Source organism: Veronia pacifica (genome assembly GCF_001707825.1).
Classification (GTDB): domain Bacteria; phylum Pseudomonadota; class Gammaproteobacteria; order Enterobacterales; family Vibrionaceae; genus Veronia; species Veronia pacifica.
Genome location: NZ_LYBM01000034.1, coordinates 1 through 56,309, shown reverse-complemented (window position 1 = coordinate 56,309; position 56,309 = coordinate 1). Strand labels below are relative to the sequence as shown.

Below are 56,309 nucleotides of genomic sequence, written 5' to 3'. Positions count from 1 at the left end.
TTGGACTTTTATCGTAATGAAAATCATCGTTACTAGCCTTATTGGCTTATTTTTCTCTGTATTTTCTATAGCAGGCACGCTTGAGAGGGCGAGTGAGATTGAGGGCCAGACATTACAGTCGTCAGCACAGGTACAACAACGCATTGATCGACGCGCTGAAAACATTTTAAAAATGAAGTCAGAAATAGAACAGCTTGATCGCGAGACGGAAAACCTAACCATATATCAATCACATTTGGTCAAGCTGATTGAGAACCAGGAACATGAAAAAGCAGAACTCAGAAACAAAATATCTGAGCTTGCAGATACCCGGATGGGGATTGTTCCGCTGATGTATAGGATGATAGATAGCCTCGAACCTTGGGTGGCACAGGATATACCGATTAAAAAGCAACAAAGGCTGACTCGGGTCGCGCAACTGAGGTCATTGATGACTCGTGCCGATGTTTCCGTCAGTGAGAAATTTCGCCGGGTTTTGGAGGCGTATCGAATTGAGATGGAATATGGACAGAAGCTTGGAATATTCAAAGGACAGATTGCTCAGCAGGGGCTGGTCCGCGATGTTGATATGCTTCATTTTGGCCGTGTAAGTCTGGTTGCGAGAAGCCCGGATAAGAAAAGTTATTGGTTATACAGTCGTAAGCTTGGCGAATGGGAGCTCTCCTCAGGTAAGGTGAAGCCTGAGATTGACGATGCTTTTGCTCTTGCAGAGCAAAGCGGCGCCCCCCGTTTGATTAACCTACCTTTGTCAGTCGGTCGGTTACCAAAGGACGGGGGAGTTGAGTAATGTGGCGATATTTAACATCTGTCTCTTTTTTTCTAATAGTTATCGCGTTTCCAGCTCAGGCAAACCTGGTAGATAAATCACTTAACGCGCAGCAGAAAAGTGCTGAACACGATAAAGCCCGTGAACTGGCATTTATCAGTGAAGAACGTGAGTTGAGTGCGAAGCTTGATGCCATGAGAGCAAAGAAAGTAGCGTTAACTGGAGACGTTGACCAGTTGAATAGCAAGTTTAGCTCGAATGAGGCAGCCATTACTCGCCTTGAAGAACGTCTTCGTATCGAGTCCGGCAGTTTGGGCGAGATCAACGGCACTATTAGGGATGCAGCTACCTTTGTCTTGGGAAAAACAAATGACTCTCCGGCATCTATAGGCATCGGCAGCGCTGGCAAAAATCTCAACGATGTTGCCAAAAGCAGTGAGTTGCCAAACCTTCCTCAATTAGCCCAGCTGTGGCAGGGAATGATCAATCATCTACAGGCGAGTGCAGTCTCAGCATATTATCTTTGCCTTTGCTCAATGGTGATGGCGTTGTTCAACCCGCTAATGTTATTCGTATTGGCGATGTTGCTATTGCAGGAGAGTATGGATTTATTCACTGGGAACCGGAACGTGGCCTTGGCGAATATTATGCATTTCAGCCCGAAAATAGCGCCACTACGGAAAGCTTGAAAACTGCTCAGCCGGGTCAGCTTTTCAGCTTTGATCCAAGTGGAGGTGATGTACTTTCACTGCTTGGCTCTGCTCCGAGTATCGATGACCGTGTTCGGCAAGGCGGTGCCGTTGGCGCACTTATCCTCGTACTCCTCTGTGTTGGCCTTCTGATTGCGTTGGTACGCGGCGTATCCTTAACAAGAATGCGTATAGCAATATCACAGCAAATTAAAAACCCGACCATACCGGGAGATAATCCATTGGGGAGAGTGCTCAAGGTCTATCATGACGAACCTGACAGAAGGCTTGAATCACTTGAATTACGCTTGCTTGAAGTGATCGTCGATGAACAGCAGTTTTGCGAACGTGGTTTATCCATGCTGAAGTTATTGGCTGCTCTGGCACCTATGCTTGGGCTTCTCGGCACAGTGATCGGTATGATCGAAACGTTTCAAATCATCACTGAAGTGGGAAATGGTGATCCCAAGGTGATGGCGGGAGGGATTTCAGTTGCGCTTATCACGACGGTTCTGGGACTTGTCGCAGCGATGCCCCTGCTGCTTGCCCACAATGTGTTGAGCTCACAGGCGGATGCTATTCGTGGGACTTTGGAGAAAGTGGGTATCGGTCTGGTTGCAGAACAGTCTGAACTACAGAATGTCGCCGCTCCGGACATCAAACTGGCATGAAGATGGATGTCGCACAAATATTCAGTAACTTCATCGACCATTGGTTTCACACCACTGAGAGTTTTATGGATGCCGGAGGGCCTGTTCTGTGGTGGCTGGCATCCGTCGCGGCCATCATGTGGTGCTTGATGATTGAACGTTTTCTGTACGTGAATATTACTTTTCCAAAAGAACGCCAGCGTTGGGTAGCCGCATGGCGTCACCGCAGTCACTGCTGTTCATGGTCGTCTATCGCAATTCGTGACGGATGGCTTTTTCAGGCCCAACTGAAGCTAAATCAACGTTTAATGTTGATTAAAGGGCTAATAACAATTTGCCCTATGTTGGGTCTGCTTGGCACAGTGACAGGCATGATTGCAGTTTTTGACGTAATGGCGAACCAAGGAAACAGCGACGTTCGCTCTATGGCTGGAGGTATTGCAATGGCGACCTTTCCCACACTTGGTGGCATGGTCATTGCCCTTACAGGGCTATTTGCACATTCCCGGCTTGTTAAGGCATGTCTGCGTCGAGAGTTATCGTTGGAAAAAGAACTGAGGACAATGAGATGAGATTGACCCGGGTACGCAAAGCCAGAGAAGAGGCACAGATCGATCTTACCTCCATGATGGATATCGTTTTCATTATGTTGATTTTTTTCATTGTCTCGAGCTCATTTGTCTCTGAAACCGGTGTTGACATTAATCGCCCGACTGCCAGCCAGGCTACTGCGCAGCAGGCGAAAGGAATAGCGGTAGCCATCACGTCAGATAATGAAATTTATATCGATAACCAGTTCGTGGATGTGGAACGTCTGGAAGAGAAGCTCGCTTTTTTACTGATGGATAAACCTGAAGCGGGCCTACTGATTCAGGCGGATAAAAGGGCGTTTAACGGTACTGTTGTCAATGTCATGGATATTGCCAGGCGTGTTGGTATTCAGAAAATTGCTCTGTCTGCGGAGAAAAGATGATACTCCGTTGGTTACTTTCCATATCCGCCTCTTTTTTTATCGTATTAATATTATTAGTTATTATGGCGTCGCTGGTTCATCATAAAGACTATCTACCGCAGACCTCAAATACCAAACTGACACTGGACTTTTTTGTTACTGAGCCAGACTCTCAGACGATAAGAAAAGTTCGGCAGTCACTGTCTACAAAGCCTCCGATACCACCGGATCAACCTGCTGGTTTTGGTAAACCAGAGGCCATTGAGGCACCGATTTCCGCTAATTTACCCCTGCTTACACCGACTCTTTCAGACAGGGATGCTATTACCATCCCCGGAGTGAGTCAACAGGGTATGGAGCTTGGTGAAATCGATATCGATGACAACATGTTTCTACAGCATGCTGAAAGCCGCCCTGATTTTTCACCATCGCTCCGTATTGAGCCCTCATATCCTCTGCATGCCAGAATGCGGGGTATTGAGGGTTTCGTTGTGTTGGCGTTGAGTGTGGATGAGAATGGGAAGCCATATAATGTCGAGGTGAAAGAGGCTAATCCCAGACGAGTGTTCGAACGCGAAGCGATCAGAGCTGTCAGACAATGGAGATATCCCGCTACTGGTGCTCAAACTACTCTCACCGTCAGGCTTGAGTTTACATTGAGCCAACAAGAAGGGATGTAAAAACAATGAAGGCATTTCTGCTGGCTCTGTTACTGCTCATTGCTTTGCCTGTCTCAGCTAACCATCTTGCAACAAGGGTTGCGATTGATGTGAATCGGGCGATTGAAACGGGTGAAAATACTCCGCAGCAAGCTATTGAGATCCTAAAAAATACGCCCATTAAAACGCCCTATGAGAGGGCTATCGTTAACCGTGTAATGGGTGTTTTTTATTATCAGATAGGAGATATCAGACAGGCTATCTCAACGCTCTCAGATGCTGCTGACAGCGGTGAGCTGAAAAAAGAACAATGGAGAAAAGTCCAGCGGACTATTGCCGATCTATTGCTGTCGACAGGCCAATATGCCGAAGCTCTTCAGCGTTATTATCCATTGGTATCTGGCGATGTAAGCTCGATAGAGGTTGACGAGGTTTGGTATCGAATTGGTCAGAGTCATTATCAGCTCTCTGAATGGGACAAATCGCTTAATGCTCTGGCCCGTATTCAACAAGAAGATAAAAAGCAATCGAAGCCTGTGTTATCACTAAAGCTCGGCGCTCAGCTTGAACTTAAACACTGGCGTCAGACAATTCCCTTGCTTGATAAGCTTATTTCAGTTGAGCCCGATAACAGTGTGTGGTGGCGACATTTAACAAGTGTCTATCAACGGCTGGGTAAACGGAAAGACTTGCTGAAAACTCTGGTGTTGATGGAAAGGCAAGGTACTGTCTTGTCGGCTCAAGAATGGCGTGTGATGAGTCAGTTATATGCTGAAAATGGGTTGCCCGATAAAGCCGCGACAGCACTAAAAAAACTGACAAATAAACAGCTTATTATCAGGGATATCGCTGCCAGGGCGGTATTTCTACAAGAGGCGAAAGAGTGGAAAAAAGCCATTGCTCAGTGGAAACTGGCAGCAGAAAAAGATAGCCAATACTACTGGCCATTGGCTCAGTTGCAGATTCAGCAGACGGATTACCGAAGCGCTATCAATAGCCTGAAGAAAGTTGAAAAGCCCGTACGTCAGGGGGAAATTGAAATGGCGATGATGATGGCGTATGAACGACTCGGTGAGCTTGATGCCGCTTATCAACACGCCTCAATCGCTCATGACATCGCGCCCAGCGATCAGACGGCTAAATGGTTAACTTATTTGAATCGAAGACGTCAGACTATTCAGCCGTGAGATAGGCGAAAAAGATGGAGAGCCCGTTTAGATGTCTATTCTCTGATATTCGGAAAGCCATTCATAGGACTGGCCTTAACCAGGCTGGAAGTTGTTATGCGAGGCCCTGAAGTTTGACGAATTTCTCCAATAAGAGATCCTCTGACTCCACATTGTCTGGGTCGATAATAATGCAGTGAGTGATAGGACATACTGACTGGCAAGTTGGCTTGTCGTAGTGGCCAACACATTCCGTGCACTTATCCGGATCAATTTCGTATATTTCCTCGCCGAATGTAATGGCCTCATTCGGACACTCAGGATCACACATGTCGCAATTGATGCATTTTTCAGTGATTAATAACGCCATAATCAGTATTTACGCCTGTAATCTCAGTATATACAAGGCTTTAGGCGTCTTTTTACTTATTTGAATTAACGGAAATAAGATACGAAAAAACGGAAAAAAGCCTTTAAAAAAGTTTGAATCCCTTGGTTTAGTAACACAAAATAGTAACACATAGACAATTTTGACCCTCTAAAAACTCTCATGTGTGAGCTTTAGTTTTTAGAGCTTATGAGTCCTAGTAAAACCAAGGAATCGGTAATGCCACGCACTGTAACACAACAGGCAAAAAAGCCCAAAATCGAAGATTATGAGATCGCCGTCACTAAGTGGGAGGGGTGTAAACCTCCCTACACAAGCTCACACATACAATCTTGTGTTACTGCGGCAAAAACCATCCTTTCGTATACAGATAAACCCCGCCGATCCAAGTACGAAAAAGACAGCTACTTGAGGATAGATTTTAGTAAAGCTGGCAAGGTGACATTCTATGCCAAATTCCCCAACAAAATGGGACTGGCTGGCAAGCGCCTTGGTGAATGGCCTGAAATGCACATAGATATTGCGCGTGAGCGAGCTGCTCAAATGGCTGCGGGTAGTTTAAAAGGTGAGTCTGTGCATTACGCCCTTAAAGCATATGACGAAGATCTACAGGCTAAGGTACAGCGCCATAAACTGAGTGAGGCGAGCTATTACACGTATTCTTGCAGAATTAAACAGCTATACCTTGCCTTTGGTGAACGTGAAGTATTCTCAAACGTTACTTATGAAAGACTGATCAAAGCTATTGATGAGTGGATAGAGACCAAAACCAACAATCACGCTCTTGAGTTATTTGCTGAGCTGCGCAGGTTCTGGAAGTTCTCAGCGCCCACGTTATGCAATGGGCGAAACATTGCAGCAAGCATGCCTGATGATTACGTTTCATCCCGTGTACAGCGTCCCGCACCGACAAGGCTATATACAGACATAGATGCTATTGCTGAGCTTTGGCTGAATGTATCGGCCTGCACCTCAGTACATCAAAAGAATGCGATTCGATACATGATACTCACAGGCGTTAGGCCAATTAACGTGTGCAACCTGCAATGGAGCTGGGTAAAGGAAGACCTCAGCGAAATTATTTACCCGGCCACGGTGATCGGTATGCGCGGAGCTATGAAAACAGAAAAAGAGTTTCGCATACCAACAACCCCAGCTATGCAGCAATTGCTCAAAGAGCAAAAGGATTGGCGAGACGCGGCCTTGCCCAACTGCAATGCCGATTTCGTTTTTCTACAACCACGGAACCCAATGCAGGCATTTGCAAAACGCTCTCTTGATAAGTTGATCAAAACTCACAGCCCAGCAGATGCCGTTAAAGGCATAACGCATAAGGGAACAGTCAAAGGCTCAGCCGGGGCGTTTAACACCATGTGTAGAAAGTTTCTGAAGAGTAATATCATTGTTCAGATGAGACAAAAGGGATACTCACGCTCAGACACCCGAGAAATAAGCCAATTGTGCCTGCACCACAGCGATAAACACGCTGACCCAATGGCAGAGCACTATGACTTTAGTGATGAGATTACGCAAGAAGAATTAGCGCTGAAAAAAGTTGCATTTACAGCGCATGAAGAAAGTATTTTAAGTAAAGTTCATTTTAAAAGGTTAAATTTTAAAAATAATTAGTATGTTAATTTCTATGAGATCCTATTTTACAATGTGAATAATTATTTAATTTTCACTTTAAAATCTACATCTATAATATGTCAGAGTGGTTATTGATAAAAAATGAAACAGACAGAAGAAATTATTCAAATATTTAGTGATGAGTCTTTTCCACAAGTAGTTTTGCTAGACGGCTCTTGGGGTAGTGGCAAAACATATTTTATAAAAAATGAATTAATAGATAAGTTACATAATCATTTTAAGCAAAAAGTACACTTTTTTTCATTATATGGAGTGTCGAGTATTGATGACTTTAGAGATAAAATTATCTCATTATCAATTACGGACAGTGAAAAAACACCAACTCTGTTGACAAACGCAGCAAAGATTTTTGAAGGTATAACTACAAATGTGGGAGAGAAAGGCCTTGGAGCAGTTTTAGGTGGAGCTGCTGGTGCTCTTAAATATAAATTATATGAGAAACTAGATAATTGTATATTGATTCTTGACGACTTAGAAAGAGTTAATAACGATAAAGTAATTAAGAATATATTAGGCGAGTGTTTAAACTTAGCTGAGTCTAAAAATATTAAGCTATTATTGATAGCAAATGAAGAAAAGCTACATTGTAAAGATGACATAGAAAAAGTATTTGCAGATAAATACAATTTTAGTTTTAGTCATGAAGAAGTAGTTGATATCTTAAAGAGTGAGTACGAATTTCTTGATGATAGGTTATCTAGAGAACTTTTACTATGTATCACATCTGTTGACTCAAAAAATATAAGGGTATTAAAACGAGCTATAACAAAGTTTAATAGGTTAAAAAAAGAAATTGAAAAAATAGAAGGTGTAGATATTGATCAAGCTTTAACTTTACTTTTAAATAATATAATTCAACTTTGTTGTGCGAAGTATGAATTTGGGTTTTCGACAAAACAAATTTTTGAAGCGGGAGAAACTAGGCTTCTTCGTAAAATTACGAAAGATAAGGATGAATCATTTAAAGATGAGTTGCAGAAGTTAGATAAAATATTTGGTGATGGATTATATGTTAAGCCAAAAAAACTAGTAGATTTTTGCTGTGATGGAATTTATAGTTTTAAAAATATTGTAGAGGAGCTTGATTTACCTTTAAAGAAAGATTTGTTTGACCAAATGAAATCAATATGGGCTCAAAATAAATTAAGTGACGCTGATTTTGAAAAAGGAGTAAAGGAGTTAGAGGAGTATATATCTAAACATTGTGGAAAAGATATTAGCGAATGGTTTAATATTTGTGATGTTTATCTATATATGATAGATAAAAAAATAATAAATAGTATTGTTCATACTCCGGTCTCAATTTTAGAAGTTTGTAAAAATGTAGATTTTAATGTTTTTTCGATATCTGATGATAGGGATTATGATTACTCCAGTGGGAACATGTACGATCAAAAAATTATAGAAATTGCTAATAAAAAGAGACAGAAGCTCGTAGAGAATATAAAGGTGAATACAGATATTGAACTATCTGAAAGATTTAAAAATTCATGGTCTGAAGTTGCCCCATATATATATGATAAATATATGCACAAGCCAATGTATAATGAGTTTAATGTCGATACTTTAAGAGAGGCATTCATGAGTTGGTCTACCTTTGAAGTATTCGAATTTACTAGATTTAATAAGAAAAGATATAGTTTTGATAATATAGAAGATTTTTTCATACCTGAAATGGATAGCTTAAAAGGTATATCTGAAATGATAGAGAATTTATGTATTGATTTAGGATACGGGCGGAAAGTAGCTAGTTTAAATGCTCTTCGCGAAGAGTTATTAGCTGTTTACGAAAGACTAAAAAACTAGTTAGTGTTAATGGGCGTGATTAAACGCCCATCCCATTAATAACATTACAACGCCGCCTCACACTTTTCTAAAAATGCCAAAACATTTGATTTACGAAACCTGATCACTCTTGCTGATATTCTTATCGCACCAAGTACTTTACGATGTTTGTGGTGCACGGCCCAGTCATTAATAGTTTTTGACGACACCTTGGCAATTCTTGCCGCCTCTTTGGGGGTAAGAAGCACTTCATCATGGTCCTTATCGTTCATAACTATGTTTCCTTTGTAAACAACCAGCATTTCACTGTTTTGGGTTGGCTATAACTTTCGCCGCGTGTCTCTATGGCCGAGTTAACTGGCTTTATCGATTGAAACTTACGGCTCTTCGATGTCTTAAGGTATTTCTTTAGATCGGTAAGTAAGGGGATCTGTTGCTTGAATTCGTTGGCTACTCGCACAAAGTGATTCAGGTTAACGGCAATGAGTTCTCTGTTGCGAGAGTGGTTTAGAACAGGTTCGTCCTCATCGTTATTTATATATTCGTAGGTTTCCCAGAATTGTTGAACAACCGGGTGATCAGCGACAATGGCTCGTTGGCGGCTTATTGCTAAATCCTGTATGCAGTCGATGACTTCGTCGCGTTGGTTATCTGGCAAGCCCAACACCTCACTCATCGCATCGGTTAACGACATCAACTGGGCATGGTTTTTAGCTATTCGCACTGAGTGGATGTCTTTAAGTGAGAGAAGGTGGTCTTCATAGATAGGTGTATTGGTGGCAACAAAGTCCATCACTCTTGCCTCGGCCATGGTGACTTGTCTGAGAAAGTAACTGAGGTTTTTAACGGGTAAGACGTTCATTTCGTCTGTGGCGCTTTTACTTTCTCGACTGTGTCGCCCTTTATCGAAATAGAGTTGGGTAATGCGCTGTAATATTGCTTCGGAAGCACTCACTTCGGCGTTCTGGGTTATGACGATGGCGCCTCTGAAAGGTGGTTCGTAGGTTTCATTACCGCTGTTTTTCATACCTCGAGCCCGGCTTGCCCTCCCGTTGTAGGCAGTTTTGAGTTCATCCCAATCAAACTTCTTAGCCTTGGCGGTATCTTCTTCCCGATCAGCCTCTATTAAAACAACAGGCAAATTACTGACTTGAGAAAACTTGCGGGATACAGCCGCCGCAGTCGCTTTACTTGGGTCGAAGCCCTCCTCGTCGGCCTTACCAAGTAGCTTCCACATAAATTCGACTAGTGTTGTTTTCCCTGCACCGGGTTCGCCGACAATTTCCAAAAATGGGTAGCTTTTATGAATAGCTCGGATCTGCTCTGAAAATAGCGAGCCAAGCCAGAAGCTGATTGCGACCAGTCCCTTTGGGCCAAACGCTTGATAAACCAGTTGAGGCCAGTCTTTCTTGTATTCTGAATGATTGCCAATTTGCAGTTGGAAACCTTTGTTGAGGCTTTTTACTGCCAGTTTGCCGACTTCAAAAAAGTCTTCGTCGTTAATGGGGTAGGCTTTGCCCTGACTAATTGCCAAATCGTTAAACACATAGGCGTGGTGCTCTTTGCTATAACCGACAAAGTCGATGGTATCGACCACTTTAATATTGTGAATGTGGTGCTTTACCAGCCAGTCGAGTTGCTTAGAGGTACCTGTAAACAAACCGCCGGGTGCAATCGATAGAAGGCGCTTTTTAAACTCAGATGCTGCCGCTACCTGACCACCAGTAAACGTATTTTTGATTGTTCGGCCACCGTGGGGAAATTCGACCCGGCAGTAATACCAGCTTTCATCGGTAATGGTGTTTGATTGGTAATAGAGAAACGTCGGCTTGCAGTTAGCAATTTCAGTGAGTGCGCCTGACTGTTCAGCGGCATGAGTTTTTATCTGTTCTTCCGTTAGCCCTTCGTCACTGCTTCTTAGCTCCTCTGCTGCCTTGGTAAACTTTTCTATATCGAGGCTGAACCAATACATGCGGTTGTCGAAATCAAAACAAAAACCGTTTCGTCCTTTTCGTTGCCAAATTTTGAGGGCTTTATCGAGAGGGCTTTTGGCGATCAGTAAACTGCCTTGATACAAGTAGTTATCAAGGTCGTTTGTATTTAACCGCTGATTGATATGGCAGTCGTTCCAGTCTGTTTTTCGGTTGTCGTGTTGTGGAATAAGCGCTGCTGAAATTGTATGGCCTTCTTTTTGGCTGCGTTCGGCCCAACGCTTGATATATCGACGGCCAGCTTTGTCGTTGTCTAAGGCCCATACCCAGTTAATGCGCTTTCCTTTGAATTCGGCCAGTTTTGTCTCTGGGTAATTAACGCAGGAGAGAGTGGCAATGGCTTTTTCGCCATTAAGGTTAAGCGCGATTGCATCTAAACAACCTTCTACCAACCAGACTCTATCGTTCTCTTCTATCATCACTCCTGGTGGTTGCCACCAGAGGCCACGATGTGAGCCATTGAAGTGTGCTTTTCGGCAGTCCTGATCGCCGCTTTCCTCGGTAATTGTCACCTCTTCGATAAGCCGTTCCATGTAAATGTCATGGCTTCTATCGATATCAAACCTGACAGTGGCTGTTCCCTTATTCCCATTGGGATGCCAAAAGTTTCCCTGTCGGTACCAGCCTTTTACCCGTAGTGGATCTATGCCTCGTGCATAACGTAAGTAGGCATCCGCTGTTGCTGTTGGGTTTTCATGAGTGGCGACAAAACGTTGATTGAAGTTTTCAAAGGCATCCGGATAAAGCTCTTTAACGTGGCCCTCCCATCCGCATTTGTTTTCGCGTCCACATTTGACTAACCATGGGCTTTCAGTGCGGGTGAAAAGTTCCTTCTTGCCGCATGAAGGGCAGGTTCCTTGCTGAAGCCAATCACCATTTTCCTTCATGGCATAGTCGGAGATCAGCCGTTTAACGATGTCCTGTTGTATGTCGTATCGCATCTGTGGCTCCTTTCACTTGGGATCAGCCAAGCGCCTGAGCACAGTCGTAACAGTGCACAGATAAAAGTACATCAGGTAGTTTTCACAAAAAGGCGGGCAGGAATTCAGCGGTGTTTGAAAGTGTTTTCTCAAGTGTATCTAAATTGATTGCCCGCCAGATTGTCGATTTTGTTAGGCTTCAAATACGCTAACTCTTCTCTTCGGTGGCAAGAAGGTCAGCAAGGCTTATCGCCTTTAGCTGTCCGTGATGCCTTATGAATATACAGGTTGATGTTGAGTTATCGATGTCGATATAGGCATCTAACCCTTGGGCCTCAATATTGGCCACGGCCTTGGCAGCAAAAAGACCTGCCTTTCTGGCGGTGCATTCGTATTGCTGCTGCAGGTGAGAGGTGGTTTGCTTCACCATTTCGTCGCGAATTAATGTGCTGTTGTAAGGGTGGTTAAGGACAAAACGTTCAGCAGGTTCGAGTAGATTGATATCTTGCATGACTGACTCCTAATCATTCGCTGAGTGCCTTCACGAGGGCACGTCTGTCGATATGGGTTGAGATTGGAATATTGACGTCCGGGTCGGGTATTGAAGAGGGGCTAAGAGTCCGGACGGGAGAAACGCTGGCGACAAACACATGACCACAGTCTGTGTTATTGCAGCTGAGAGTCACTTCTCGATAGGTACTGGAAACCTGCGTAGTCTTCCTGATGGTGCAGGGGCCGTTGCAGTGTGGGCAGCGGGTTCTCATTGGTTTACCTCCGTGGGAAGGTTATCCGGCGTTGGAAAGATATCGGGTCTGAGGTCGTGAGCTGTCACCAGTCCATCTGTTGCTTTTTCGATGGCTTTGCAGTGTTTGGGTGGGACTCCGCGACGAACCCAGTGGCTGACAAGAGACGGTGAACTGACACCTGCGGCCTGAGCGATATGCTCTCTTCCGAAGACAAAAATTGCTTTTTTCAAAGGTGTCATATCAGGTGACTCCTTGCGTTTGCATTAATTTTTGTGCAGACAAGATTAGTGTCGATATGTACTATTTTCAAGTACAAAAAGTTACCTTTTCGTGAGGAATAGCTGGCATGGACATTAAAGAAGAACGAATCGCGTTCTCGACACGCTTGAACGCAATATTAGACACCCGAGGCTTCGCGCCGAAGCAACGGGGAAGACAAACCAAACTGGCTGAAAAGTTTAATCTTACACAGAAAGGTGTTCGTCGCTGGCTGGAGGGCGAGAGTATTCCTCGTATTGACAGTCTTAGAACCTTGTCTGAAGAATTCGACGTGAATATTGAGTGGCTCCACTATGGCAATGGCCCGATCAGCGCTTTGCACAAAGAGGTTGGTGGCAGGGTAAAACAAGCCAGAGATGCCAAGGGTTGGACGGAAGCCGAGCTTGCTTCGCACTTACAGAATCGGACAGGCGATACAGAAGTCATTAAGGTAGCTGGAGTCAGGGCTATAGAATCTGGTCGAAGGATGGAGTTTGCACCGGATTTGGCTGTTTATGCTGATGTGCTTGAAGTCAGTCTTTCTTGGTTGGAAACCGGATTGAATCTCGTCGTAGATGCTTCAGCAGAAGAGATTGAATCTGATGAAGGCGCCATGGTATCAGTGCCAAAACTGTCTGCACTGGCCTCAATGGGGCAGGGCATTCCGATTGAATTAGAACACGACCGTCTAATTTCTACTGTCAGTATCAGTAAGCAGTGGATTAACGAGCATCTTCCCAAAGTCTCCAGCATCGACAATCTCGCAATGATCACTGGCTACGGCGATTCAATGGAGGGCACATTCAATCACGGCGACATGCTCTTCGTCGATACGGGCGTAGATGAATTCATCATGGATGCAGTGTATGTGCTCGACTTAAATGGGCAGCTATATATCAAGCGGCTTCAAATGCGGCCTGATGGTGTATTGCTGATGATCTCAGACAATCCCAAGTATCGACCCTATGAGATTAACCCAGAAGAAAAAACGACCCTGCGCGTTCTTGGCAGAGTCGTTGGATGTTGGAGTTTTAGGGGGATGTGAGTTGGTAAATGTGTAATAATACTATCTCAGTTATTTAAGTGGAAAAGACCAGCCGAAGGGCTGGTCCATTATTTTAAAGGCAGTCTTTTTCAGAATCAGTTGTTAATTGATTTGATACCAAAATAGCTATCTTGGAGTAAGTAAGGTGAACAAATAGCTGGTGGTAATTTCGGTTGATTCATTGACTGAAAATTAATCACGCGACTATTGATATTATCCCTTGGTGACTTACTAATCGGAATGTTTCCAGCTTGCTTATTGTCATCAAAAAGATTGTGGTAAATATTCACATATGTGCTTTTATCATCATACTCATAAGAGAAAAATGAATCTTCTTTTGAGCGAGAAAAAGAAATATTATCCAAATTCAACCCGTTAACATGTGTATTTCTAACATCGCCTAGAGCAAGGTCTAAGCGTCCATTATTACCCGTAGGTTGGCCTAGAATAGAAATATTATAAAGTTTAATGTTGGTCAAATAAGAGTCTTCAGATCGTTCACTTATTAGTGCAGTCATCCAATCAGATTTACGTGTTAATGTTGCATTTTCTAGGGTGAAATTTGTCACTCGAGCATGAAAAATTTTGTCAAAAACTAGTGTTTTGACCTCTTCCAATTTGACACCGGCAATATCAAGCAACACATCACTTAATTCGAAGCCATTTATATTAGTCCAGAACAGCATTTTGAAAGGCTTTCCAGTGGAGCTCAAGTTATTAAATTTAACATTATTCCAGCGCGCTTTGATCGAAAATAAAGCCCACTCTTCTGTGTTATGGACTGTTGCATTATCAAAAACAATATCTGTTAGATTTGCAGAAATAAATGTTTTATAACGACTACTTGAGTCTCCTTTGAATCTCAAATTGCTGATTGTATGACCATTTCCATTGATACTCTCCCGTAAGCCATGCTCTAAAGTTGGTGAGGAAGTACAGTCAATATCATTAGTGATACTCACATAAGAGCTACTGATACTTCCATTAAAAAAAGAAACGAGCTCATCGCATGTTTGAATATTTATGTAGTCTGCCATGGCATTTGATGAAAATGATGATATTAACAACCCAAATGCGGTGATTAATTTTTGCACTCTTAATGAGTCCTTATTGTATGAATTTATTTATAACATTGTATATTTATCTGGTCTTTTTTTCAATAGAATACTTTTTTATGAATATCGTAAGGTTAAGGAGTAGGCAGTTATTCTTATTTATAAATAATTCAAATTAATTAATATTATATTTTAGTTTATGATATGTTTCATAATAACGAATAGATTAGGGTATAGGTTTTTTAATCTATTTTATCTCTTAGCTTTCATTTTTTTAAGTAAAAGAGATAAAAGTAATCCTGATTTAGTTACTGAGATATTTTTTTCTACAACGTGCCAATGCACAGTATTTATACGTTTGTTCCAACCTTGAATTAATATCGTACAATCACCAATAACACTCGACTGCACTTTTGCCAGATTTAATTCCAGTTTTTTTCGTTTGAGCGCTAATTGTTTTAAAGCCTTATGTGCGGCATTTTCCGCAACACCCATATCACTAAATATTGTTCGTAATGTCTTTTGGCAACCCTCCCTTCCGACAATAACGCACTTCCTCTTTGCCTCTTTCTTGTCATACCAATAAGCCCTCACCCCGGTATATCTTCCTTGTCTGTCGGCCTCGATATACCTGTGAGTATCTCCGTCTTGCCGTGTAATGATGACGGGCTCCAAATCAATACCTGATACTGACTTCGACTCACCGTTCTTTAACATCAGCAAGCAGCCATTTTTAACCGTTAATATAGCGTCGTATGTTTCGGCTAGACGGGTGAGTAGATTGGCATCTGATTCGTTGGTTTGGTCGATATGCTGGATGGGGGTATTTCGAAGTGATTCGGAGAGCTTTCCTTCAAGATGCTGTTCGCTGGCGATGGTGTCGAGGATTTCTCCCAATGTTGTTTCATGCCATGAGCGTTCTTTCTGGGCTTTAAATCCCTCCCGAAAATCTGCGCTTCTGCCGCGAATAGTGAGCTTATCGGGTGGGCCACTATGCTCTATTTCGTCAACAGTGTAAGTACCTTTGTCTACCAGAGGTTCGCCTTTCCAGCCGATGAAACATCGAACTTTCACACCCCTTCGAGGCATAGCAACCTTGCCATCGTGGTCGCTGATCACCAGTTCCATTTCATCGGCTTCGAGACCGCTTTTGTCAGTGATGGTCAGTTCAATCAGTCGGTGTCTGATTTTCTCAGTGATATCTTGGTCATCGACTTCAATGAGAAAGTTAGGAGTTTTTGTCATACCGTTGCCTTCAACGATTGGTTGAGAAGTGTGCTGACGTAAGGTGACAGGTCGCCAAGTTGATCGACACTGTTGTCATCGGTGCGTTTGAGTTGGAGATTGAATTCGATTTTGCGGGGGCTGCCGTTTCGCAGGAATACAGATTGTGTCTCAGAGACCTGATCGATAAACCAAAGACCCAATGTATCGCCGTTGCCGCTTATCAGCGCGAAGGCACTTCCAGTTGAAGCCATCTCGCGCAGCATCGAGAGGTCAAAGAGGCCGCCAGTGTATTCTGGGTAAAGGGTACCATTTAGGGTGATAGTTTCTTCACCCGGCCCCAAGTATTGGTAGGCAGGTCTTCTGCCGACCCGCTTGTTAGATGCCCAGCTCTGGCTGAACACATGTTGTAGTTGTTGATAAGCAGCGGTGTTGATTTCAAAAACGAATAGGCCAAGTGACAGCATCATGGTTTATTCCTCATCATAAAGACGCGACCGTATTCGGGCTGCGGCCTGAGACTCTCTCCGGTCCAGCTCCTGCGAGATTAACGTCACCAATTCACGAGGGTTATCAGCATGGCTTTCAATGGTGATTTCGCCATAGGTAATCGAGACTTGCACAGGCGCTTGCTTTGGTTGCGATGCTGGTCGAGTGGCAGGTCTGAACTGCATCCTATCCCGGTGGATAATTTCACTGGCGGTAGCGACAGTCATATTGATATCGGATGACATCGATTGCGTCAGTTGTTGGCCTAACTCGCTTATTGCCAGAATCGCATGCTTCGCCTTTGCGCTAATGCCTTTGCCCACGCCCTGACTGATAAAGCCACCCATTTCAGCAAATACGCGAGAAGGCGAGTGAATATCCAGTGTTTCTTTAAACCAATCGACAATTGACGAGGCGGTATCGGTTATTGCTTCTTTTGCTGTTGAAAGCTTATCGGTGATTCCTGACACCATGCCATCAATCAGGTTGCCGCCCATTTCATTGAATGAGGTGGGTAGAGTAATACCGAACCAGTCGAGCACTGATGAAAACGCGTGACTGAAATCTTCGAGTGGTGACCAATTAGCTACAGAAGATTTAACCAACTCGACGCCGATTGAAAATGCAGACCGGATGCTTTGCCACAGCTCGTTGAAAAAGGCTTTAACAGGCGCCCAGTATTGATAGAGAAGGTATGCGGATCCGGCGATGGCACTAATAACCAGCCCGATAGGGTTCATCAAAAATAGCCGCCCCAGCCAGACAAAGGCCTTACCCAAAAAGGGGACTGCTGTTTTGGCGATAGTGAGTAATCCCGTACCTAGACTTTTAATCCCTGACAGCAGCCCGAGTGATTTGATACCGACAACACTTAAGGCGTATTTCATTACAGCAAATGGACCGACGATGCTGGCAATGGTTATAGCTAGTCCGCCAAAGCCAAGAACCAGAGCACCCGCGATAGCAACGAACTTAACCATCTGCGCCGCAAGGACCGGGTTTTGATTAGTCCACTCGGTGACACGATTAATTAGTCCGGTCACAGACTGAACCAATTCCCGGATCGGCGCACTGTTGGATGTCGACAGGGTGATTTGTAATGCACTCCAAGCTGATTCCATGGCTTTGATATCACCAGCCATATTGTCACTCATCTGGGCGGATATTTTGGCCACTTCACCGCCAGACTGCTTGAGTAAATTGGCAAACTCTTCAATGCGGCCTGAGCCACTGCGCTCTATCAACTCAGCAAAACCAGTACCTGCCTCCTGTCCGGCGATATCAATAAATAGTTCCAGCTGTTTAGCATTACTGAGGTTCTCCGTCTTCTTAGCAATATCAGCGAGGATTTCAGGAAGTGGACGCATTTTCCCTGCGATGTCCATGGTTTGAACGCTAAGCTGACGCAGAGCATCTTTGGCAGCTTTGGGCGGCGCGGCCAGTCGTGTGTGCAATGAACGTAAAACGGTACCCGCCATACTGGCCTGAATACCAACATCACCAAGTAAACCTGCCATGGCACTGGCTTCTTCGAGGCTGGTTCCTATTTTCTGGGCGGCAGGGGCGACATACTTCATGGTCTCGCCCAGCATATCTAGGGTGACATTACTGCGGGTGATGGTTGCGGCCAGCACATCGCCGACTCGGTTCATATCAGTAGCTTCAAGCTTAAAGCCTGAAAGGATGTTCGAGGCGATATCGGCTGTTGCTGCCAACTCATTGCCGGAGGCTTTGGCAAGGCTCAATACACCCGGCATCGCAGCATAAATCTCGTTGACCTCAAACCCTGCCATGGCGAGAAATTGCATACCCGCCGCAGCTTCTGAGGCAGAAAATGAGGTAGAGGCACCCAGCTGCATGGCTTGTTGCCAGAGAGTTTGAAATTCCTGAGAGTCTTTGTTCATTCGTGTTAGAGCAGACACCTTAGACATCTGGCTTTCAAACTCGATACCGGGCTGGATCATGCTCTTTACAGATTGCAGTACCGTTGTTCCCGTCGCGTAGCCAGCGGTTCCGACCACACTGAGGTATGCTTGTTTTTCGAGTGTTCGGTTGTAACTGTTTTTTGCTTTGGTCAGCAGACGCTGTTTGTGACGAACTTTATCCAACTGTTCGCCATGCTGATTCATTTTGTTGTTAACGCTGTCGATACGCTTGGCGAGTTTCGACTCCTCAGAGGATAGGCGTCTTACATCAATACTGGATTGTCGGAGTGCGTTGGCGGATGCGAGCAGCGCAGTTCTTTGCTCCTGGTGCGCATCTTTTAGTGTGTTGAGTTGGCGTTTGGCCTTATCAAATTGTGCAAGCTGACGCTTGGTCGGTTTTTCAGTATGGGCAATGGTACGGCCCATTTCAGCCAGCGAACGTCTGGTGTTGTCGATGCTTGATGCGGTTCCACCCAGTTGGCTTTGGAGTTTTTTATAACCGCTGATACTCTTCTGTAGCCCTCTGAGTTCACGGAGCTCAGTCGCATTTTCAGTTAATTGGCTGTTGAGCGTTTTGGCTGTTTTAATGACACCTTTCAGCGGGCGGGTAACTTTGTCTACCGCCCGTAGCATGATTTGAAGTTTGAGGTCCTGTGCCATCAGGTGCTCCCATGAGATTACCGATGCTGGTTTTTGTTTCTCTCGATGGCGATGTCATGCCAGTTAAGGAATTCGTCAATCGGCATGCTGTCCATCTGTGAGGGAGGCCAGCCACCACCAAAAACCAGATTGATATCTGCCCATGCTTCCATCATGTCGACGGGGAGTCGGACGCTACGAAAAAACTCTGTACCCCTGACATCAACTGAATGAGGTCTGCCGGATCAAGAGTGACAATCTGTTGCTCAGTCAAAGCCGGTGTTGAGATACGGGGTAGTAAGGGAAGATAGGCACTAACATCCATCTGCATAATATCCAGCAGTTTGATGCCGCGAAGCTCGCCTGCCATGGGTTTACGAAGCTCAATCTCTTTGATGTGTTTATCGCCCTGTTTAATCGGAGTACTTAGCGATATTTTGGTGTTGTCTGTCATGGTCCATTCCTCAGCTATTCATTGACAGGGCTTTGCGTTGACCTTCAAGGCGGTCGATACCATTGACCTTTTCAATCATGTTGGCGTGGTCTATCTCAATCACGGCATCACCATTGATGAGGTATTTGTAATAGCTGACAGCGACCATCACTTTCATTGTTCCCATTTCGCCTGACTTGGCCGAGTCAAAGTCCAGCTCACGCCAGCGACCCCGAACCACCACCTCGATGGTGCCTGTTTCACAGGTACTGTCATCGCGCACAGCGGCTCCGAGCATACGAAGGCCGACCCCGGCTAAATCACAGACTCCCCAGTGTTCTAGCACTTCTCGGCTGTATTCGCGCAGGGTGAACTCCATTTCTAACTTCTCCATGCCGAGGTCAATTTCCACCTCGCCATTCATACCGCCGCCTCGGTATTCTTCTGTTTTGCGACTTAGCTTTGGTAGTGTCAGTTCTTCAACTACGCCAGCGTATCCCTGACCTTCGATAAACAAATTAAAGTTCTTGAGCGTTTTGGGCAGCATAGTGAGATTCCTCAGGCAGCACTAATTTGACTGGCAAAGTCGACCAGATAGTTGTCGGTGATCCGCTGTCTCAGCATCAGGTTTTCAAGCGGTGGGACGGGAGTGTAGTCATACTCAATCGCCAGTTTGCCGGACTTGAGCGTTTCCTTTGTATTTACCCTTGGGTCGAACCATGCGCTGCCACCAATCAGATAACCGTTGGCGACCATTTCGCGCAGTTTGGCATTAATGCCTTCGACAATGTCTCGGCCCAGTGTGGGGTGCAGGGGTTTGTCCACTGCCCAGAAATGTGCGTCGGCCATGGTGTCAGCTAATACCTGAGCAGTGCGGGTATAGTTTTCAAAGGCGAACAGGGGGTCGGCGCTACAGGTGCGTGAACCCCAGAATCGAAAGCCTTTTTGATTAATCAGCGTGGTAACTTCATTGCTGTTCAGGTAACCCGCGTCGGTGGCCGGGCTTTGCAGATCCCAACTGATATCTCTCGATACCCCGGAGACGCCTGCGATAGGCATGTTTGACAGAGTTTTATGCCAGCCGATGTCCTCATCAAGCTTTGCTCGCATCCCTAGTGCTCTTGCCGTCGCCCAAGCCTGACGCTCGGTATTTTTGACCGTATCCCAGTTTATAAAATCTGGCCAGAGCACCATCAATTCACGGTGACCGAAGTTGTTGCGGTAAAGCACTGCGTCTTCTTTGGTTTCGCATCCCCAAGCTGAGACGTAAGCAAATGCTCTTATTTGTGCCGCTATACCTGCCAGTTCGGCAGCGACATTGGCATTATCCAGACCAGGAGCACCGAGTATTCTGGGTGTTACGCCGAGTTTTGACTTGGCAGCCATCAAGGCTTGAAGACCTTTACGCTGACCATTCTCAATACCGCCTATGACATTAGAGGTGGTCTCGCTTTCGTCTTTTCCCTCGGGAACCCTGACGACGACAGTTAGTGGGTTACATTGGTCTTTAATGGCATCAAGCACATAGGGCAGGGTGCCTTTGGTGCCAGCCTTATCGATGCCATCTAATACATCCGTTAAAAGTACCGGGCGATTTTCAGGGAAGAAGTTTGCGTCTGCGTTTGGTCCTGTAGCAATTAAGCCAATAACTGCTGTTTGTACTGTGCGGATAGGTCGGGTGCCCTGATTGATTTCAATGACCCTGACACCATGGTGATAATCACTTGCCATCTGTTATTCCCCGCTGCTGTTTTCAAGCACTACCGCCACGGCGGTCGCTCTTTTTTCGATGTCTTCAACCACAGAGCTCAGCCCCTTTATCTGGAATGGCAGCTTGACCTCGCCAGACGAGACCTTGTTTTGAAATCCCTCGGCCAACTCAGAAAAAGGTGCAGCGGCCTCGCGTACCTCGGCTAGTGAGTTTGCTGTATGGAGCTTTGCGATAAGCCCGGTAAAGCCATAAAGGAGAAGCTGAACGGCGTCTGCGGTGGTGCCGAGAAGGGTTTCTGGGTCGCCGACAGAATCTGAGATTTTACCTCTGATATCTTTTCGAGTGATGATTTGCTGAACGTGGTCTGCTAGCTCGATATCAGGCTCGCCGAACTCGTCCATAAATTCAGGTGTATAAAATGAACTTATGAAATCTTGGAGGGTTGAGGCTGAGTATGCCCCATGGAGTGATTCTCCAGATTTCTTTTCGGTTGCAAGTAACATTTAAGAACCTCCCATTGAAAGACCGCTTGGAGTGGGATGCAGAAATGCCCAAATGGTTGGCATTGCAATGTAGGCTTCTATTGTCTCGGTACTTTTGAAGCCAACCGATAGGCTGTTCCCAAAACCTCCAGTTGTAGCAGATACTCCCACTACACCATCTATCAAAAACCAGCCTTGGGGAGAGTTTTGAGACTGCTCACGGGTGACAGTTAGGCCTCTTGGGGCCGTTGTTCTATACCCACTATGATCACCAATTCCCATGATGCTGCCTTTCACTAACTTGACCCACATACGGACACCGTAGTGACTTGAGTAAAGGGATCTGGCTTTAGGAAGAAAGACCTGACGGCTTTCTTCATTCTCTCCTGGTGTACCCGTAATCTTTAGAATGTGACCGTTTGAAATACACCCCCAACCCGTTGCAAGGCCGCCACCCCATCTGGGAAAGCGAGGACCTTTTGTATATCGATTGAAAAAGTAAGGAGTATCCTTTGTCGCTTTATCCGGATCATTGGTAGCGTTTGATGGGCGTTCGGGAACATAAGGAGCTTCAAAAGCAGATGTATAAGGGTGAGCAGCTTCGATGGTTAAGCCTCTACTAGAGAAGCCGTTTGGTATGCCGTTTACTACATCTTGCATCAATGAATTACTAACGAGATTCACTGGGAGTGGGTATTCCCCTTTGGCTTTTGCAACGTAAATATCTATTTTCTGTCGAGCACTGCCAAGCTCCCTATGTATGTCTGAGATTTGCGTATTTACCGCTTCGGTCAGCTTGTTCGTCGCCCGCACCAAATCAGTAATATCTTTTTCAAAGGACATGTTGGCTCCTTATTGCAGTTTGTCTGTCAGGTATCGCCGCATGCTGTCTATCTGAATCGTCGCTATCTGCGCGAGTTGTTGGGTGTGCTGCTTTGCTTGTTCATCAAGGTGAGCTTTCAGCGTTAAATAGCGGTTCATCATGGTGATTTGGGCGGTGGCCATCTTGGCTAGCTCTGGCGCGATGAGAATATTCAGCTCCGCACCCTTATCGATAATGGTCAGTGAATCTGCAGGTATGCCTGAGAGAGCAAGTTCAAAGGCCAGCAGTAAATCTACTTCTGGCGACTTGTAGGCGAGCGCTTTATTGGGTTCTGAATACACGGCAAACAACGTACCGTCATCAAGGAAAAAACCGACTTCTCTGACCCAGAACGACTTATCTGAGTTATCGAGTACGCTCATATGAATTTGTGTTGGTGTAACTGTTTTTCCTCTGGCGATAGGAAAACGGCTACGTTCTTTATCTAATGCTCGGCGGTTTTCATTCGGTTTATAAGCCGCTTCGCCCAATGCCACATGGGTGACTTTTGCTTGAAAGCCATTGCTGGTGGCATTAAATATGGCGTTTAGTCCGGCCCGGGTGATGACAGGTTTCAGGAGTGTTGTCATGCTGCCTCCCGGTCTGCGTTGCAGTAAAAGCGTGCCACAGCATATCGACGCTTATTGAGATGGATAGTCAGCGATAGCTCAGTGTGGGTAGGCTTGGGTTGAACGGACTCCGTTCGCATTTGGGTTTTTCTTGATTGCACCCAGCAAGATGAGGCACATGCAGCCGTAATTGTGTTATCAAGCCTAGCTCCAACTAAAAATTCGAAGGAACAACGCGCAGGTTTAGTCTGTTCAACGGTCCGTTTCACCGACTGGTAAAGGTCTGGGCTGAGGAACACTTTATCGTTGTGTGTAAGGTTTTGATTGGCCCATGCAATGAAACCAAAGCTGTACGGTGCGAGGTCATTTAAAAGAGAAAGATGAGTGTGTTTCGATACGTTTGACCATTCATAGAATTCAATGCTGATCCCAAGTGAATTCAGTGCGTTACCGACAGCATGTAGGGTGCCTTTGTGACGATGTATGTCGATACTTGCTTCGATAACATCGCGCTTCACGTGTTCTGGCCATTTGGGATCCCAATCATCAACGCTGACAGCCCACGCCAACCAGCCCAGTAAATTTGCAGGGCAGCGTTGCGGATGCCATTGGTCGAATATTCGTGATACCGGAATGGCTTCGATATGTTTTGCAGCACACAGGTCAAAGGCTCGTTCTGCGTCGCTGGCTGAAGGCGGCATGAGTGATTTATTCATACTGCCGTTCCTCTATTGATAAGTTCAATCGATAGGCAGTTACTGGCTTCTTGCTGGGATATATCCAAATCTGATGATGGCTCGACAAGTTCAACCCGCTGAACTCCAGGGACATGAATGGCTGCATGTAGTCCTGACAAGGTGACATCATGCCCGATGAGTTGTCGCTCTTCGGTGTAGTGCTCTGTCTTACGCTGGGCTTCGGCGATAGTGATAGCAGCATCAGGTCCCGGATAGAACCAGACATAAGCCCGAACTCTGTAATTGACGATAGTTGCAGGGCGAAGCCTTGGCCTGTCTGTCAGTGGTCGAATCGCATTATCGTTCAATCGTAAGCTAACTGCTTTCATCACCTCGCTGGTGGGTTTGCCATTGCCTTTCCGGCTCAACACAGTAATCGCAACATCACCCGGGGTGGGGTTCGTCAGTCCCGCGTCATAGTCAGTTGTTAGCAAAAGCGTATGCGAGGGCAGGGTAGCAGCAACTGCTGCTGGTACTTTGTAGCGGGAGAACGTTGGAGCATCAATAGCGATGTCTTTTACATCCTGATGAGCGGCAAGCCCGTGATAGATGTAGGCGCCAATTGGACCAGCTGTTGAATAGCCTTCAAGTGCGAGCTGTAATCTTGCTCTGAATTCGGTGTCGTTCTCATATTCCGCAGGCAATGGTGGGTTCTGACTTTTATCCTCTTCGCGGAGTACCTTACGAGATGTTTGGATAAAGGGCAGGCTACCTAAATGATCGAGCTGTGGCCCCATAGCTTTTGCCAGCATCAAAGCCAGAGCCTGACTATTTGCAAGGTGACGTTCATGCATCACTCTATATGCGATGGCTTGAGCAATTTTACTGGCAGGCTCAGACTCCAGCTCCATGGCATCTTTGAGTTCTGGTGCAAAGCGGAGTATGTCTTGCTTAACCTCACTCAATAGGCTTTCAAAATCAGGTGATTCAATCACAGTCGGGTCGGGTAACGACTGCAGTGCGCTGGAGGCAAGTAATGTCATGATGTGCCCCCATATGCCACCGAAAAATGTTGAGGGGTATCGTCGGCCAGCTTGCCTCTTACCTCAATACATACACGTCCATCACTTTCAGCGGAAACTTGAATGTTGCTGAGAGCTAATCTTGGCTCCCAACGCAGCAGTGCTTCAGCACTGGCGGCAATAACTCGCATCCGGCCTGAATCGTTTGCTGCTTGGTCGATGAGTTCGAATAGGTGCGAGCCATAATTCCGTCTCATGACTCGCGAGCCAATGGGAGTAAAAAGTACATCGGCGACTGATTGCTGTAAGTGATTTAAATCAGCAGTCTTATAGCCAGTTAACGTATTCATCCCAACGGTGGTAGGAATCATTGCGGCGTCTCCGTTGGTGATTTGCTCTCTGGTGAAATATGGGTGTGTTGCTGAACGCTGATTCCGTCAGAGGTGATATCGCCATTCTGCTGAGTTACAGGACCGTTGATGTGAATCTTGGGTGAGGTGATTTCAAAGCTGCTTGTACCTTTTATTTTGATATGTCGGGCACTAAGGGATATTTGCTTGATGCTGGTGACATCTAGCAACCCTGATTCGATGTTGTAGCTGAGGTGTGTCCCATCATCGAATTGAATCACATCAACCTCTTCATCGGTTGAAGGTGTGTCGAGCTGGTTTGAGTAAAGGATAGAGACAATCAAAGCCTGAGCAGGGTCACCTGAAGGGCAGACAAACACAACCTGAGTACCCAAACGAAGCGGACGCCAACGAATGTAATTACGGCCCATTTCTGCTGGCCAATCTAACCAGTCAGTGAGCAGTTCACCGCTTTGAATGCGAAGTTGCTTTGTCTTATGCTCAACAGCCGCGATGGTTCCGATACGAACCAGATTCTCAAATCGGCGGAAGAGTTCGGAAGTATTTAGGCTCATGAGAGCATGTTGATTGAGCGTTTGGATGGAGTCGAGTGTTGGTTGGTTGATCTTAGCTGTATCAACTAGGCCATAATTCAAGTAACTCAAGGGCTTCAGCACGGACTTTGAGTCGTCGTGTATACGTCGAGATTATAAGAAGTTGTGTTGGTCATGTGTCCTGTGGGACTGATACACTTCTCAGTCACTTTTCTAGCACTATCCGATCACTATGCCTGATATCAAGCTATTCAAAATCAACTCAGTTAATGGAGATGTATCTGAGTTAACCAGTCGTTCAGCAGCAAAGGAAAAAGAGCTGCAGACGCTTTGCGAGCTAAACCTTGAAACATTATTGGGTATTAGGTTTTTGGCTACTGAATTTGTCACCAGCCATCGCGGACGGATTGATTCGCTTGGTCTTGATGAGAATGGTTGCCCGGTGATCATTGAATATAAGCGCCACGCCAATGAGAACGTCATTAATCAAGGACTTTTCTATCTCAACTGGTTACTGGACCATAAAGCGGACTTTCATTTTCTCGTTGAAGACAAATTGGGTCGTGACGAAGTAGAGAACATCGAATGGTCCGGTGCTCGTTTGATTTGCATAGCGACTGACTTCACCCGCTATGATGAGCACGCTATTGCCCTGATCGACCGTAATATCGAACTGATGCGATATAAGTATTTTGGTGATGATTTGTTCCTGCTTGAGTTGGTCGAAGCGCAACAGACTCAGCATCAATCACCAAAACGACTCGTCGAAAAAGAATCAGCAGTAGCTACCCCGTCTCAAATATTTAAGGTAGAAATAAAAGAGAGTGAGGAGCGTAAAGATACTCACTCAGCTAGAAAAGAGCAGGCGAGTGAAGAATTATTGGCGATGTATGAATCTATTTGTGACTTCGCCAATTCTCTAGGTGACGATGTTCAACGTAAAGAGCTGAAGTTCTATACCGCGTTTAAACGAATCAAAAACTTTTTTTGCGTTCAAGTTTGGGCAACTCAACGTAACCCTTCTCTTCGTCTTTACCTCAATCTAAACCCAGATGATATTGAGTTAATCGATGATGTAGTTTCTGATGTACGTGATAAAGGGCATTGGGGAACAGGCGATGTCGAGGTGATTGTTCGTTCTGTTGAGGATGTTGAGAGAGCCAACCGACTTGTTTTAAAAAGTTACAAGCTTGGATGAGGCTATTTTTTGGCATTCATAATAAGATATTTTGGAAGCATTATCCCGTGTAGGATAACTGCTTCCTACACGGGATTTGATTTCTATAAAAGTTTTAGTCCAAATTAGCTCTTGAATAGTCTGTTTTTTTGAAAAGGGTATTTCTTTTATTTGTGTCTACATTAAAGTATGAGATTGCAATGCCAAATGGAAATTTCTTATTCTTGTTTTCATACTTTACAAATCGAGGGTTGTTTTCATATCGTGACCATCCATCGCTGGTATATGCACTACTAACATACTTTGTTTTTTCCGATTGTGGCGGAACAGACATATTTAAGTTGTCTAAGGTTGATACATTTTTACCCCAATACATACTAAATGAATCAATTTCTATATAATTATTTGTTAAGTTGACTATTTTTAATTTGCCGTTACTCCAAGATGCATTAATACTATTGTCACTTGTGGAATAAAATTTCGGCTTCATATCATAGTAAGCAGAACTAACCGATATATCTAACGATGGTGACTCATCATGTTGAATGGATGTTTTTGATAAGCTATATTTAATACCTTTTATTCTACCTGAATAATTTAATGGTTTTATTACCTTAATATAAGGTTTTCCCCATATATTTGTTTCCATATTATATTTTCTTGGTACGACTTCAAATCTAGTGTCTCTTTTTATGTGTGATTCAAGATCGGCAGATATTTTATCTTTTGAACTAACCTTAATATCAATCGTTTTATTCTGTACATGATTAATCAATGTAGTATATGCGTCGATATTATTGTTGTACTCTCTAACAGAGAAATTGACTAATTCATCTATATATTTATTAAACCCATGATCAGAGCATAAAGAGCAATCTCTTCGGAGAGCAGGCTTTCCATGCCATGCCTGATTCAGTGTTTCTTTTGTAATATTGTTATCTTTATTTATTTTGAAAATATAATAATAATCCATTGATGTGTAGTGGTACTTCCGGTTTCTGCCTCCACTATACATTATTCCACCTTCGGTCCAGACTGACATCGATGTCCTATCACCTCTCTCATAGCTTGTTGTTGCAAACTCAAAACGATATCTTTCATGCGCCTGATATAATATCGTTTCAAAGAATAAGTTTTTTTGACTAAGTGTGAGGCTGGTAGGTTTTAACTCATAGTCGAGAATATCAATAATAGGCCCAACAACTTCAGGTTCTTCAGAAGTCGATTGGCAGCCTATAACAGAAATTGAAAGTACTAATATTAAGAGTAGTTTTTTCATCTCATTATTATCTCTATATCATTAATGAATTTGATTTATTGACAGAAAGAGTATTCTAAGAGATATGATTTTATTTTTTTAAAACCTTTTCAATAACAAATTTATGATGGTTGATTGAAGTGCTAAATGATGTTTTTAATTGTGTGTATTCTCACAATGTTTTTTTTGTTAATTACATGTTTTCATCTTTAATATGTTGCTATTTGTCTGTTTTTAATAATTTCAGGAATAAAATGATATAATCATTATTATTGTCAATAATCCGTCTAGTTTGGTATTTGATTGAATGAAGCCTCGGTGCCTTATCCCTTAAACCAAAGTGATGTACCTTTGCAATCCTTGCATCGCGCCCTTCATAGCCAACAGCTAAGCCATCTGGTGTCGACTGGGCCTTCAATCGTTTCGCCTTGCGTAGGCCCATCATCATTTTCTTTTTACGCTGAACGCGACCATGTCTATCTCGTCGTTCTTTTCTGGGCGCCCACTTTTTCCCGTCAGGGTCTTCTTGAGCCTTCATCCGTTCTTGTTGGTTTCTTCTAATCTCCAGTGCCATTTCACGGAACAGTTTTTTGCGTTGCTTCGGCGCTATCGAGCGCAAGATGGATTCGGCCCAAGGCTCAATATCATTGAAGTTATTCATTCGCGGCTTGTTCCTGGTTTGGAATTAGGATTTCAGTGAGATCTGGGCCAACACAGGATTTAAGGTGAATACCATCTGCTTTGATATCCACTTTGACAACTTCTGAGAGCTTTAGCCTTAGAGATAAGTCGACGGCTGATTGGCTGAGAATATCCACCTCAAATTCGAGTGCTTCCTGATCGTAAGTGGGTTGATTGAGCTTCATCCATTCGAGGGTCAGATAAGCAACTTCTTCAGCCCGGCCAGCAAAGTCAGTGATGATGATGTTGGCAAGGTAGCTCAACTCAAAATGGTTGTTTTGCTCTCCTCGGTAACTGATTACCTGACCTTGCTCTGCGAACGTCAGTAAATCATCCGGTTCGATACTAAGAGGCGATGACAATAAATACTCCCGGAGCGACTCAAGCTTTTTCATGGAGCCTCCTAGTTCTGTTTGTCCCTGAGCTGACGCTCGATTAAGCGGTCGAGCTTGCCACCTATATTTCGGAGGTCCTGACGTATCTCATCCCTTGTGGCTTCGACCCTTTCTTCTATGCGTTTTTCGTTGTCATACAGAAACTGAATATGCTGAGCGTTTTGCTCGACGCGTTTATCAACGGCAAGTGCCCATGAGAGTAATGAGAAGCCTATGATGATGGTACTTAGGATATGGCCGATACTTATGGTTTTATCGAGGTGCCACTGGCTACGTTCGTTATCTGGCTTCATTTTTCTTACCTCGTCTGTTCATCGTGTTGACTGAGTCGATAAGTGCCTGATGCTTTCGACGACAATCGCCATACATGGTGATCACTAACTTCGAAAAATGTAGTCGCGTGACCATGCCACCATTGCCGAGCAGAGGGAGCTTTGCGCAAGGTCGGAGCAGAGAGCGGTCAATGCTGAGCGAGGTCGCCGTTGGCTGCATCGATAAGTTTGTTGATGAGCTGCAGGCCATCGTCATCAAGGCTACAGTCATCATCAATGTATTGATTTGCATAGCTTACGACCTCTTTTTCAATTTCCTGAACCTGTTGTTTTGCCTGTTCTTGTTTAGCATGGAATACGTCGGCTATAACGTTGCGCTCATCGGCTGTATTTCTTTCCTGTTCAAGAGTACGAGTGACAGCCAGTTCCTTCTCCGCCAAGCAGTTTTCACCCGCATTAAGATTGCCGTCCAACCAGCCTTTTCCATACCCAAGGGCTAAAGCCAACGGCAGTGCTGCGGCAGGCCAGAAACGAAGAAGAGAAGTAAAACTCAAAATCGTCATACTATTTGCTCCTGCTTCTGAAACTGTCATCCCATGTTGCACCGAATACATAGGTGCCAATCACCGAACCCGCTAGCAAATAGGCGCCATTCACCAATGATTGATTAAGAGGGTTACTTTCGCCTTTGAGCATCAAATAAACGATGACAACACCACAAAGTAGCAGTGTAAAAATGACGATCCTTCTTCGGATATACCATTGATCTGAGCCGTTCATAATGGGTATGCCTGCCAACTGAGCTGAAAGTGAGGGCCATCAGGAAAGGTGGTCCAGTCGCCGCCCCAGACAATATCGATACCGAGTTCATTCGCTGCCTGCTTCATGGCCGCTGCGATTTTGTGATAAAGCGGCCAGCTCCAATCAACGCAGCCATCAACATAGGCTCCAAGGTCAACCGCATGACCTGTAAGGTGGCGACTTCTCAGGGTGCTTGATGCACCGCTGGCGACCAGCTTTTTCTGGCGCTCAATCGTTCTCACGCCTTCCAATACGGTAAAGTCGGTGCAAGTGATATCGATGGCCCGTTCAACTATCCGGCGTAAATCAAGGTGAATGCCTTCCATTTTTTGGTACGAACGATGACTGAGAGTGAATTGGCTCATGGCTAGTCCCAAAGATGAATAGTGGGTTTAATAGGTGCATGGTATTGAGGGAGTTCTACTGCCGTTCCATGTGGGATAAAAGGGGTGTTTTGATCGATATGTGGGTTAAGGCTAAGCACTTCTTCAGTGATCCCAGCTGTTGTGTTGAAATACCGCCAGCAAACTAGGTCGAGGGTGTCGCCCTGTTGGGTGAGTACTTTCATCAGATTAACTCCACAGTGACTTTCGATATACCAAGTAGCAGGCGGATGGCTTCGCGGGATAGACGAAGGTGGTCGTCGATTCTGGCTTTCATCTCGTCAGCTTTTTCATGGCCTGATTTGGTGCTGTCAAAGTCCCGGTAATTCTCTAAAAGAGCACTTTTCGTTTTGTTAAAAAGGGCTGCGCGATAAAGAAATTCGACACGAGAGTGAGTGCCATAAGATTCAGATATCACCTCAGCGAGCGTGTTCTTTTGTTGACTGTGTTGCCAGTCCGCCAGTTCCTGGTTCACAGCAGTCATAGCAAGGGTCAGATTATGTTTGAGGTTGGCAGTGTGGATAGTTTGATCGACCCGCATTGTTGCTCTGAAATCACTGATATCGACATCAGGAAAAAAGCCATTATTTTTGACGTTATCCGAGACTTCGTTGGGATTGTTGGTCGCGATAAATCCGCTCATCATGCACCTCCCGCACAGTTAGGACTGAGGAGGCAGCGGGCACCAGTATGATTATCTGTCACGAGGACGAAAATACACTGAGCCGCTGCGGGTGGGGGGACCCGGTTATTAACTCTCGGAGCTAATCTCCCGTTGGAGTTTCTCCATGGTTTTCTTCACACCGGCTCTAGGGTTAAGTGCCAGTGATTGTTTTAAGTGAACAATAGCGTTCGCTTTGTCGTCCTCGGAGAGAGCTAGCCCCAACGCTTTGTGAAGCCGGGAGCGAACCTCATCAGGCATATCATGGTCTTTGGTTAGCTCGACAGTTTGAGCTAGAGGGACTTTGGCATCGATGTTGTGATTAAGAAATGCATCGGCTATCTCTTCAGCAATTAAGGTTGCAGTGTCTCGCTTAAACCTCTCAGGCATCGCCAGATTGAACTGAATGGCATACTCTGCAATTGCCATCGCTCCCTCTAAATCTCCTGCGTCAATTCGCCAGACCATGACGGTCATTAACACATCATCTTGATGGCCTGCACCAGCCGAAAGAACACCCTCTACATAGGCGTCATAGTCTGAGAGGATCTCTGACTTAACCGTCGCTCTCCGAGATAAGCTTTGAATTTTAGAGAGTTGCCTTTGGTGCGTTTTTAATTGAGCCAGCATCAATTCATACTGGCTAGCGTTCATCTGAAGGCCTTGCTCAGAACGGCTTTGTGACTCCTTTTCCGCCAGTGTTTTTTGTCTATGATGTCTGGCGATACTCATTAGGCCCAGCCCCCTGAACCATCAGGAACCAGAATGTTTTCAACCAGACAGACGAGGTTGTAGTCCTCAACCACATAGGCCTCATTGACTGATTGATAGTCTTCTATCCTGTCACGTCTTGGGTTATCCATGATGTGTCGGCGACGACTGCCTTCCTGATAGTAAATACTGAGATTATTCAGGCGAGTAATGGCAAATGAACGTGAGGGGAAATAGGGCACTCGGACTGTTTTAAGTCCACCGATTTGTTTGTTACTGATAATAATATCAAGCGCGTTACGCTCGGTCGGTGCGTCATGTTCATTGATCAATGCGAGGTATTTATCTGCCAATAATTCACGACCCATGATCACCACGAGTTCTGGATCATCGCGGTACCACTCGGCTATCAACTCATTGGTGGCATCGTAAACGGCGGCATCAATATTCTGGTAGTCTCCGCCGTTGCCGACTTTGATATCTGAAATCACACTCTCTTGGCTGTTTTGTCTCAGGTGCTCCAGCCAGCCGACATTGACGTCTTGCAACAGCGGGTTGGCGGCACGATCAGAGGTTGCTGAACGACTTAGACCGTTGAAGCCAATCATTAATCGGTCTCTGGCAATCTGTTGAGTCACGACGTTACGAAGGCGGGTTTGAAAACCTGGAAACTTCGCCCACGCATCGAGCTTTGCGTATTTCACATGGGTATCGAAGTTGGTTTGTTGACAGCGATAGCGGTCTTTATCGAGCGAAGTTGGGTCGGCGGTTTCGCGTTCTTTCAGGTCTGTATCTGTAGTGCTGGCGATTGTTGAGCCAACATCCAGACCAAGTTTTTCGCCTTCCTGCTCTCTGACACCATGAATGTTGATGCGTTGCAGAAAACCGGATGATTCGCGGATGCGCTCTTCCAATGATTGCTCGACGGTGGGTTCGACACTGAACTGCTGTGTACCATCTTCTATACCGTTCAGTTCGGCTTGTCGGCGCACATAAGCGTTGTAGTGTTGTCGTGTTTCGTTGCGCATAAGTTATGTGCTCCTCAACAGTCAGTCAGCGCAGCTTCGGTGCCTGTCGCTGAAGGTCTGGCAGAATGGTGGGTGTCAGCGTCCTTGCTGAGCTGGTTGGTGAGCGAATCGAGTCGGGTGGATAATTCGGAAAGTTTGTTTTCAAGGTCATCGAATTTCGTGTGGTTTGACGATTGTTCTTTTAGATCACCTTGAATTTTCTGCTGAGTTTCAGCCAAAGCCAGCAGGCTTGATTCAATGTCTTCCAATTGCTGATCTTGGTTGCGTTGCTGCCCGCTTAACAATTCGCGGATACGAGAGAGGAGGGAAGGTTTGTCGTCCTCTTCGCTGTCTTCGTCAAATTCGAGTTCATCGACCTCGACAGATTCAGAAAAAACCGTATTGGGAATATCTGTGCCTTGTGAAAACTGATCGCGATTCTTCTGGCTAAACTGCAACATTTCTGTACCCAAACTTGCGGGACTGTCAGTGACAGCAAGGCCGACCATATAAGCTTGTTTGGTATCGCTAAAGCTGGGATCCATTTCAATGGAGGTGAAGACCTTTTGCTTGCGTTTGTTAAGTTCCAGCAACTCAGACGTGGGAGAGAGCTTGGCTAATAGAATTCGTTTACCTTCCTGGTCATCGTCTGCCTTTAGGGCTGTGACATCACCAAATGCTGGAAACACGCCATCAGGCAAAAGGCTGCGGAAGTGTTCCAGCCAAATTCTCGCGCCGTAGATGTCCGGGTTGTAGTTGGACGCCATTTCATCAATTTGTTGCCGCGTAATTTTTCGGCCGTCTGTCGTGGCTCCCTCCCGGCAGACCCGGACAAATTTAGATATCAGTTTGCTCATGTCTTCTGGTTCGTCAGTCACTGTGTTTAAAGGCATAGTTGGCTAAGTTTTTACTGATAACAACCTGCTGACGGTTGATACCACTGATATCAACTAACAAGTCCTGCTGTCGATGTTCATAGCCCGTTAGTCTTAGCGCATGAGCACGAAGACCGTTGATTTCAACATCCGCAATCAGGCCCGTCAGAAGTATTGGCAGGGCTATCCTGTCGCTGAGATTAGCAGGCAGCTAGAGGTACCGTACGCGACCATCGACTCGTGGAAACGACGGGAGAAGTGGGACGATGCTCCGGTCGCATTGAAGGTCGAGAGCGCGATTGATATAAGGCTGTGCCAGCTAATCAACAAAACTGAGAAGACTGAAAGGGATTTCAATGAGATTGAATTGCTGACTAAATCGCTTGAGCGGACAGCAAGGATACGACGTTATGAAGCAGGCGGAACTGAAGCTGATTTAAACCCCAAGATCAAAAAACGAAACCAGAGGAAACAGCAAAAGACAGGTAAAAATTTCCTACCAGAACAGGCCGTCAAAGAGCTGAAAAAAGCGTTTAAATCTTCATTATTTCCGTATCAGCGAGTATGGCTTAAAGCCAGAGATAACAACCGGATCCGTAACATCCTCAAGAGCAGACAAATTGGCGCTACGTGGTACTTTGCCCGTGAGGCAGTGATGGATGCCATTGCCAACGGTACGAATCAAATTTTCCTCTCTGCATCGAAAGCGCAGGCACATGTCTTCCGTCAGTACATTTTGCAATTCGTTAAAGATGTTACCGGAATCGAACTGAGAGGCGACCCGATAACACTTTGGAATGGCGCCAATCTGTATTTTCTCGGTACCAACTCCCGCACTGCCCAGAGCTACCATGGCAATTTATACATTGATGAGTATTTCTGGATTTATCGTTTTCAGGAGCTGCGCAAAGTGGCATCCGGGATGGCGATGCACAAGCAGTGGAAGCAGACCTATTTCTCTACACCCTCAACTTTAAACCATGACGCTTATCCATTCTGGGACGGACAACTTTTTAACCGTGGTAGGAAGAAAGCCCAAAAGGTTGAAATAGATATTAGTCACCAAGCCCTAGCGGCAGGGCAAACCTGCGATGACGGTCAGTGGCGTCAAATTGTTACGGTTGAGGATGCCGTCGCTGCAGGCTGTGATCTATTCGACCTTGAGCAGCTAAAGCTCGAATACAACGAGCAGGAATACAACAACCTGCTGATGTGCCAGTTTGTCGATGATGCAGCCAGTATCTTCACTCTTTCAGAGCTGCAGGCCTGCATGGTCGATAGCTGGACGGTGTGGGATGACTTCTATCCACTAACCAGTAAACCACTCAGTAACCGTCCTGTTTGGATTGGCTACGACCCATCACGAACCCGTGATGATGCAAGTTGTGTGGTGGTCTCTCCACCTATGGTCTCAGGCGGTAAATTTAGGGTGTTGGAGAAACATAGCTGGAATAACCTCGACTTTGACAGTCAGGCCAACCGGATAAAAAGCCTGACAAGACAATATAACGTCCAGCACATTGCTATCGATACCAGTGGGATTGGTTATGGCGTATACGAGCTGGTGCGTAAATTCTTCCCGGCCACTACCAAAATCACCTATTCCGTTGAGGTGAAAAACCGACTGGTACTCAAGGCTAAACAGCTGATTAGCCATCGCCGTCTGGAGTTCGATTCTGGTTGGAATGATATGGCATTGGCCTTTCTCACTATCCACAAAACATCGACCACCTCGGGTAAGCAGGTGACCTATCAAGCAAGCCGAACCAATGAAACCGGACACGCCGATTTAGCGTGGGCGCTCATGCATGCCCTCGACCGTGAACCGCTAATGAGTATTGATGAGTCTGGCGGCGGCTCGCGGACTGTGATGGAGATTTTCTGATGAGCAAAAATATCGAGGTATTTTCATTTGGCGATCCAGTCCCTGTACTTGAAGGGCGGGAAATCACCGAATACCGAGAATGCTGGCTACATGGCGATTACTACGAGCCTCCGGTCAGCCTGCAGGGGTTAGCTAAGTCACTCAACGCCAGTGTTCATCATCATTCTGCACTCTCCGTTAAACGTAATATTTTGGTCTCCAGCTATCACACTCATCCCCTGTTATCGAAACAAGATTTCAGCAGAGTAGCACTCGATTATCTGGTGTTTGGCAATGCCTATTTTGAACGGGTTATTACTCGATTGGGAAAGACAATAAAACTCAAACCCAGCCCTGCGAAATATACCCGTCGGATGCCTGAAGACGATTACCTTTTTTTAACGGACAAGGGACACAAACATTACTTCAAACACGGCACCATTTTTCACCTGCTGGAGCCTGATATCAATCAGGAAATCTATGGTGTGCCTGAATACCTCGCGGCCCTCAACAGTGCATGGCTCAATGAGTCTGCCACCTTGTTTAGGCGCAAGTATTACCTTAATGGCAGCCATGCCGGATTTATTCTCTATATCACTGATACCGTTCACGAAGAGCAGGACATCAACAACCTGCGAAAGGCCCTGAAAGAGTCAAAAGGGCCGGGTAACTTCCGCAATCTATTCATGTATGCGCCGGACGGAAAAAAAGACGGGTTGCAGGTCATCCCTATCGCTGACGTCTCAGCCAAAGATGAGTTTTACAACATCAAAAATGTCACCCGAGATGACGTGCTAGCGGCTCATCGAGTGCCACCGCAGATCATGGGGATCATCCCTCAGAATACTGGCGGTTTTGGCTCGGCAGAGGCGGCGACCAAAGTCTTTGCCCGCAATGAGCTGATGCCGTTGCAGGAGAGATTCAGAGAACTTAATGACTGGATAGGAGAGGAGGTGATCAACTTCACTCCTTATCTGGTCGACATTGAAGAAATAGATTCAACGAAAGAGGAGCGATGATCAGGGTGCAGCAACACCCCAATCATCACCGGACGCGGTGACAGTACCACCGTGGCCAGCCGAGGCTCCCCGCCGTGTGCACACAGCACGGAGGAGCTTAGCATAATCAACAAAAAGAGGCTGCTACCGTGTCCAGACCTATCATCCCTTGGATGGGAGGCAAGCGCAGACTTGCCAAACACATTTTGCCATACGTCAATGGCCAGCGTACCTACGTCGAACCATTCGCCGGAGGTGCGGCAATATTCTTTATGAAAGAACCTTCGTCAGTCGAGGTGATCAACGACCTCAATGGCGAGCTGGTGAACTTGTACCGTATCGTCAAATACCACTTGGACGAGTTTGTCCGTCATTTCCGCTGGGCATTAGTTAGCCGGGAAGAGTTCTTGATTGCAAGGGATATCAACCCAAAAACACTGACTGATGTTCAACGGGCTGCGAGGTTTTATTACCTGCAGAAATTAGCGTTTGGAGGTAAGGCGGTCGGGCAGACCTTTGGGACATCGAAGACCACGCCGCTGCGTTTAAACCTGCTGCGAATTGAGGAGGACCTTAGTCAGGCCCACCTCCGCCTTGCCCGGACAACCATTGAACACTTGCCATGGCAAGATTGCATCGCCAGATACGACAGCCCGGAGACTGTGTTTTACCTCGACCCGCCATACTGGGGGACGACTGGCTATGGGGAAGCATTTAGCTTTGATAATTATGTTCGTATGGCAGAGTTGGCTAAGACCAGCAAAGGGAAGTTTGTTATTTCCATCAACGACCACCATGAGATAAGAGAAGTGTTCGAGGGCTTAACCTGTCACAAGGTTGCTATTACCTACACTGTCGGTGGTTGTCACAACGCAGCCAAGCGCGACGAACTGATCTTCACTTCCAAGTAAACACAAATATTCTAAACAACTCAGCAGGCGGCCACCCATTCCACCTGCTGCTTAACTCGCGCTGCGCGGTTATCCCCCGCCACGCCTGCGGTCTAAATAGGCCGAAATTTTTATCACTGCAGAGAGGTTGAATATGGCGGTATGACTGGCGTTACCGATGAGTTGTTCCATAAGCATTTCTTTGCAAATTTCATGGATCAGAGCGCGCGATCCATCTGGCTGAGGGTTAGAAAAACGATGCTGGAAACGCAGTAAATCCGATGGCTTATCGGAAAGAGGTAATTTAAGTAATTGCATTTCGAAATAAGATTTAACTTATTGTTTTTATTTAACTTTAAAATTACTTTTGGAAAGTGATCGGAGGTGATATGAAAGGTGATTTTTTGTAATTTATTGACTTTAAACACTTAAAAAACAATTAAATGTAACTATCAAAAGGGTGATTGGATTACCTTATGATGACATTAAAATTACTTTTTTAATTTGATATTTTAAATTAAAAATCAACAGCTTTAATTATTTTTCTCTAAAAATTACCTTTGTTACTATTTTCCACGCACTTAACAAATTCTGACACTAAAGAAATCAACAAAGAGTGGAAAGCTACCGATACTTCTCTATTTGTCATGCATGTCTAACTCAAGTGTATGTATAAAGTCGGTGGTTACTCATACTGCGCTCTCTGAACTACTTTGATTTCCTTAGACTCTGTGCTCACCGGCTTTTTGATGGAATTTTTTAGTTCAAAATAGAGTGTGTATACACGAGAAAAAATGAGATAATTCAACCAATCATAAAAATTAAAGTAAGGCTAATGTGTGTCGGTAAATAGAGACAAAGTTGATATCTGGAAAACTGATGTAGCAAAGTCAGTTGACTACTACAATGATTGGTTCATGTCTTTTGCACCAAAGGCATTCAGAGATACGCGAATTAAAACAACCAAAGAAGTGGAACAAGCACTTAAACGAACGAACAATCTGACAAATATTAGCGCAGAAAATCTTGAGCTCTACCCTTCCGTGCTTCCTATGTTACGTATGACTACATGCCCGCCAATTGCCCGTGATCGTCTAATTGGTCTAGCAGGTGTGTCATCGAACATAGTATTAAACATGGAAAAGCAGGGGCGTGTCCCACCTAAGATGAAACATGCTGAGCTTATCGAACAATTGGGTATGATTGGCAGCATCATTGAAGAAATGGCTGACCCAGATATTTTCGTTTGGAAGAATCGTGGGGATTGTGGAACCAAAGATGAGGTTCATCGTGCTTCAATAATTGTAGCTGATCGCCTTTGCGGTTCAGTAGCTGATCCCATAATCCGAAACGCTCAGGAAAAACGCCAACTCGATGCAATGAAAGAATGGCTCGAAGCGCGAGGATACCGAGAACTAGAGGCAGGTGAGGTCGATGACTGGCTCTCTATGCCTAATGGTACATTTTCGTTTCGTTTCAACGTGCCTGTTCAATTAGAAAATAGTAAAAAAATTAACATTCCTGTTGACGCTGTGATAATGCGAAAAAATGCTAAAGAGGGGGATTTTCCAGCATTATTTGAAGCTAAATCAGCTGGTGATTTTACTAATACAAATAAAAGGAGAAAGGAAGAAGCTGTTAAAATGCAGCAACTTAGGAGAACCTACGGAGAGGGAATTAGTTTTGACCTATTTTTATGCGGTTATTTTGACTCGGGGTATCTTGGCTATGAAGCGGCAGAAGGTATCGATTGGGTTTGGGAACATCGTATTGATGACTTAGAGCAATTTGGATTCTGATAATGAACTTTGATGAACTTGAGTGTGAGCGTAAGCTTCTTCAAGCTGAGCTTGATAGTAAAAAGACACAAGAAGAACGTAATATCATGGGGCAGTTTTCAACGCCTGATACTCTCGCTAGAGATGTCTTAACACATGCAAAGAATATCTTTCCTAAAGACAACAAAGTTTTGTTTCTTGATCCTGCATTTGGTACCGGGTCTTTCTACAGTGCATTAAACTCCGTTTTCCCCCATGAAAGTATCGAAATCGCAACAGGTTTTGAAATTGACGAACACTACGGAAAGCCTGCTAAAAAGCTGTGGACAAGAACTGATCTAAACTATCATATTGCAGATTTTACAAATCAAATTCCGCCAACTGAAGAGAATAAATATAATTTAGTGATCTGTAATCCGCCATATGTTCGTCATCATCATATAAAAGAACTAAAGGAGCAGCTCAAAGAAAAAGCACTCGAAGCTGCAAATATGAAAGTTTCTGGATTAGCTGGGCTATATTGCTATTTTATGGCTATTACACATCCATGGATGAAAAAAGATGGTATTGCTGGTTGGTTAATTCCAAGTGAATTTATGGATGTAAACTACGGCAAGGCTGTTAAAGAATACTTATTGAATGAGGTGACCCTTCTTCAAATTCATCGCTTTGATCCCAGCGATGTGCAGTTTGATGATGCGCTAGTTTCTTCGGCAGTAGTATGGTTTAAAAACAAAGAACCAGAAGATAATTCAACGGTTAAATTTACCTATGGTGGAACTATAGATAATCCAGAAAATGAAAAAAATGTCAGCGTTTCTATACTAAAAAAAGAGAAGAAATGGTCACGTTTTCCACTATCTGAAGAACGAGAAGAAAGTAATGAACCAAAATTAAGTGATTATTTTACAATTAAACGTGGGATTGCGACAGGTGATAATAAATTTTTTATTTTAACAAGGAATCAGATAGAAGAACGAGCTCTACCATTAGAACAATTTCGGCCCATATTACCAAGCCCAAGGTATCTTGATACTACTGAGTTAAAGTCAGACGATAATGGCTATCCTGTCATGGAACAACAGTTATTTGTTCTGGATTGTAAACTACCACTTGACGAAGTTAAGCGTATTTACCCAAATTTATATAACTACCTCGAGGAAGGTATTCGTTCTGGTGTTTCTGATAGATATCTGTGCAAAAATAGGAAAATTTGGTACGCACAGGAAAATAGGTCTGAAAGCCTTTTTTATTGCACGTACATAGGACGTTCAGATCAAGAAGGAAAAAAACCATTCCGTTTCATACTAAATAATTCAAAGGCGATCGTTAGTAACTCGTACTTGATACTTTACCCCAACTCAAAGCTAGAAAAAGAGATGAATAAAAAACCTCAGCTTAAAGAGTTGCTGCTTAAAGCGCTCAATCAAATAACAGGAAAGGCTATGCTTGATGAAGGCCGTGTTTATGGTGGAGGAATGCACAAATTAGAGCCTAAAGAGTTGGCAAATGTTCCAGCTACGTTGATAACTAGCCTTATTTCAGATTGATAGTCCTAATATTTGTGGGTGAAAAAATGCTTAAAGATAACTTGGAAGAACTTCAGAAAAAAGCTAAAGAGAGAACAGTTAAGACTCAGACGATAGAATATGATTTAGAAACAATAGTAAAGAAAATAAAAAGGGATGTGATTAAGCTAAATCCAGATTATCAAAGAAATTACAGGTGGAGCAATGAATTTTCTTCCCGTTTAATTGAAAGTTTAATTTTAAATATCCCAATACCTTTTATATATATATCTCAAGATATAGATGTAGATGACGATACAGAAGATGATATTTCACGTTACTCTGTTATCGACGGCCAACAGCGACTTACTGCTATATATAGTTTCTTTAATAATAGCTATCCTTTAGAAAAGTTAGATGTTCTATCTCAACTTAATGGATGTTTCTATAAGGATTTACCCCCGTTTCTCATTCGCCGTTTAGAAGAGAGAAGTATTCGATGTTTACGAATTGATTCGACAGCAGATAATCAAGTTAAATATGATATTTTTGAAAGGCTAAACTCAGGATCAGTTAAGCTGGAGCCACAAGAGTTAAGAAATGCAACATGCCGTGGGCCATTCAGAGATCTAATTAAAAAGCTTTCTAAAAATAAAAACTTTATTAACCTTATTAATTTTAAGGAAGATAGTGCTCGGTCAGTAAAAATGGAAGACCAAGAGTTAGTTTTAAGGTACTTTGCATTAACATATAATGATGGATATAAAAATTATAAAGGTGACTTTAAAAAATTCTTAACCCAGAGAATGATCAGTCTCAATGAACTAAGTACTGTTGACTTTTCAAATATGGAAAAAAACTTTTTAGATACTATGAAGTTCTTAATTGAATCTGGTGTTGAATATCCTTTTTCTAAATATAAACATGAAAATGATAAAGGGAGTTTCACCCGTATTTCAAAATTTAACGCAGCTGTTTTCGATGCGATTTGTTTCCTAGCTATTAACTTTATGGAATCGGGAAGAAAAATTGATATTAATACCATTGAAAGTCTCTTTTCTGATACTTCTTTTTATGATGCATGTGATGTAAGTACTAGTCATGTTAAAAAAGTAAATATACGCATAAATAAAGTGTTGGAATTGTAAGTGTCTACATTTGTTTTTGAATATGTTAGCGCTTTAGACTCTCAATGGTCAGAAGTGGAAATATTGCTTGATCAAGCTAAATTGGTTAAAGAAAATAATGATTCTCTTTATCATGCATTGTGTAGATCAGCATCGATTTTGATGGTTGCTCATTTAGAAGGTTTTACTAAAGATCTTAGTAAAAATATTATTTATGATCTAAATTCGAACTGTAATTTTTATCAGCTCCCTATGTCAATTAAAAGAACGGCATGTAAAAAGTATCTTGGTTTTGATAAGTCCGCTATTCCAGACTACGATAATAAAATTAAGGATATGATAGAGGACTTATCTAAATTCGATGGGTTTGATATCTGTCATACTGCATTTTTATTTGAGAAAAATAAAAATCCTAAACCGGATATCTTAATGGAGATTTGTGGTAGATTTGGAGCTTCTGACATATTCAAAAATCTTAATGAATCAATTTTTGAAAGTGCATTCACATCAAATAAAAGGTTGGATAGAATTTTAAAAAGAACAAAAAAAATTATATCTATGTCGGTAAATAACTTTCCATATCACTGTAAAGTATCGAAATTTAAAAAATTTAAGCTGGAATCAAAAAAATATAATGGTAGAACGATTTGGCAAACTTTTTTAGATGACTTAAATTATAATCGTCATAATATTGCCCATGGTAATACGTTTGGAAATACCGCAGAACATCATGAGCTAGTAGAGAAGATGAATAAAATAAGATTGATTCAGTATATTATTGTGTATATTTCCTGCTCCGAGGCTGTTAAGGGAATATAATTTTTTGTCTATATCTATCATATCTGCGATCGGTCTTCACTGATCGCTTTTAGGACTAAGCTAAAGAATATTTCAATGATTTAATTTTCTATCATTTTTAATTGCTGCTTTTATTAACTTATGAAGAGAGAAAAAAGTTCCGATAGAAGGGTTTAGTTTGTGTCACTACTATCAGGAAGAAAATCTTTTTTGGTACAAATCAGTAACACTAAAAATAACACAAGATCTTATCTTATTGATTTTATTTAACTAATTATCTGAAATCACACATGTCGCAATTGATGCATTTTTCGGTGATTAACAACGCCATAGTTTCTGTATAAGCCTATTTAATATTTAGTTTCAATTAGTTAAATGAAGGTCTTCTGATTTGAATTATTCGAAATTCAATACCAAAAATCAGAAAAAATCCCCTTAATAGAGATTTAATCCCCCCAGTTTGGCAAGACAAAATAGTATTACAACGCTATGTTAGACCCTCTAAAAGCCCTATGTGTGAGGTTATTTTTTAGAGCGCCTCAGCCCAGTAAAACCAAGGGAGTCGATAATTCCACGCACTGTAACACAACAGGCAAAAAAGCCCAAAACCTAGGGATATGCGATCTAGATCACTAGAGGGGGAGGTGTAAACCTATAGACCCACTTACATAAGCTCATCCATATCGCCCTGAGCGACTGCAGTAAAAAATATCCCTGTATAGGAGTCTGTCGTGAATTTTTTGGTGAGGGTAAGACACCACGAATATTTCCCTTTCTACATTCAGTCACAATCGCGAAGAGGCTGCTGTAAAAACTCTTCTGCATTTAAGAGTCGCTCAAATTGTTGTATCTAATAGAGTGGATTTTGATGGAAGCCAAAGCAAGCACGCTGCCTTCGAGAAATTTAGGACAATGATATCGAGGAGGTACATCTGCCGTTATTCTCTTTCATTACGGCAGATCCATTTTTATATGAATAAGGTCTATCCGTTTGTTTGGCCCGAAGTGCATAAATTGAATTCAGCGTAAACTTTCTGGTGTACGGCATTAATCTTATCTACCGGTACCTTACAAACCTCGCGATCATAGGTGAGTAGACCATTAATTTCCGATTCAATATCGGTTGTCTGGGTGTAAACAGCTGCGGCTAAACCCTCTTTAAGCAATGGTATGAGCTGATCTTCAAAGAGTGCACTGTAGCGTTGATATAAATGTTCTGGTGACTTGCTGTTGTTGTAGGACCAGGAATTTGTCACGGCCATGTGCTCTTTCAAACGATAACCAAAACCACCAAGCTCACCGATAACCAATGCCCGGTTTTGCTCGCGCTCGCCAACAAATAATCGGCGACCATAGATATGGTAATCATGCATATCACCCTGTCCTCTATCGACCCAGCCACTTGGACCGTCAACTAGGCGCGACGGGTCAAGCTTTTTAACTTTTTGCAAAACCTCATTGGTATTAAATTGGCCCCACCCCTCATTAAAAGGCACCCAACAAACAATACACTGGAAAAAAGCCAGTTGCCCTATCATGGCCTCCAGTTCGCGGTGAAATATAGCCGCTGATTCCCCACTGCGTTTAATGTCTTTTTGCCGGGGCAAGATACTTCTATCGCCCGTTGGCATATCTTGCCAAACTAAGATGCCAATTTTATCGCAGTGAAAATACCATCTGGCCGGTTCTACTTTGACGTGTTTGCGGATCATATTGAAACCCATTGCTTTGGTCATCTCGATATCGTATTTGAGCGCCTCATCACTTGGCGCAGTATACAGACCATCTGGCCACCATCCCTGATCAAGCAAGCCCATTTGAAAGACGGCTTGACCATTGAGAAACAAACGATTGATGCACTTGCTGTCTTTTTTCTTCTCTATGCGTCTGAGTGCAAAATAGCTGGTGGCAGAATCAATTTTCTTATCATTTCTGTTGATGGAAATATGTAGTTGATAAAGCTGTGGGGTGTCTGGTGACCACAAGGTCACCTCATCATGGGGCAGAGCGAGTTTTATCAGGCCATCTGATGTCTTGCCTGAAGCCAAAACCAGATTGTCCTTCAGCGCTTTTATTTCAATCTCATCACCACTGAGCGGGCTTTCTGTGTCGATACTGACAGTGACAGTTTTTGCGTCGATATCGCTCTCGATATTGACCTTTTTTATATAAGTTGATGACAAGGGCTCTAACCAAACCGTTTGCCAAATACCCGTTACTGGCGTGTAGTAGATATTGCCAGGTCGATTGATTTGCTTGCCGCGCGGCTGTGGGCCCTTATTAGAGGGGTCCCAGACGCTGATTAAAATCTCTTGTTCACTATTACCAGAATCATTCGTCGGGTTAAGAAAAGGCGCAATATCAAAATAAAAGGCATCATGCCCACCCTGATGTTTGCCGACATACTGGCTATTTACCCAGACCTCAGTTTCCCAATCGACGCCCCCGAAATGCAGTAATAAGGTATCAAAATCTTGCTGTTCTAATCTAAATCGACGACGGTACCAAAGTTTTTGTTTAGGGCTGATCCTCACTTTTTCTCCCTTTCCTGCACCGGAAAGTAAGGACTCTATGGGAAAAGGGACCAGCACTTTATTGGCAAAATTATCTGGCTTTTGGGTCAATGATGTTACTTCGTAATGCCACTCACCGTTGAGATTTATCCAGTGCTCTCTTTCTAGCTGCGGTCTTGGGTATTCCTTATGCACATTGGTATGGTCAAGTGTATTCGACCAGCGGGTTTTTAATAATCGATAAGCGTTCGCTCTAAGCGGCGTGTTGGCAAACAACAGCAAATATGCCCCTGTCGATGCAACACCTGCACTGGCAGTGAGGCTAACTGGATTGATACCAAAATACCAAAGTATTAACAGCACCAGCGTGCTAAAAAATACGCTAACAATAACAACCAATCGAGCAATTAAATCCATAAACTAATGAACCTCTAAAATCTCTGAACGATGGGAAAGATGCGGGTTGTCCCTTTTGAGCTGATGGACTTGGCAGGAAACCAGATCTCAACAAAAGTGATTGCTAATTTATTATGTTTTAATGCTACAACATGCTGTAACCAAGCAATGTCCCACTATTTATAATGAATGGTTTTAACCCCAATTCACCATCGTCAGTGGGATATAAAAATAATGTTTAATAACAATGGTTTAATTTTATTGTTAATGATTAATTTGGGCTTGGATGATTACTTGGGGCTCCTTATACGCTTCGTTATAGGCTCACAGACAAGCTAGTAGGGGATAAAAGTCAGGTATAGGGGAAAAGGCAAGGAGAAGATACAAGTCAAGCAGAAGATAAAAGGTGAGTTTACGTCACTGGTGTCAGGGAAGAGATAACCTTGAGTGGAAATCAGTAACACAAAGCGCAATATGTCTATTTATGCTACTGATTTTATCTAGTTAATTATGGGTGCTCACACCTGTCGTCATTGATGCACTTTTCGGTGATCAACAACGCTAGGATCAGGCACTCACTGTCTGTGCAATATGCGGATTGCGAGTATTCTGGCCCTGATTTAGGTTTCGCATCAGCAGACCAAACTCTAAGTCCATGTCTTCCGGCATTGGAATGAAGACGAAATGACCATTGCCTTTCGCGTCATCAATAACCTGAGACTTACGGTTTTCCATTTGCTCCAGAGTGAAGGTGACATTGCCTTGCGGTGTCATCAATTCCATGGAGTCACCGACAACAAACTTATTTTTCACTTCGACTTCAGCCAAGTTACCACGGCGTTTACCTGTGAATTCGCCGACGAACTGCTGGCTGTCCGACACTGAATAACCATAGTCATAATTCTGATATTCGCTGTGCGTATGGCGGCGGAGGAAGCCCTCAGTGTAACCACGGTGTGCCAGACTCTCCAAGGTGCCCATCAGGCTCTCGTCAAATGGACGGCCCGCGACAGCATCGTCAATCGCTTTGCGGTAAACCTGAGCAGTACGTGCGCAGTAATAGAAAGACTTGGTGCGGCCTTCAATTTTCAGCGAGTGCACGCCCATTTTTGTCAGGCGCTCAACGTGCTGTATGGCACGCAGGTCTTTAGAGTTCATGATATAAGTACCATGCTCGTCTTCGTAAGCTGCCATCAGCTCTCCGGGACGACGACCTTCTTCAAGCAGTACAACATCATCAGTAGGTTCGCCTTCGCCAAGGGTCGGTTGCACTTCCTGAACCTGCACTACCTGACCGGCGTCATCTTCTTTCGCTTCGTGGACTTTATAATCCCAGCGGCATGCATTGGTGCAAGTACCCTGATTAGGGTCACGCTTGTTGATGTAGCCAGACAGCAGGCATCGACCAGAGTATGCCATGCAAAGTGCGCCATGAACGAAGATCTCTAGCTCCATCTCCGGACATTGCTTACCAATCTCTTCAATTTCTTCCAGAGACAGCTCACGGGACAAAATTACGCGCTCAATACCTTGAGTAGACCAGAATTTTACCGTCGCCCAGTTTACGGCATTTGCCTGGACCGAGAGGTGAATCGCCATATCTGGAAACGCTTCACGGACCATCATAATGAGGCCTGGGTCAGACATGATCAGTGCATCTGGACCCATTTCAACGATTGGTTTGAGATCCCGGATGAAGGTTTTCAACTTAGAGTTGTGAGGCTGAATGTTACAAACCACATAGAACTTCTTGCCCAGTGCATGGGCCTCATCGATCCCTATCTTTAGGTTCTCGTGATTAAATTCGTTGTTCCGCACTCGCAAACTGTAGCGAGGCTGGCCTGCGTATACGGCATCAGCACCATATGCAAATGCATAACGCATGTTTTTTAGGCTGCCAGCGGGTGATAGTAGTTCAGGTTTAAACATATTTTGAAATTCTTCTGTCTGAGTATAAGTCAGCCCATACCCGAGCTGTGGTATGGTGATGGCGCGATTTTACTGTGATCTGGTTAACATAGCCAGTTCCATTCTCGGTCAGAATAGACCAGAATAGCCCCCTTTTTTCTGACTGATGCTGAAAAGTGTCTGTTTCAACGATAATGAACGGTTTTTATTCCGGTTTGTTGGTTATCCGTTCATTAATATTCATCTGAAAGCTCTGCGACTTAGTGTGGCAGGCTGTGTTGAGATCTGAGAAGTTGAGATCTGAGTAGTCATGCAACCTGTTAATTTACTGACATCGGGCCGTTGGCGGCGTTATTGTCTTTTTCTCCTGTTTACCTTGGTCTGTGTATCTGCTGGTACCCGCTGGGAAAAGCCTGTCTGGCAACCCATTCAACAGACGCTGGATTTAGGCTTAAAAAGCATTGCCTTTGTTCCGAAAACCGATCAAGACAACGCGGAAGCAGATTTGCCATCTGCCGAGTATGTGGTATTCCCTGGCGATAAAATAGATGACATTTTTCATCGTATGGGGCTGGCAGAAGATGATTTGCAGCAGGTTCTGGAAAGCGACCTCAATCATCTGAGATTTGATGTTATGTCACCGGGTAGTGTGCTTAGATTCTGGTTTACGGAAGACTCGAATTATCTCGAAAAACTGGAACTAGAGCTTAATGTGGCTCAGAGGGTCATTTATCAACGTGGTGAAAACGGCGGCTTCGATGTTCAGGAAGTCGAGATCCCAGGTGAATGGCGTTCGTCAGTGATTAAAGGATTGGTTGGTCAAAGTTTCCGCCAGTCCGCTATTGGGACAGGACTGACAGAGAGTGATGTATCTTTTGTCACCAACTTACTCCGTGAAAAGATAGATCTGGACAAGGATCTGGATGCTGAAGATCGGTTTGAGATAGTCAGGGCTTCACAGTTTGTTGATGACATTGCCAGCGGTCAGAGCGAGATCCGTGCGGTTAAGTTTGATCGTCACGGGACGATTATTAGTGCGTATCTGCATGACGATGGTAACTTTTATGATGCCGATGGAGAAAGTCTCCAGCGTGGATTTTTGCCAGTGCCGACCAATGCTCAATACTGGATAAGTTCACGTTTTAACCCGCGAAGAATTCACCCGGTTACTCACAGAAGAAAGCCACATAACGGGGCGGATTTTGCGGTAGAAGTGGGATCCCCCGTTTTAGCAACGGGGGATGGCGTGGTGGTGCAGGTCGCCAATCATCCCTATGCAGGTAAATATGTGGTGATTCAGCATGGCCGTAAGTATCGGACTCGCTATCTGCACAACAGTAAAATTCTGGTGAAAAAAGGTCAGTGGGTATCCCGAGGGCAGGAAATTGCCAAGTCTGGCCAGAGTGGCCGGGTCACGGGGCCTCACATTCACTATGAATTTCATATATGGGGTAGGCCTGTGAATCCATTGTCAAAGAAAGTCCCTTTGATAAAAGGGCTGCAGCCGTCTGAGCAGCAGAACTTTCTGACGACTGTTGAGCAGATTGATGCCATGTTGCATGACGAACCTACGGGCTAAAAACAAAGAAAAGCACCGATAAGGTGCTTTTCTTTTGGTGGGATTTGAGCGTTAATTTATTGATTAAATTTGAAAATAAACCGTGTTTTTTTGTTTCTAGTCAGAAACCAATTACAAGGTCTTATTCGCCCTTATCTACTCCGCCCAGCTCTTCAAAGAGGTTAGGCAGGAAAGCACCCAGCTCACCGCACATCAGTGAAAGATCGGCATCAAGACGCTGTGCAATGTCTTCACGGTCAATATCTTCGTTCTGATCTCTCAGTTCGTCAGAGAACTTCACGCGTTTGACTGACATATCATCGCCCAGTACAAACTCAAGTCTGTCCTGCCAGTTAAGCGACAGCTTGGTGACCAGTTTATCGGCCTCGATGTGTGCCATGATCTCATCACTCGACAGATCCTGTTGTTTACAACGGATCACTCCACCTTGCTCTAGGATCGCTTTCAGTTCAGCTTCCTCACCAATAGTGAAGCCTTTTGGTGCATGACCCGAACGAACCCATTCAGTCATTGCCAGTTCGGCCGGTTTTTGGGTTTCAACAGGCACAACCGGTAAGCTACCAATAGATTTACGCAGCAGACCAAGAATTTCCTCTGCCTTTTTGATGCTGCCAGCGTCAACCAGCACCAGTCCCTCTTTGGGCATAATAAGCGCGAAAGTCTGGCTATTGCGGCTAAATGCACGAGGGAGGAGATCAATAACAATCTCATCTTTCAGGCTATCTTTCTCTTTCTTCTTGAGCGGACGTCCCTGCTCTTTTTCCATCATCTCTACTTTGGCGCCCAGTGATTCTTTGATCACCGATGCTGGCAGCATTTTTTCTTCCTTACGTGCGCAAACCAAAATATTGTCACCAGAAACATGCGTCATCATGTCGCCATGCTTACCCAGTGCAGTAACCCAGCCGAATTTTTGCATATCTTGACTGCCACATGGAGTAAACCGGAACTCGCTTAACTGTTGCTCAAGCTGTTCAGGGTTAAGGTCAATCGTGCGCGAAAAGCGGTAAGTGAAAAAGTTTTTAAACCAAATCATGGCAGGGAATTTCCATCCAGTTCTGACAAAGGGCACATGGTATTGCATTCAGGCAGGATTGTCGCCGAAATTAGCGGTACAATTCGAGCTAGACGCGAAACAACGGAAACACAACTCAGTGCTCAAAATCATCCACACTTCTGACTGGCATCTCGGCCATCAGCTTCACGGATTCGACCGGATTCATGAACATCAGGCATTTCTAAACTGGCTCAAAGACTTGTTGATCACCGAACAGGCAGACGCCCTGATCGTAGCTGGTGATATTTTTGATACGGCAAATCCCCCGGCCAGCGCCTGGCAGATGTTATATCGTTTTCTGGCGGAGGTTTACCGCAGTATCCCTGATTTTAATTTGGTATTTACCGGGGGGAATCATGACTCGCCGAGCAAATTAGATGCGCCGCACGAATTATTGAAAGCGTTTGATTTGCATATGATTGGCGGCGTCAGTCGCGATGCCGATGGCAAACTTGATACTGAGCGTCTTTTGGTTCCCCTTACGGACAAGCGAGGCAATACCGCTGCTTGGGTAATGGCTGTGCCATTTCTACGTAGTGCAGATCTTCGTACCCAGCATCTCGATGAGGTTGAGGACAGACTGATTGCGGGCGTGAGACACTGTATCAGGAGGTGTATGCCGTTGCCACTGAACGGCGAGAACCACAACAGGCACTGATAGCAACAGGGCACGTTTATATGGCGTCAGGACAGTTGTCAGAAATGTCTGAACGCCGGGTTCTGGGCGGTAACCAGCATGCCCTGCCTGCGTCAATTTTTGCAGAGGATATCGATTATGTCGCTCTAGGTCACCTTCATCTGGCACAAAAAGTGGCAGGGCAGGCGCGTATTCGTTATTGCGGGTCACCCATCCCTCTTTCCCTCTCTGAGCGCAACTACCAACATCAGGTATTAAGCGTCGAGTTTGAGGACGGCAAGCAGCAAAAGATAACCTCACATATTGTGCCACGCAGTGTTGATTTACTGAGGGTGCCGGAGAAGGCGCTGCCGCTTGATTCAGTTATCAAAGAGCTTGAGCAGTGGTGCCCCGAGACGTTGCCCATCGAGCAACAGCCTTTACTTGAAGTACCAGTGCTCATGGATGCACCACAGCCCCTGTTGCGCGAGAAAATCCGTGCTGCACTTGAGGGTAAGTCTGTCAGGTTAGCCAAGATCACGCCAACCTACAGTCAGCAAGCATCGCAGTCACCCCTAGACCACAAACGCCTTGATGAGGTGACGCCAGAGCAGGTATTTGATTTTGGCTGGCAGCAGAAATTCGAGGGTGAGCCTTCATCAGCTATTAAGAGCGCATTTACCCAACTGCTGGATCAACGGGATAACGAGGAGTGCTGAAATGAAAATTCTAGCATTACGCGGGGAGAATCTGGCCAGTATCCAGCACCCGTTCGATATTGATTTTGTAAACAGTGCACTCGGTGAAAGTGGCCTGTTTGCCATCACAGGGAAAACAGGCGCGGGCAAATCGACCCTGCTCGACGCGATTTGTCTTGCGCTCTACGATCGTATGCCACGCTTGCAGGCGAATAAAAAAAATGACGCTGAAATTGGGTTGGGTGAAGACGCGACCCGCCTTAAGGCGAATGACGTGCGAAGTGTGTTGTCACGTGGCAAAGCGGAAGGGTTTGCTGAGGTTGATTTTACCAGCAAAGATGGCGGGGCATGGCGGGCTCACTGGCATGTTAGACGAGCAAGAGGTAAAGCGGATGGCCGGGTTCAGCCTTCCGAGCAGTGGCTAGAGAATTTAGCCACGGGCCAGCGTTTTGCGGGCAAGAAACAAGAAGTCATGGCTGAGATCGAAAGGCTGGTGGGCCTTAGTTACGAGCAATTCCGCCGTGCTGTGATGCTGCCTCAGGGCGATTTTGCTGCTTTTCTCAAAGCGGGAGCCGATGAACGCGCCGCATTGCTTGAGCGCATGACAGGTGGTGAGATTTATAGCCGTATCTCCATGGCTGCCCACGAGCGGGCAAGAGACGAAAAAGACAAGCTGGCGCAGCTTCAGCGTCAGATTGGTGATATTCGGATCCTAAGTGGAGAAGAAAAGCAGGTTTTTGCTGAGCAGCTCGCCGCGGGCAGTGAGACGGTCACTGATATTGAGTCACTCATAAAACAATTTGACCATCATAGACAGACGGTGCAGCGACATAACGAGCTGTCAGTTACCCTGGAGGACGCCCAAAAAGGTAGAGATGAAGCCCTGTTTGCGCTGGAAGAAGCTGCCGTGCGCCGCGATGATCTGGGCTTGCTCGATAAGGTGCAGCCAGCCAGAGGAGATTTCATCCAGTTGCAGCAAATCGAGCTTGCACTCAGTCAGGTTAAAAAGCAGCTTGCGGAGCGCGAAGGTGCGGTGACTGAAATCGATCATGCGCTGCAACAGTCTACCGACGCCCTGCAAGACGCAGAACAGGCGGTACAGGATAGTGAATTGCGCTGGGCAGAAAGTGAGCCCAAAATCCGAAAGGCTGCTGCACTGGATACAGAACGTCAGGCATTGTCATCTCAACTGTCACAGGTCATGGCTCAGGCACAAAGCCTTGATGCTGGTTACCGGGAGGTAACAGCAGCATTTGAGGCAAAGCAAAAACAGCAGCATCAGTTGACGTCTGAACAGGCACAAGTTCGCCATGAACTTGCCCAGTATGGGGACTTTGCGCAGGTTGCTGATCAGTATCAGCCACTGTTTGATAATCTTGAGCAGTACCTGTCCGCGACTCAGTCGCTGCAAAGTGCGGAAAAAGAGGCGATACGCCTTCAAGCTATGCGCCAGACCATTGCCGGCCAGTTGGCCGAAGCCGACACCCATCAGGCAGCCGTTGATAAACAAAAGCAGGAAGCAGAAGCGCGACTGGCAGAGCTTTCCCCCGAGGGGATGGAGGAACAGCATGAGTCGGATTTAACCTTATTTAACCGCTTGCAGCGGGAGCTGGAGCAGCGACGCCAGTTGCAGGTCTCAGGTCAGAAATGGCAGTCAGTCCGAGCCGATATTGACCGACTGAATGAGGAGAAAAAACGCCTGTTTCAAGTGATAGATGAAACAGGAATTGGCCTGACTGATATAGAGCCGCGCTTTACGCAAAAAGTGGTGCAGTTTGAAGAAGCGGAGCGCGCGTATAATCAGAGCCTGAGTGTGGTTAATCTTAGCGAGTTCCGTGCCCAGTTGCAGGACGGTGAGCCTTGTCCACTGTGTGGTTCTGAGGAACATCCCTACGCTGAGAATCATCCGGTTGTAGAGGGTGTATTACAAAGCCAACGCCATCGTATTCAGGTACTTCAGGAGGAGCTTCGCCAGCTCGACAGTAACAAACGATATCTGGAACAGCAGGGCGTGATGCCCGTCAGCGTCTCCAGCATATCGAACAACCAATGGCAGAGCTGAATTATCTGGAACAACAGCTCAAAGAGAACCTAGCGCCGCTAATGGCGGCTTTTGATTGTCAGCAAATATTGTCAGACGATATTACAGCAGATGCGCTGTCCGTCTGGCTGTCCGACATGCAGCGACAGGGTGTTGAGCACGCCGAAAAAACGGAGAGGCTGTATCAGTCTATTGAGGCACGTGAAGCCAGTTTCCGTAAGATTCGACAACACAGAGAGAATCTTGAGACGCTGTACCGTTTTGAACAGCAGTTGCAGCGTGAACGTCACGAGGTTGAGCAATCAGACACTCAGTGTCGCGAGAGGCTGGACGGCCTCAAGGCGCAAATAGAGACGGCCCGCGAACAAATAGTTTCTCGACATTCGGCGCTAAATGAGTTGTTGGGTGATGAGAGCTGGCAGGCGATGCTGAATCAGTATGGTGCGGAACAGTATATTGTCACCATGAAGCAAAGGATAAGCCATTATCGCAAGCTTGCCGAACAGGAGGCAGAGTTTAGCCATACCCTTACTGCGCTCCAACCAGAATTAGCCTCCCTGTCGCAACAGGTCAGTTCTTTGGGTGAACAGGCTTCAGCCCTTACTGGGCAGCGTCAGGCACTTCAGACTCAGCTTGACAGTAAAACGGCTGAACGCCAGCACTGGATACCTGATGATGACCTTGATGCTGTTGAGAAGGCGCTGCGTTTGACGGTAGAGGAGTCGGTCAAGCAGCATGTTGCGATAACAAAACAGCGAGCTGAACTGACTGAGAAACGCGCTGCGGAAGCCGCCGCGCTGGAGTCATTATCAGAACAGCACAAGCAACAAAGCCAAGAGCACCGAGAAACGGTTCATCGTTGGTTGAAGTGGCAACAATCGTTTGAGCTGACAGAATCAGCACTGATGCAATTACTGAGTAAAACAACCGAGTGGGTTGAAGGTGAACGGCAGGCTCTGGCAACACTGGATCAGAATGCGCATTCGGCCTCTGCGCTGGTGGACGAACGGCAGCAGCAGCTTGAAAAACTGCAGGGGGCCTTCCAGCAATCTGTTGATTGGCTCGACAGTCAGGGACAACTGCAAACCGAACAAAATGCAGATGACAAACTGACCCAGTGGAGCAAGCGAAAACACGAGGCAGAGGAGCAGGTATTTACTGCCCGTCAGGCTCTGTCAAATGCGGAAGAAGCGGAGAAAAAAGCCGGTGCATTACTTGAATCACTCGAGCAGCAACAGGAACAGACAGAACTCTGGCTTCAGCTTTCAGATTTAATTGGTTCTGCCAGCGGCAATAAATTCAGGAATCTCGCTCAGTCGCTGACGCTACAGCAACTGGTGATGTCAGCAAACGTGCATTTACAGGGGCTTGCACCGAGATATGCGTTGCAGACTGTACCAAATAGTCCGCTTGCCCTTCAGGTCGTTGACCACGATATGGGAGATGAGGTGCGAAGTGTCGAATCTCTGTCCGGCGGTGAGAGCTTCCTCGCATCTTTGGCATTAGCTTTGGCACTGGCTTCTTTGGCTGCAGACACTCGTTTATTGGGCTCTCTATTCATTGATGAGGGCTTTGGTACGCTTGATCCTGACAGCCTTGAAATGGCCCTTTCCTGTCTAGATACTTTACAGGCTGATGGCCGTCAAATAGGCGTCATCTCTCACGTTGGTACCTTGGTAGAGAGGATTGGTACGCAAGTTGCCGTTGAATCTATGGGAGCGGGAATTTCACGTGTGAGCATCCGACGGGTATAAAAATCTTGGCATTGACTTACCGTACATTGACGTAAAAATCCCATGATACTTATGGTTAAAAGTCACAAAAGTGTCATAATTGAATCACATAATGTCGCCCCAGATATGTTTGGCTTGTTGGATGAAAAAGAATGGCTAGAAGGATACTTGTCGTAGAAGACGAAGCACCCATTCGTGAGATGCTTTGTTTTGTTCTGGAGCAAAAAGGATATCAGGCGGTAGAGGCTGATGATTACAATAGCGCACTAGATAAAATTTGTGAGCCATACCCTGATCTGATTCTGATTGACTGGATGCTGCCTGGTGGTTCCGGCATCAATTTAATCAAGCATCTCAAGCGGGATGAGTTCACGAGACAAATCCCATTGGTCATGTTGACTGCCCGCGGAGAAGAAGAAGACAAAGTACGCGGCCTTGAGGTGGGTGCGGATGATTACATCACCAAACCATTTTCACCAAAGGAGCTGATGGCCCGTTTGAAGGCTGTTATGCGTCGTGTATCACCCACTTCACTGGATGACGTCATTGATGTTCAGGGGCTAAAGCTTGATCCTGTTTCTCATCGGGTTACAGCGAATGAAAAGCCGCTGGATATGGGGCCGACAGAATTTAAGATGCTGCACTTTTTTATGACACACCAAGAGCGTGTTTATAGCCGGGAGCAGCTGCTTAACAATGTATGGGGAACCAATGTTTACGTTGAAGATCGTACGGTTGATGTGCATATTCGACGCCTCAGAAAAGCATTAGAAAGCGAAGGTCATGACAAGCTGGTTCAGACGGTGCGTGGCGCAGGTTATCGTTTTTCAACCCGGGTATAGTCATCCGCTCAGCGTGTTTTGCTGTGCGTGATGTGGCGCAGCATATGGAGTAATGCATGGTCGAACGTCTGACATGGAGAAAGCT

At 45.0% G+C, this 56,309-nt stretch carries 61 protein-coding genes and 1 pseudogene; 24 read left to right on the top strand and 38 right to left on the bottom strand.

The genetic code is table 11. From position 1 onward, the window contains the following. The first annotated feature begins 16 nt into the window (after positions 1-16). The 7 genes and pseudogenes from A8L45_RS16745 to A8L45_RS16720 all read left to right on the top strand — a co-directional run bounded on the left by A8L45_RS16745 (position 17) and on the right by A8L45_RS16720 (position 4,903). On the top strand, positions 17-787 hold the full coding sequence (locus tag A8L45_RS16745) for a DUF3450 domain-containing protein (protein WP_068904367.1): 771 nt from the start codon (positions 17-19) through the stop codon (positions 785-787). Continuing rightward, complete coding sequence (locus A8L45_RS25345; protein ID WP_245680751.1) at positions 787-1,455, top strand: hypothetical protein; 669 nt, start codon at positions 787-789, stop codon at positions 1,453-1,455. Before A8L45_RS16745 ends, A8L45_RS25345 begins: the two co-directional genes overlap by 1 nt. 197 nt (positions 1,456-1,652) lie before the next feature. Further along, positions 1,653-2,126: pseudogene (locus tag A8L45_RS25340) on the top strand (MotA/TolQ/ExbB proton channel family protein); the annotation flags it as partial. Beyond that, the gene (locus A8L45_RS16735) at positions 2,123-2,677 is read left to right on the top strand and encodes a MotA/TolQ/ExbB proton channel family protein (RefSeq protein ID WP_390336085.1); all 555 of its coding nucleotides are present in this window, start codon (positions 2,123-2,125) and stop codon (positions 2,675-2,677) included. The pseudogene A8L45_RS25340 and the gene A8L45_RS16735, both read left to right, overlap by 4 nt. Then, a complete protein-coding gene (locus A8L45_RS16730; RefSeq protein WP_068904363.1) occupies positions 2,674-3,078 on the top strand; it encodes an ExbD/TolR family protein in 405 nt (134 codons plus the stop codon). The genes A8L45_RS16735 and A8L45_RS16730 overlap by 4 nt, the downstream gene beginning before the upstream one ends. Then, the gene (locus tag A8L45_RS16725; protein WP_068904361.1) at positions 3,075-3,737 is read left to right on the top strand and encodes an energy transducer TonB; all 663 of its coding nucleotides are present in this window, start codon (positions 3,075-3,077) and stop codon (positions 3,735-3,737) included. Before A8L45_RS16730 ends, A8L45_RS16725 begins: the two co-directional genes overlap by 4 nt. A gap of 5 nt (positions 3,738-3,742) precedes the next feature. Next, on the top strand, positions 3,743-4,903 hold the full coding sequence (locus tag A8L45_RS16720; protein ID WP_068904359.1) for a tetratricopeptide repeat protein: 1,161 nt from the start codon (positions 3,743-3,745) through the stop codon (positions 4,901-4,903). A 94-nt stretch (positions 4,904-4,997) separates the two neighbouring features. Here A8L45_RS16720 and A8L45_RS16715 read toward each other — a convergent pair whose 3' ends face one another. Then, entirely contained in the window at positions 4,998-5,252 is a 255-nt protein-coding gene (locus tag A8L45_RS16715; protein WP_068904357.1) for a YfhL family 4Fe-4S dicluster ferredoxin, read from the bottom strand. Between the two features lie 237 nt (positions 5,253-5,489). On the opposite strand from A8L45_RS16715, the gene A8L45_RS16710 reads away from it, so the two are divergent. Both A8L45_RS16710 and A8L45_RS16705 read left to right on the top strand, forming a co-directional pair. After that, entirely contained in the window at positions 5,490-6,899 is a 1,410-nt protein-coding gene (locus tag A8L45_RS16710; protein ID WP_068904355.1) for a site-specific integrase, read from the top strand. 102 nt (positions 6,900-7,001) lie between these two features. Then, positions 7,002-8,726, top strand: a complete 1,725-nt coding sequence (locus tag A8L45_RS16705; protein ID WP_068904353.1) for a P-loop NTPase fold protein — start codon at positions 7,002-7,004, stop codon at positions 8,724-8,726. Between the two features lie 44 nt (positions 8,727-8,770). Here the strand turns inward: A8L45_RS16705 and A8L45_RS16700 are convergent, their stop codons facing one another. The 5 genes from A8L45_RS16700 to A8L45_RS16685 form a co-directional block, all read right to left on the bottom strand. Further along, complete coding sequence (locus A8L45_RS16700; RefSeq protein WP_068904351.1) at positions 8,771-8,977, bottom strand: helix-turn-helix domain-containing protein; 207 nt, start codon at positions 8,975-8,977, stop codon at positions 8,771-8,773. Between the two features lie 2 nt (positions 8,978-8,979). Next, a complete protein-coding gene (locus tag A8L45_RS16695) occupies positions 8,980-11,637 on the bottom strand; it encodes a toprim domain-containing protein (protein ID WP_068904349.1) in 2,658 nt (885 codons plus the stop codon). Between the two features lie 187 nt (positions 11,638-11,824). Then, positions 11,825-12,127, bottom strand: a complete 303-nt coding sequence (locus tag A8L45_RS16690; RefSeq protein ID WP_068904347.1) for a hypothetical protein — start codon at positions 12,125-12,127, stop codon at positions 11,825-11,827. A 13-nt stretch (positions 12,128-12,140) separates the two neighbouring features. Then, on the bottom strand, positions 12,141-12,380 hold the full coding sequence (locus A8L45_RS23895) for an ogr/Delta-like zinc finger family protein (RefSeq protein WP_083228383.1): 240 nt from the start codon (positions 12,378-12,380) through the stop codon (positions 12,141-12,143). Continuing rightward, positions 12,377-12,601 carry a transcriptional regulator gene (locus A8L45_RS16685; RefSeq protein WP_068904345.1) on the bottom strand — a complete coding sequence of 75 codons (225 nt, stop codon included), beginning with the start codon at positions 12,599-12,601 and terminating at the stop codon, positions 12,377-12,379. The genes A8L45_RS23895 and A8L45_RS16685 overlap by 4 nt, the downstream gene beginning before the upstream one ends. A gap of 107 nt (positions 12,602-12,708) precedes the next feature. Between A8L45_RS16685 and A8L45_RS16680 the strand changes: the two genes are divergently transcribed. After that, positions 12,709-13,665 carry a helix-turn-helix domain-containing protein gene (locus A8L45_RS16680; protein ID WP_068904343.1) on the top strand — a complete coding sequence of 319 codons (957 nt, stop codon included), beginning with the start codon at positions 12,709-12,711 and terminating at the stop codon, positions 13,663-13,665. Positions 13,666-13,760: 95 nt separating this feature from the next. On the opposite strand, the gene A8L45_RS16675 is transcribed toward A8L45_RS16680, so the two are convergent. From A8L45_RS16675 to A8L45_RS16610, 15 genes are all read right to left on the bottom strand, one after another. Then, positions 13,761-14,759, bottom strand: coding sequence for a pectate lyase-like adhesive domain-containing protein (locus tag A8L45_RS16675; RefSeq protein WP_068904341.1), 999 nt, complete (start codon positions 14,757-14,759; stop codon positions 13,761-13,763). A 213-nt stretch (positions 14,760-14,972) separates the two neighbouring features. Beyond that, positions 14,973-15,965 carry a contractile injection system protein, VgrG/Pvc8 family gene (locus A8L45_RS16670; protein WP_068904338.1) on the bottom strand — a complete coding sequence of 331 codons (993 nt, stop codon included), beginning with the start codon at positions 15,963-15,965 and terminating at the stop codon, positions 14,973-14,975. Beyond that, positions 15,962-16,414 carry a phage tail protein gene (locus A8L45_RS16665; RefSeq protein WP_068904336.1) on the bottom strand — a complete coding sequence of 151 codons (453 nt, stop codon included), beginning with the start codon at positions 16,412-16,414 and terminating at the stop codon, positions 15,962-15,964. Before A8L45_RS16665 ends, A8L45_RS16670 begins: the two co-directional genes overlap by 4 nt. A gap of 3 nt (positions 16,415-16,417) precedes the next feature. Further along, the gene (locus A8L45_RS16660; protein WP_068904334.1) at positions 16,418-19,018 is read right to left on the bottom strand and encodes a phage tail tape measure protein; all 2,601 of its coding nucleotides are present in this window, start codon (positions 19,016-19,018) and stop codon (positions 16,418-16,420) included. A gap of 17 nt (positions 19,019-19,035) precedes the next feature. Next, positions 19,036-19,173, bottom strand: a complete 138-nt coding sequence (locus A8L45_RS23890) for a GpE family phage tail protein (RefSeq protein WP_083228382.1) — start codon at positions 19,171-19,173, stop codon at positions 19,036-19,038. Beyond that, positions 19,170-19,451 carry a phage tail assembly protein gene (locus tag A8L45_RS16655; protein ID WP_068904332.1) on the bottom strand — a complete coding sequence of 94 codons (282 nt, stop codon included), beginning with the start codon at positions 19,449-19,451 and terminating at the stop codon, positions 19,170-19,172. The genes A8L45_RS23890 and A8L45_RS16655 overlap by 4 nt, the downstream gene beginning before the upstream one ends. Before the next feature lie 10 nt (positions 19,452-19,461). Then, positions 19,462-19,977 (bottom strand): phage major tail tube protein, encoded by a 516-nt coding sequence (locus tag A8L45_RS16650; protein WP_068904330.1) that lies wholly within the window; start codon positions 19,975-19,977, stop codon positions 19,462-19,464. Between the two features lie 11 nt (positions 19,978-19,988). Continuing rightward, positions 19,989-21,161, bottom strand: coding sequence for a phage tail sheath protein (locus A8L45_RS16645; RefSeq protein ID WP_068904328.1), 1,173 nt, complete (start codon positions 21,159-21,161; stop codon positions 19,989-19,991). A gap of 3 nt (positions 21,162-21,164) precedes the next feature. Next, entirely contained in the window at positions 21,165-21,644 is a 480-nt protein-coding gene (locus A8L45_RS16640) for a hypothetical protein (RefSeq protein ID WP_068904325.1), read from the bottom strand. Next, complete coding sequence (locus A8L45_RS16635) at positions 21,645-22,466, bottom strand: hypothetical protein (protein WP_068904323.1); 822 nt, start codon at positions 22,464-22,466, stop codon at positions 21,645-21,647. Positions 22,467-22,475: 9 nt separating this feature from the next. Next, on the bottom strand, positions 22,476-23,075 hold the full coding sequence (locus A8L45_RS16630; protein ID WP_068904321.1) for a phage tail-collar fiber domain-containing protein: 600 nt from the start codon (positions 23,073-23,075) through the stop codon (positions 22,476-22,478). After that, positions 23,072-23,770, bottom strand: coding sequence for a phage tail protein I (locus A8L45_RS16625; RefSeq protein ID WP_068904319.1), 699 nt, complete (start codon positions 23,768-23,770; stop codon positions 23,072-23,074). The genes A8L45_RS16630 and A8L45_RS16625 overlap by 4 nt, the downstream gene beginning before the upstream one ends. After that, positions 23,767-24,774, bottom strand: coding sequence for a baseplate assembly protein (locus A8L45_RS16620; RefSeq protein WP_068904318.1), 1,008 nt, complete (start codon positions 24,772-24,774; stop codon positions 23,767-23,769). The genes A8L45_RS16625 and A8L45_RS16620 overlap by 4 nt, the downstream gene beginning before the upstream one ends. Continuing rightward, positions 24,771-25,124, bottom strand: a complete 354-nt coding sequence (locus tag A8L45_RS16615) for a GPW/gp25 family protein (protein WP_068904316.1) — start codon at positions 25,122-25,124, stop codon at positions 24,771-24,773. Before A8L45_RS16615 ends, A8L45_RS16620 begins: the two co-directional genes overlap by 4 nt. Continuing rightward, positions 25,121-25,768 (bottom strand): phage baseplate assembly protein V, encoded by a 648-nt coding sequence (locus tag A8L45_RS16610; RefSeq protein WP_139122403.1) that lies wholly within the window; start codon positions 25,766-25,768, stop codon positions 25,121-25,123. Before A8L45_RS16610 ends, A8L45_RS16615 begins: the two co-directional genes overlap by 4 nt. A 121-nt stretch (positions 25,769-25,889) precedes the next feature. Between A8L45_RS16610 and A8L45_RS16605 the strand changes: the two genes are divergently transcribed. After that, positions 25,890-26,855: a DUF5655 domain-containing protein gene (locus A8L45_RS16605; RefSeq protein WP_068904311.1), complete on the top strand. Its 966-nt coding sequence runs from the start codon at positions 25,890-25,892 to the stop codon at positions 26,853-26,855. Between the two features lie 94 nt (positions 26,856-26,949). Here A8L45_RS16605 and A8L45_RS16600 read toward each other — a convergent pair whose 3' ends face one another. The 13 genes from A8L45_RS16600 to A8L45_RS16545 all read right to left on the bottom strand — a co-directional run bounded on the left by A8L45_RS16600 (position 26,950) and on the right by A8L45_RS16545 (position 33,896). Beyond that, positions 26,950-28,113: a hypothetical protein gene (locus A8L45_RS16600; protein WP_068904310.1), complete on the bottom strand. Its 1,164-nt coding sequence runs from the start codon at positions 28,111-28,113 to the stop codon at positions 26,950-26,952. Between the two features lie 199 nt (positions 28,114-28,312). Then, positions 28,313-28,753, bottom strand: coding sequence for a phage virion morphogenesis protein (locus A8L45_RS16595; protein ID WP_068904308.1), 441 nt, complete (start codon positions 28,751-28,753; stop codon positions 28,313-28,315). After that, positions 28,746-29,168, bottom strand: coding sequence for a phage tail protein (locus A8L45_RS16590; protein WP_068904306.1), 423 nt, complete (start codon positions 29,166-29,168; stop codon positions 28,746-28,748). Before A8L45_RS16590 ends, A8L45_RS16595 begins: the two co-directional genes overlap by 8 nt. 8 nt (positions 29,169-29,176) lie before the next feature. Next, positions 29,177-29,461, bottom strand: coding sequence for a hypothetical protein (locus A8L45_RS16585; RefSeq protein ID WP_068904305.1), 285 nt, complete (start codon positions 29,459-29,461; stop codon positions 29,177-29,179). Next, on the bottom strand, positions 29,448-29,660 hold the full coding sequence (locus A8L45_RS24630; RefSeq protein ID WP_175402005.1) for a hypothetical protein: 213 nt from the start codon (positions 29,658-29,660) through the stop codon (positions 29,448-29,450). Before A8L45_RS24630 ends, A8L45_RS16585 begins: the two co-directional genes overlap by 14 nt. After that, on the bottom strand, positions 29,629-30,003 hold the full coding sequence (locus A8L45_RS16580) for a hypothetical protein (RefSeq protein ID WP_068904303.1): 375 nt from the start codon (positions 30,001-30,003) through the stop codon (positions 29,629-29,631). The genes A8L45_RS24630 and A8L45_RS16580 overlap by 32 nt, the downstream gene beginning before the upstream one ends. Before the next feature lies 1 nt (position 30,004). Further along, the gene (locus A8L45_RS16575; RefSeq protein ID WP_068904301.1) at positions 30,005-30,220 is read right to left on the bottom strand and encodes a hypothetical protein; all 216 of its coding nucleotides are present in this window, start codon (positions 30,218-30,220) and stop codon (positions 30,005-30,007) included. Continuing rightward, on the bottom strand, positions 30,217-30,606 hold the full coding sequence (locus A8L45_RS16570; RefSeq protein ID WP_068904299.1) for a M15 family metallopeptidase: 390 nt from the start codon (positions 30,604-30,606) through the stop codon (positions 30,217-30,219). The genes A8L45_RS16575 and A8L45_RS16570 overlap by 4 nt, the downstream gene beginning before the upstream one ends. Before the next feature lie 2 nt (positions 30,607-30,608). Beyond that, a complete protein-coding gene (locus A8L45_RS16565) occupies positions 30,609-30,809 on the bottom strand; it encodes a tail protein X (RefSeq protein ID WP_068904297.1) in 201 nt (66 codons plus the stop codon). After that, positions 30,809-31,270 (bottom strand): head completion/stabilization protein, encoded by a 462-nt coding sequence (locus A8L45_RS16560; RefSeq protein WP_068904294.1) that lies wholly within the window; start codon positions 31,268-31,270, stop codon positions 30,809-30,811. The genes A8L45_RS16565 and A8L45_RS16560 overlap by 1 nt, the downstream gene beginning before the upstream one ends. Before the next feature lie 105 nt (positions 31,271-31,375). Continuing rightward, entirely contained in the window at positions 31,376-32,017 is a 642-nt protein-coding gene (gene gpM / locus A8L45_RS16555) for a phage terminase small subunit (RefSeq protein WP_068904292.1), read from the bottom strand. Beyond that, on the bottom strand, positions 32,017-33,024 hold the full coding sequence (locus A8L45_RS16550; RefSeq protein ID WP_068904291.1) for a phage major capsid protein, P2 family: 1,008 nt from the start codon (positions 33,022-33,024) through the stop codon (positions 32,017-32,019). Before A8L45_RS16550 ends, gpM begins: the two co-directional genes overlap by 1 nt. Before the next feature lie 14 nt (positions 33,025-33,038). Then, positions 33,039-33,896: a GPO family capsid scaffolding protein gene (locus tag A8L45_RS16545; RefSeq protein ID WP_083228381.1), complete on the bottom strand. Its 858-nt coding sequence runs from the start codon at positions 33,894-33,896 to the stop codon at positions 33,039-33,041. A gap of 103 nt (positions 33,897-33,999) precedes the next feature. Here A8L45_RS16545 and A8L45_RS16540 point away from each other — a divergent pair, with 103 nt between their 5' ends. The 3 genes from A8L45_RS16540 to A8L45_RS16530 all read left to right on the top strand — a co-directional run bounded on the left by A8L45_RS16540 (position 34,000) and on the right by A8L45_RS16530 (position 37,651). Next, positions 34,000-35,763, top strand: a complete 1,764-nt coding sequence (locus A8L45_RS16540) for a terminase large subunit domain-containing protein (protein ID WP_068904289.1) — start codon at positions 34,000-34,002, stop codon at positions 35,761-35,763. Beyond that, entirely contained in the window at positions 35,763-36,761 is a 999-nt protein-coding gene (locus A8L45_RS16535; protein ID WP_068904287.1) for a phage portal protein, read from the top strand. The genes A8L45_RS16540 and A8L45_RS16535 overlap by 1 nt, the downstream gene beginning before the upstream one ends. A gap of 128 nt (positions 36,762-36,889) precedes the next feature. Continuing rightward, positions 36,890-37,651 carry a DNA adenine methylase gene (locus A8L45_RS16530; RefSeq protein WP_068904285.1) on the top strand — a complete coding sequence of 254 codons (762 nt, stop codon included), beginning with the start codon at positions 36,890-36,892 and terminating at the stop codon, positions 37,649-37,651. Between the two features lie 69 nt (positions 37,652-37,720). Here the strand turns inward: A8L45_RS16530 and A8L45_RS24210 are convergent, their stop codons facing one another. Next, entirely contained in the window at positions 37,721-37,948 is a 228-nt protein-coding gene (locus A8L45_RS24210) for a hypothetical protein (RefSeq protein ID WP_139122402.1), read from the bottom strand. Positions 37,949-38,469: 521 nt separating this feature from the next. Between A8L45_RS24210 and A8L45_RS16525 the strand changes: the two genes are divergently transcribed. Genes A8L45_RS16525 through A8L45_RS16510 form a run of 4 tightly spaced genes read left to right on the top strand, consistent with a single transcriptional unit; the run spans position 38,470 to position 42,862 of the window. Next, a complete protein-coding gene (locus A8L45_RS16525) occupies positions 38,470-39,429 on the top strand; it encodes a XamI family restriction endonuclease (RefSeq protein WP_068904283.1) in 960 nt (319 codons plus the stop codon). 2 nt (positions 39,430-39,431) lie between these two features. After that, a complete protein-coding gene (locus tag A8L45_RS16520; protein WP_068904281.1) occupies positions 39,432-40,958 on the top strand; it encodes an Eco57I restriction-modification methylase domain-containing protein in 1,527 nt (508 codons plus the stop codon). Positions 40,959-40,984: 26 nt separating this feature from the next. Then, complete coding sequence (locus A8L45_RS16515) at positions 40,985-42,064, top strand: DUF262 domain-containing protein (RefSeq protein WP_068904278.1); 1,080 nt, start codon at positions 40,985-40,987, stop codon at positions 42,062-42,064. Continuing rightward, a complete protein-coding gene (locus A8L45_RS16510; RefSeq protein WP_068904276.1) occupies positions 42,065-42,862 on the top strand; it encodes a HEPN domain-containing protein in 798 nt (265 codons plus the stop codon). Positions 42,863-43,824: 962 nt separating this feature from the next. On the opposite strand, the gene A8L45_RS16505 is transcribed toward A8L45_RS16510, so the two are convergent. Together A8L45_RS16505 and trhP are read right to left on the bottom strand one after the other, a co-directional pair. Further along, complete coding sequence (locus A8L45_RS16505) at positions 43,825-45,771, bottom strand: glycoside hydrolase family 2 protein (RefSeq protein ID WP_083228380.1); 1,947 nt, start codon at positions 45,769-45,771, stop codon at positions 43,825-43,827. 546 nt (positions 45,772-46,317) lie between these two features. After that, on the bottom strand, positions 46,318-47,679 hold the full coding sequence (gene trhP / locus A8L45_RS16500) for a prephenate-dependent tRNA uridine(34) hydroxylase TrhP (RefSeq protein ID WP_068904274.1): 1,362 nt from the start codon (positions 47,677-47,679) through the stop codon (positions 46,318-46,320). Positions 47,680-47,968: 289 nt separating this feature from the next. On the opposite strand from trhP, the gene A8L45_RS16495 reads away from it, so the two are divergent. Beyond that, a complete protein-coding gene (locus tag A8L45_RS16495) occupies positions 47,969-49,237 on the top strand; it encodes a peptidoglycan DD-metalloendopeptidase family protein (protein WP_068904272.1) in 1,269 nt (422 codons plus the stop codon). A 121-nt stretch (positions 49,238-49,358) separates the two neighbouring features. Here A8L45_RS16495 and rdgC read toward each other — a convergent pair whose 3' ends face one another. After that, a complete protein-coding gene (gene rdgC / locus A8L45_RS16490; RefSeq protein WP_175402007.1) occupies positions 49,359-50,270 on the bottom strand; it encodes a recombination-associated protein RdgC in 912 nt (303 codons plus the stop codon). Between rdgC and sbcD the strand changes: the two genes are divergently transcribed. The 5 genes from sbcD (at position 50,248) to phoB (ending at position 56,224) form a co-directional block, all read left to right on the top strand. Further along, a complete protein-coding gene (gene sbcD, locus A8L45_RS25335) occupies positions 50,248-50,952 on the top strand; it encodes an exonuclease subunit SbcD (RefSeq protein WP_245680750.1) in 705 nt (234 codons plus the stop codon). The two genes, rdgC and sbcD, sit on opposite strands and share 23 nt — an antisense overlap. A gap of 20 nt (positions 50,953-50,972) precedes the next feature. Then, positions 50,973-51,629 carry an exonuclease SbcCD subunit D C-terminal domain-containing protein gene (locus tag A8L45_RS25330; protein WP_245680749.1) on the top strand — a complete coding sequence of 219 codons (657 nt, stop codon included), beginning with the start codon at positions 50,973-50,975 and terminating at the stop codon, positions 51,627-51,629. Between the two features lies 1 nt (position 51,630). Then, entirely contained in the window at positions 51,631-53,670 is a 2,040-nt protein-coding gene (locus tag A8L45_RS23885; protein WP_083228379.1) for an AAA family ATPase, read from the top strand. Beyond that, positions 53,658-55,403, top strand: coding sequence for an SbcC/MukB-like Walker B domain-containing protein (locus A8L45_RS23880; protein WP_083228378.1), 1,746 nt, complete (start codon positions 53,658-53,660; stop codon positions 55,401-55,403). Before A8L45_RS23885 ends, A8L45_RS23880 begins: the two co-directional genes overlap by 13 nt. A gap of 131 nt (positions 55,404-55,534) precedes the next feature. Then, positions 55,535-56,224: a phosphate regulon transcriptional regulator PhoB gene (phoB, locus tag A8L45_RS16475; protein ID WP_068904267.1), complete on the top strand. Its 690-nt coding sequence runs from the start codon at positions 55,535-55,537 to the stop codon at positions 56,222-56,224. The last annotated feature ends 85 nt before the right edge of the window (positions 56,225-56,309 follow it).

What these genes read in the sequence shown, in the direction of transcription:
- A8L45_RS16515 (WP_068904278.1), top strand. Translation starts at nt 40,985, where the DNA reads ATGCTTAAAGATAACTTGGAAGAACTTCAGAAAAAAGCTAAAGAGAGA.
- A8L45_RS16730 (WP_068904363.1), top strand. Translation starts at nt 2,674, where the DNA reads ATGAGATTGACCCGGGTACGCAAAGCCAGAGAAGAGGCACAGATCGAT.
- A8L45_RS16640 (WP_068904325.1), bottom strand. Translation starts at nt 21,644, where the DNA reads ATGTTACTTGCAACCGAAAAGAAATCTGGAGAATCACTCCATGGGGCA.
- A8L45_RS16745 (WP_068904367.1), top strand. Translation starts at nt 17, where the DNA reads ATGAAAATCATCGTTACTAGCCTTATTGGCTTATTTTTCTCTGTATTT.
- trhP (WP_068904274.1), bottom strand. Translation starts at nt 47,679, where the DNA reads ATGTTTAAACCTGAACTACTATCACCCGCTGGCAGCCTAAAAAACATG.
- A8L45_RS16695 (WP_068904349.1), bottom strand. Translation starts at nt 11,637, where the DNA reads ATGCGATACGACATACAACAGGACATCGTTAAACGGCTGATCTCCGAC.
- A8L45_RS16550 (WP_068904291.1), bottom strand. Translation starts at nt 33,024, where the DNA reads ATGCGCAACGAAACACGACAACACTACAACGCTTATGTGCGCCGACAA.
- A8L45_RS16650 (WP_068904330.1), bottom strand. Translation starts at nt 19,977, where the DNA reads ATGCTGCCCAAAACGCTCAAGAACTTTAATTTGTTTATCGAAGGTCAG.
- A8L45_RS24210 (WP_139122402.1), bottom strand. Translation starts at nt 37,948, where the DNA reads ATGCAATTACTTAAATTACCTCTTTCCGATAAGCCATCGGATTTACTG.
- A8L45_RS16705 (WP_068904353.1), top strand. Translation starts at nt 7,002, where the DNA reads ATGAAACAGACAGAAGAAATTATTCAAATATTTAGTGATGAGTCTTTT.
- A8L45_RS16620 (WP_068904318.1), bottom strand. Translation starts at nt 24,774, where the DNA reads ATGACATTACTTGCCTCCAGCGCACTGCAGTCGTTACCCGACCCGACT.
- A8L45_RS24630 (WP_175402005.1), bottom strand. Translation starts at nt 29,660, where the DNA reads ATGCAGCCAACGGCGACCTCGCTCAGCATTGACCGCTCTCTGCTCCGA.
- A8L45_RS16495 (WP_068904272.1), top strand. Translation starts at nt 47,969, where the DNA reads ATGCAACCTGTTAATTTACTGACATCGGGCCGTTGGCGGCGTTATTGT.
- A8L45_RS16545 (WP_083228381.1), bottom strand. Translation starts at nt 33,896, where the DNA reads ATGCCTTTAAACACAGTGACTGACGAACCAGAAGACATGAGCAAACTG.
- A8L45_RS23885 (WP_083228379.1), top strand. Translation starts at nt 51,631, where the DNA reads ATGAAAATTCTAGCATTACGCGGGGAGAATCTGGCCAGTATCCAGCAC.
- A8L45_RS16580 (WP_068904303.1), bottom strand. Translation starts at nt 30,003, where the DNA reads ATGACGATTTTGAGTTTTACTTCTCTTCTTCGTTTCTGGCCTGCCGCA.
- A8L45_RS16635 (WP_068904323.1), bottom strand. Translation starts at nt 22,466, where the DNA reads ATGTCCTTTGAAAAAGATATTACTGATTTGGTGCGGGCGACGAACAAG.
- A8L45_RS16720 (WP_068904359.1), top strand. Translation starts at nt 3,743, where the DNA reads ATGAAGGCATTTCTGCTGGCTCTGTTACTGCTCATTGCTTTGCCTGTC.
- A8L45_RS16585 (WP_068904305.1), bottom strand. Translation starts at nt 29,461, where the DNA reads ATGAAGCCAGATAACGAACGTAGCCAGTGGCACCTCGATAAAACCATA.
- A8L45_RS16540 (WP_068904289.1), top strand. Translation starts at nt 34,000, where the DNA reads ATGAGCACGAAGACCGTTGATTTCAACATCCGCAATCAGGCCCGTCAG.
- A8L45_RS16660 (WP_068904334.1), bottom strand. Translation starts at nt 19,018, where the DNA reads ATGGCACAGGACCTCAAACTTCAAATCATGCTACGGGCGGTAGACAAA.
- A8L45_RS25330 (WP_245680749.1), top strand. Translation starts at nt 50,973, where the DNA reads ATGGCGTCAGGACAGTTGTCAGAAATGTCTGAACGCCGGGTTCTGGGC.
- A8L45_RS16665 (WP_068904336.1), bottom strand. Translation starts at nt 16,414, where the DNA reads ATGATGCTGTCACTTGGCCTATTCGTTTTTGAAATCAACACCGCTGCT.
- A8L45_RS16630 (WP_068904321.1), bottom strand. Translation starts at nt 23,075, where the DNA reads ATGACAACACTCCTGAAACCTGTCATCACCCGGGCCGGACTAAACGCC.
- A8L45_RS16615 (WP_068904316.1), bottom strand. Translation starts at nt 25,124, where the DNA reads ATGATTCCTACCACCGTTGGGATGAATACGTTAACTGGCTATAAGACT.
- A8L45_RS23880 (WP_083228378.1), top strand. Translation starts at nt 53,658, where the DNA reads ATGGCAGAGCTGAATTATCTGGAACAACAGCTCAAAGAGAACCTAGCG.
- A8L45_RS16590 (WP_068904306.1), bottom strand. Translation starts at nt 29,168, where the DNA reads ATGAAAAAGCTTGAGTCGCTCCGGGAGTATTTATTGTCATCGCCTCTT.
- A8L45_RS25345 (WP_245680751.1), top strand. Translation starts at nt 787, where the DNA reads ATGTGGCGATATTTAACATCTGTCTCTTTTTTTCTAATAGTTATCGCG.
- A8L45_RS16570 (WP_068904299.1), bottom strand. Translation starts at nt 30,606, where the DNA reads ATGAGCCAATTCACTCTCAGTCATCGTTCGTACCAAAAAATGGAAGGC.
- A8L45_RS23895 (WP_083228383.1), bottom strand. Translation starts at nt 12,380, where the DNA reads ATGAGAACCCGCTGCCCACACTGCAACGGCCCCTGCACCATCAGGAAG.
- A8L45_RS16685 (WP_068904345.1), bottom strand. Translation starts at nt 12,601, where the DNA reads ATGACACCTTTGAAAAAAGCAATTTTTGTCTTCGGAAGAGAGCATATC.
- A8L45_RS16725 (WP_068904361.1), top strand. Translation starts at nt 3,075, where the DNA reads ATGATACTCCGTTGGTTACTTTCCATATCCGCCTCTTTTTTTATCGTA.
- A8L45_RS16505 (WP_083228380.1), bottom strand. Translation starts at nt 45,771, where the DNA reads ATGGATTTAATTGCTCGATTGGTTGTTATTGTTAGCGTATTTTTTAGC.
- A8L45_RS16605 (WP_068904311.1), top strand. Translation starts at nt 25,890, where the DNA reads ATGCCTGATATCAAGCTATTCAAAATCAACTCAGTTAATGGAGATGTA.
- gpM (WP_068904292.1), bottom strand. Translation starts at nt 32,017, where the DNA reads ATGAGTATCGCCAGACATCATAGACAAAAAACACTGGCGGAAAAGGAG.
- A8L45_RS16655 (WP_068904332.1), bottom strand. Translation starts at nt 19,451, where the DNA reads ATGACAGACAACACCAAAATATCGCTAAGTACTCCGATTAAACAGGGC.
- A8L45_RS16595 (WP_068904308.1), bottom strand. Translation starts at nt 28,753, where the DNA reads ATGAATAACTTCAATGATATTGAGCCTTGGGCCGAATCCATCTTGCGC.
- A8L45_RS16700 (WP_068904351.1), bottom strand. Translation starts at nt 8,977, where the DNA reads ATGAACGATAAGGACCATGATGAAGTGCTTCTTACCCCCAAAGAGGCG.
- A8L45_RS16715 (WP_068904357.1), bottom strand. Translation starts at nt 5,252, where the DNA reads ATGGCGTTATTAATCACTGAAAAATGCATCAATTGCGACATGTGTGAT.
- A8L45_RS16565 (WP_068904297.1), bottom strand. Translation starts at nt 30,809, where the DNA reads ATGAAAGTACTCACCCAACAGGGCGACACCCTCGACCTAGTTTGCTGG.
- A8L45_RS16535 (WP_068904287.1), top strand. Translation starts at nt 35,763, where the DNA reads ATGAGCAAAAATATCGAGGTATTTTCATTTGGCGATCCAGTCCCTGTA.
- A8L45_RS16690 (WP_068904347.1), bottom strand. Translation starts at nt 12,127, where the DNA reads ATGCAAGATATCAATCTACTCGAACCTGCTGAACGTTTTGTCCTTAAC.
- phoB (WP_068904267.1), top strand. Translation starts at nt 55,535, where the DNA reads ATGGCTAGAAGGATACTTGTCGTAGAAGACGAAGCACCCATTCGTGAG.
- A8L45_RS16735 (WP_390336085.1), top strand. Translation starts at nt 2,123, where the DNA reads ATGAAGATGGATGTCGCACAAATATTCAGTAACTTCATCGACCATTGG.
- A8L45_RS16560 (WP_068904294.1), bottom strand. Translation starts at nt 31,270, where the DNA reads ATGATGAGCGGATTTATCGCGACCAACAATCCCAACGAAGTCTCGGAT.
- A8L45_RS16680 (WP_068904343.1), top strand. Translation starts at nt 12,709, where the DNA reads ATGGACATTAAAGAAGAACGAATCGCGTTCTCGACACGCTTGAACGCA.
- A8L45_RS16600 (WP_068904310.1), bottom strand. Translation starts at nt 28,113, where the DNA reads ATGAAAAAACTACTCTTAATATTAGTACTTTCAATTTCTGTTATAGGC.
- A8L45_RS16575 (WP_068904301.1), bottom strand. Translation starts at nt 30,220, where the DNA reads ATGAACGGCTCAGATCAATGGTATATCCGAAGAAGGATCGTCATTTTT.
- A8L45_RS16520 (WP_068904281.1), top strand. Translation starts at nt 39,432, where the DNA reads ATGAACTTTGATGAACTTGAGTGTGAGCGTAAGCTTCTTCAAGCTGAG.
- A8L45_RS23890 (WP_083228382.1), bottom strand. Translation starts at nt 19,173, where the DNA reads ATGATGGAAGCATGGGCAGATATCAATCTGGTTTTTGGTGGTGGCTGG.
- A8L45_RS16625 (WP_068904319.1), bottom strand. Translation starts at nt 23,770, where the DNA reads ATGAATAAATCACTCATGCCGCCTTCAGCCAGCGACGCAGAACGAGCC.
- A8L45_RS16670 (WP_068904338.1), bottom strand. Translation starts at nt 15,965, where the DNA reads ATGACAAAAACTCCTAACTTTCTCATTGAAGTCGATGACCAAGATATC.
- A8L45_RS16710 (WP_068904355.1), top strand. Translation starts at nt 5,490, where the DNA reads ATGCCACGCACTGTAACACAACAGGCAAAAAAGCCCAAAATCGAAGAT.
- A8L45_RS16645 (WP_068904328.1), bottom strand. Translation starts at nt 21,161, where the DNA reads ATGGCAAGTGATTATCACCATGGTGTCAGGGTCATTGAAATCAATCAG.